At 42.4% G+C, this 54,482-nt stretch carries 48 protein-coding genes (1 of these 48 only partly in view); 4 read left to right on the plus strand and 44 right to left on the minus strand.

Annotation, left to right across the window (positions count from 1 at the left end):
* The 15 genes from HGJ98_RS10515 to HGJ98_RS10585 all read right to left on the minus strand — a co-directional run.
* Window positions 1-430: the beginning of a diguanylate cyclase gene (locus HGJ98_RS10515; protein WP_291351145.1), read on the minus strand. The gene continues 440 nt to the left of window position 1, outside the view; the window shows 430 of its 870 coding nt (coding positions 1-430); its start codon is at window positions 428-430; the stop codon falls past the left edge of the window.
* Window positions 420-1,574, minus strand: a complete 1,155-nt coding sequence (locus HGJ98_RS10520; protein WP_291351146.1) for a hypothetical protein — start codon at window positions 1,572-1,574, stop codon at window positions 420-422. Before HGJ98_RS10520 ends, HGJ98_RS10515 begins: the two co-directional genes overlap by 11 nt.
* A 526-nt stretch (window positions 1,575-2,100) precedes the next feature.
* The gene (locus HGJ98_RS10525) at window positions 2,101-2,892 is read right to left on the minus strand and encodes an A24 family peptidase (RefSeq protein ID WP_367142718.1); all 792 of its coding nucleotides are present in this window, start codon (window positions 2,890-2,892) and stop codon (window positions 2,101-2,103) included.
* Window positions 2,893-3,067: 175 nt separating this feature from the next.
* Window positions 3,068-7,786: a DUF5057 domain-containing protein gene (locus HGJ98_RS10530; protein WP_291351147.1), complete on the minus strand. Its 4,719-nt coding sequence runs from the start codon at window positions 7,784-7,786 to the stop codon at window positions 3,068-3,070.
* 59 nt (window positions 7,787-7,845) lie between these two features.
* Entirely contained in the window at window positions 7,846-10,752 is a 2,907-nt protein-coding gene (locus HGJ98_RS10535; RefSeq protein WP_291351149.1) for a DUF2572 family protein, read from the minus strand.
* 24 nt (window positions 10,753-10,776) lie between these two features.
* Window positions 10,777-11,550: a type II secretion system protein gene (locus tag HGJ98_RS10540; protein WP_291351151.1), complete on the minus strand. Its 774-nt coding sequence runs from the start codon at window positions 11,548-11,550 to the stop codon at window positions 10,777-10,779.
* Between the two features lie 8 nt (window positions 11,551-11,558).
* Window positions 11,559-12,935 (minus strand): hypothetical protein, encoded by a 1,377-nt coding sequence (locus HGJ98_RS10545; protein WP_291351152.1) that lies wholly within the window; start codon window positions 12,933-12,935, stop codon window positions 11,559-11,561.
* 10 nt (window positions 12,936-12,945) lie between these two features.
* Window positions 12,946-13,512 carry a PilN domain-containing protein gene (locus tag HGJ98_RS10550; RefSeq protein ID WP_291351154.1) on the minus strand — a complete coding sequence of 189 codons (567 nt, stop codon included), beginning with the start codon at window positions 13,510-13,512 and terminating at the stop codon, window positions 12,946-12,948.
* Between the two features lie 4 nt (window positions 13,513-13,516).
* Entirely contained in the window at window positions 13,517-14,527 is a 1,011-nt protein-coding gene (gene pilM / locus HGJ98_RS10555) for a type IV pilus assembly protein PilM (protein WP_291351156.1), read from the minus strand.
* Window positions 14,528-14,574: 47 nt separating this feature from the next.
* Window positions 14,575-15,087: a DUF4860 domain-containing protein gene (locus HGJ98_RS10560; protein ID WP_291351230.1), complete on the minus strand. Its 513-nt coding sequence runs from the start codon at window positions 15,085-15,087 to the stop codon at window positions 14,575-14,577.
* Between the two features lie 23 nt (window positions 15,088-15,110).
* The gene (locus tag HGJ98_RS10565; protein ID WP_291351158.1) at window positions 15,111-15,482 is read right to left on the minus strand and encodes a prepilin-type N-terminal cleavage/methylation domain-containing protein; all 372 of its coding nucleotides are present in this window, start codon (window positions 15,480-15,482) and stop codon (window positions 15,111-15,113) included.
* A 56-nt stretch (window positions 15,483-15,538) separates the two neighbouring features.
* On the minus strand, window positions 15,539-15,961 hold the full coding sequence (locus HGJ98_RS10570; RefSeq protein WP_291351159.1) for a prepilin-type N-terminal cleavage/methylation domain-containing protein: 423 nt from the start codon (window positions 15,959-15,961) through the stop codon (window positions 15,539-15,541).
* Window positions 15,962-16,103: 142 nt separating this feature from the next.
* Window positions 16,104-16,499, minus strand: coding sequence for a type II secretion system protein (locus tag HGJ98_RS10575; protein ID WP_291351161.1), 396 nt, complete (start codon window positions 16,497-16,499; stop codon window positions 16,104-16,106).
* A 37-nt stretch (window positions 16,500-16,536) separates the two neighbouring features.
* Window positions 16,537-17,742 carry a type II secretion system F family protein gene (locus tag HGJ98_RS10580; protein WP_291351162.1) on the minus strand — a complete coding sequence of 402 codons (1,206 nt, stop codon included), beginning with the start codon at window positions 17,740-17,742 and terminating at the stop codon, window positions 16,537-16,539.
* A gap of 62 nt (window positions 17,743-17,804) precedes the next feature.
* Complete coding sequence (locus tag HGJ98_RS10585; RefSeq protein WP_291351232.1) at window positions 17,805-19,490, minus strand: ATPase, T2SS/T4P/T4SS family; 1,686 nt, start codon at window positions 19,488-19,490, stop codon at window positions 17,805-17,807.
* Window positions 19,491-19,914: 424 nt separating this feature from the next.
* Between HGJ98_RS10585 and HGJ98_RS10590 the strand changes: the two genes are divergently transcribed.
* Both HGJ98_RS10590 and HGJ98_RS10595 read left to right on the plus strand, forming a co-directional pair.
* Complete coding sequence (locus HGJ98_RS10590) at window positions 19,915-20,778, plus strand: MoxR family ATPase (RefSeq protein ID WP_291351164.1); 864 nt, start codon at window positions 19,915-19,917, stop codon at window positions 20,776-20,778.
* Between the two features lie 8 nt (window positions 20,779-20,786).
* On the plus strand, window positions 20,787-21,995 hold the full coding sequence (locus tag HGJ98_RS10595; protein ID WP_291351166.1) for a VWA domain-containing protein: 1,209 nt from the start codon (window positions 20,787-20,789) through the stop codon (window positions 21,993-21,995).
* 92 nt (window positions 21,996-22,087) lie between these two features.
* Here the strand turns inward: HGJ98_RS10595 and HGJ98_RS10600 are convergent, their stop codons facing one another.
* From HGJ98_RS10600 to HGJ98_RS10610, 3 genes are read right to left on the minus strand one after another with little or no spacing between them, the layout of a single operon-like run.
* Window positions 22,088-22,327 (minus strand): DUF4911 domain-containing protein, encoded by a 240-nt coding sequence (locus HGJ98_RS10600; RefSeq protein ID WP_291351168.1) that lies wholly within the window; start codon window positions 22,325-22,327, stop codon window positions 22,088-22,090.
* Between the two features lie 45 nt (window positions 22,328-22,372).
* Entirely contained in the window at window positions 22,373-22,621 is a 249-nt protein-coding gene (locus tag HGJ98_RS10605) for a DUF4911 domain-containing protein (RefSeq protein ID WP_291351170.1), read from the minus strand.
* Between the two features lie 22 nt (window positions 22,622-22,643).
* The gene (locus tag HGJ98_RS10610) at window positions 22,644-23,909 is read right to left on the minus strand and encodes a U32 family peptidase (RefSeq protein ID WP_291351172.1); all 1,266 of its coding nucleotides are present in this window, start codon (window positions 23,907-23,909) and stop codon (window positions 22,644-22,646) included.
* A 458-nt stretch (window positions 23,910-24,367) separates the two neighbouring features.
* Between HGJ98_RS10610 and trpB the strand changes: the two genes are divergently transcribed.
* A complete protein-coding gene (gene trpB / locus HGJ98_RS10615; protein ID WP_291351173.1) occupies window positions 24,368-25,546 on the plus strand; it encodes a tryptophan synthase subunit beta in 1,179 nt (392 codons plus the stop codon).
* A 240-nt stretch (window positions 25,547-25,786) separates the two neighbouring features.
* Here the strand turns inward: trpB and mltG are convergent, their stop codons facing one another.
* The 15 genes from mltG to HGJ98_RS10690 all read right to left on the minus strand — a co-directional run bounded on the left by mltG (window position 25,787) and on the right by HGJ98_RS10690 (window position 39,645).
* Complete coding sequence (gene mltG, locus HGJ98_RS10620) at window positions 25,787-26,806, minus strand: endolytic transglycosylase MltG (protein WP_291351175.1); 1,020 nt, start codon at window positions 26,804-26,806, stop codon at window positions 25,787-25,789.
* Between the two features lie 39 nt (window positions 26,807-26,845).
* Window positions 26,846-28,162, minus strand: a complete 1,317-nt coding sequence (locus tag HGJ98_RS10625) for a VanW family protein (RefSeq protein ID WP_291351177.1) — start codon at window positions 28,160-28,162, stop codon at window positions 26,846-26,848.
* 210 nt (window positions 28,163-28,372) lie between these two features.
* Window positions 28,373-28,678, minus strand: a complete 306-nt coding sequence (locus HGJ98_RS10630) for a DUF1292 domain-containing protein (RefSeq protein ID WP_291351179.1) — start codon at window positions 28,676-28,678, stop codon at window positions 28,373-28,375.
* A gap of 105 nt (window positions 28,679-28,783) precedes the next feature.
* Complete coding sequence (gene ruvX / locus HGJ98_RS10635) at window positions 28,784-29,191, minus strand: Holliday junction resolvase RuvX (protein WP_291351180.1); 408 nt, start codon at window positions 29,189-29,191, stop codon at window positions 28,784-28,786.
* Between the two features lie 67 nt (window positions 29,192-29,258).
* Window positions 29,259-29,582, minus strand: a complete 324-nt coding sequence (locus HGJ98_RS10640) for a multidrug efflux SMR transporter (protein ID WP_291351182.1) — start codon at window positions 29,580-29,582, stop codon at window positions 29,259-29,261.
* Window positions 29,583-29,625: 43 nt separating this feature from the next.
* Window positions 29,626-30,570 carry an aldo/keto reductase gene (locus HGJ98_RS10645; RefSeq protein WP_291351183.1) on the minus strand — a complete coding sequence of 315 codons (945 nt, stop codon included), beginning with the start codon at window positions 30,568-30,570 and terminating at the stop codon, window positions 29,626-29,628.
* A 316-nt stretch (window positions 30,571-30,886) separates the two neighbouring features.
* Window positions 30,887-31,141 (minus strand): IreB family regulatory phosphoprotein, encoded by a 255-nt coding sequence (locus HGJ98_RS10650; RefSeq protein WP_291351185.1) that lies wholly within the window; start codon window positions 31,139-31,141, stop codon window positions 30,887-30,889.
* 88 nt (window positions 31,142-31,229) lie between these two features.
* A complete protein-coding gene (gene alaS, locus HGJ98_RS10655; RefSeq protein WP_291351234.1) occupies window positions 31,230-33,857 on the minus strand; it encodes an alanine--tRNA ligase in 2,628 nt (875 codons plus the stop codon).
* Between the two features lie 185 nt (window positions 33,858-34,042).
* The gene (locus HGJ98_RS10660) at window positions 34,043-35,074 is read right to left on the minus strand and encodes an AI-2E family transporter (protein ID WP_291351187.1); all 1,032 of its coding nucleotides are present in this window, start codon (window positions 35,072-35,074) and stop codon (window positions 34,043-34,045) included.
* 582 nt (window positions 35,075-35,656) lie between these two features.
* Window positions 35,657-35,851 carry a hypothetical protein gene (locus HGJ98_RS10665; RefSeq protein WP_291351188.1) on the minus strand — a complete coding sequence of 65 codons (195 nt, stop codon included), beginning with the start codon at window positions 35,849-35,851 and terminating at the stop codon, window positions 35,657-35,659.
* Window positions 35,848-36,342, minus strand: coding sequence for a PRC-barrel domain-containing protein (locus HGJ98_RS10670; RefSeq protein ID WP_291351190.1), 495 nt, complete (start codon window positions 36,340-36,342; stop codon window positions 35,848-35,850). The genes HGJ98_RS10665 and HGJ98_RS10670 overlap by 4 nt, the downstream gene beginning before the upstream one ends.
* An 80-nt stretch (window positions 36,343-36,422) precedes the next feature.
* Window positions 36,423-37,565, minus strand: coding sequence for a tRNA 2-thiouridine(34) synthase MnmA (mnmA, locus tag HGJ98_RS10675; protein ID WP_291351236.1), 1,143 nt, complete (start codon window positions 37,563-37,565; stop codon window positions 36,423-36,425).
* A 6-nt stretch (window positions 37,566-37,571) separates the two neighbouring features.
* Window positions 37,572-37,949 carry a Fe-S cluster assembly scaffold protein NifU gene (gene nifU / locus HGJ98_RS10680; protein ID WP_291351192.1) on the minus strand — a complete coding sequence of 126 codons (378 nt, stop codon included), beginning with the start codon at window positions 37,947-37,949 and terminating at the stop codon, window positions 37,572-37,574.
* A gap of 16 nt (window positions 37,950-37,965) precedes the next feature.
* The gene (gene nifS / locus HGJ98_RS10685; protein WP_291351194.1) at window positions 37,966-39,150 is read right to left on the minus strand and encodes a cysteine desulfurase NifS; all 1,185 of its coding nucleotides are present in this window, start codon (window positions 39,148-39,150) and stop codon (window positions 37,966-37,968) included.
* Window positions 39,151-39,192: 42 nt separating this feature from the next.
* Window positions 39,193-39,645: an Rrf2 family transcriptional regulator gene (locus HGJ98_RS10690; RefSeq protein WP_291351196.1), complete on the minus strand. Its 453-nt coding sequence runs from the start codon at window positions 39,643-39,645 to the stop codon at window positions 39,193-39,195.
* A gap of 461 nt (window positions 39,646-40,106) precedes the next feature.
* Between HGJ98_RS10690 and HGJ98_RS10695 the strand changes: the two genes are divergently transcribed.
* On the plus strand, window positions 40,107-41,384 hold the full coding sequence (locus HGJ98_RS10695; protein ID WP_291351198.1) for a replication-associated recombination protein A: 1,278 nt from the start codon (window positions 40,107-40,109) through the stop codon (window positions 41,382-41,384).
* Window positions 41,385-41,573: 189 nt separating this feature from the next.
* Here HGJ98_RS10695 and trxA read toward each other — a convergent pair whose 3' ends face one another.
* From trxA to HGJ98_RS10750, 11 genes are all read right to left on the minus strand, one after another.
* Entirely contained in the window at window positions 41,574-41,903 is a 330-nt protein-coding gene (gene trxA / locus HGJ98_RS10700; protein WP_291351200.1) for a thioredoxin, read from the minus strand.
* Between the two features lie 27 nt (window positions 41,904-41,930).
* A complete protein-coding gene (locus HGJ98_RS10705) occupies window positions 41,931-42,212 on the minus strand; it encodes a metal-sensitive transcriptional regulator (protein ID WP_291351202.1) in 282 nt (93 codons plus the stop codon).
* A 174-nt stretch (window positions 42,213-42,386) separates the two neighbouring features.
* The gene (gene aspS, locus HGJ98_RS10710) at window positions 42,387-44,168 is read right to left on the minus strand and encodes an aspartate--tRNA ligase (RefSeq protein ID WP_291351203.1); all 1,782 of its coding nucleotides are present in this window, start codon (window positions 44,166-44,168) and stop codon (window positions 42,387-42,389) included.
* A gap of 1 nt (window position 44,169) precedes the next feature.
* A complete protein-coding gene (gene hisS / locus HGJ98_RS10715) occupies window positions 44,170-45,441 on the minus strand; it encodes a histidine--tRNA ligase (RefSeq protein ID WP_291351205.1) in 1,272 nt (423 codons plus the stop codon).
* Between the two features lie 472 nt (window positions 45,442-45,913).
* Window positions 45,914-46,534 carry an MBL fold metallo-hydrolase gene (locus HGJ98_RS10720; protein ID WP_291351207.1) on the minus strand — a complete coding sequence of 207 codons (621 nt, stop codon included), beginning with the start codon at window positions 46,532-46,534 and terminating at the stop codon, window positions 45,914-45,916.
* A gap of 13 nt (window positions 46,535-46,547) precedes the next feature.
* The gene (gene dtd, locus HGJ98_RS10725) at window positions 46,548-46,997 is read right to left on the minus strand and encodes a D-aminoacyl-tRNA deacylase (protein ID WP_291351209.1); all 450 of its coding nucleotides are present in this window, start codon (window positions 46,995-46,997) and stop codon (window positions 46,548-46,550) included.
* Entirely contained in the window at window positions 46,990-49,239 is a 2,250-nt protein-coding gene (locus tag HGJ98_RS10730) for a bifunctional (p)ppGpp synthetase/guanosine-3',5'-bis(diphosphate) 3'-pyrophosphohydrolase (RefSeq protein ID WP_291351211.1), read from the minus strand. Before HGJ98_RS10730 ends, dtd begins: the two co-directional genes overlap by 8 nt.
* Window positions 49,240-49,269: 30 nt before the next feature.
* The gene (locus HGJ98_RS10735) at window positions 49,270-49,782 is read right to left on the minus strand and encodes an adenine phosphoribosyltransferase (RefSeq protein WP_291351213.1); all 513 of its coding nucleotides are present in this window, start codon (window positions 49,780-49,782) and stop codon (window positions 49,270-49,272) included.
* A 171-nt stretch (window positions 49,783-49,953) separates the two neighbouring features.
* Complete coding sequence (recJ, locus tag HGJ98_RS10740; protein WP_291351215.1) at window positions 49,954-52,329, minus strand: single-stranded-DNA-specific exonuclease RecJ; 2,376 nt, start codon at window positions 52,327-52,329, stop codon at window positions 49,954-49,956.
* A 43-nt stretch (window positions 52,330-52,372) separates the two neighbouring features.
* On the minus strand, window positions 52,373-53,356 hold the full coding sequence (locus tag HGJ98_RS10745) for a cation diffusion facilitator family transporter (protein ID WP_291351217.1): 984 nt from the start codon (window positions 53,354-53,356) through the stop codon (window positions 52,373-52,375).
* A 235-nt stretch (window positions 53,357-53,591) separates the two neighbouring features.
* A complete protein-coding gene (locus HGJ98_RS10750) occupies window positions 53,592-54,038 on the minus strand; it encodes a hypothetical protein (protein WP_291351218.1) in 447 nt (148 codons plus the stop codon).
* Window positions 54,039-54,482 lie beyond the last annotated feature (444 nt).

Below are 54,482 nucleotides of genomic sequence, written 5' to 3' on the forward strand. Positions count from 1 at the left end.
GAAATTTAGTTTGTTCATCAATTGTAATAAATTCCATAAGCTCAGACTGTTTCTCCAGTTGCCAGACAACATTGTTAATATAGAAACTCATCTGTCCCGATAAATAAGATGCCAGTGGAACAACGAACAGCCAAACAGCGTACTGTATCTTTAGTTCAGTGATATTCCCACTTACTAGCACACTGTAAATCAGGTAGGAACCATAAATAAAGACAAAAGCTAATGAAGTAACTAGTCCGATCATAAGACCAAAGACATAGCCGATCAACAAAGCGGCAACAGTGCAGCTCATAAGCACGAAAGTACTTAGATTGACACCTGGGGTCACGGACATATTTATTGCCAATAATACTAACCATAGAAGAAAAATGGCCATAAAGAAAAGATAATCTTTTCGAACAGTTTTCAAGAAAAATGGTTCATTGGCCAACTGTTCTCTCCCCTTCTTGGTAAAGTGTTAACAAAGCTTCCAATTGATCATAGGCAAAGGCCGACTGGCTAGTTTCATAAGCAAAGGCACCCTTCAATTCATTATGATCTTTAATTCTATATGAGAGCATTCGGTCGTAACACCATTGTGCGTTTTCAGAGTCTCCTGCCTGACGAAAGACACGAGTCGCTAAGGCATAAACTGCTGCGGAGTCATCAGATCCATTTGGACTTCCGTCAATATTATAATTATTATAGATCTTATTATTAATTTGGATACTATTTCGCAAGAATTCTAAAGAAGTATTTACATTCATTCCTGCCTTCTGGGCGAAATCGATCGTAAATAATTGCTCGACAGTCATAAACGTTTCGGGCCATATATAATTACTACTTAGCAAATCATACCATGACGGAAAAAACCCAAGTTCATTAATTGGCGAATGTCTAAGTATGTCTAAAGTATTTTGCACGGCTGGTTTAGCTTGAGGAAGGATTTTGGATACTACCCCTAGTCCCAAAGGATCAATATAAAACAGTGATATTCTTAGCTCCGGTTTTCCTATTCGCCCATCATAACTGTCACAAAACAAATCTGCTGTTCGATTAAAGCGATAAATACTTAATGCAACCGATCGAGTTTCTAGTTGATAAAGAGGCCCATTGAATAATTTGCTAGCTTGATCAAGGCTCCGTATTATTCTCAATTGATCCACCAATGCAGTAGCATTATCTGGGGCTAGGTCTGGTAAACTTAATCGCCAGTATAAATACCCTTTGGGAGCCAAGAAGTGAATTCTAACATTTCCAAGAACCGTATCAAATAAGTTCTTATTCCCTGCTAAGACTGCACATTCCATTAGTTGCCCTTGAGTTTCCAGAAGCACAAAATTACCGTGTTCTGTACCGGCACCTTGCCAGTCGGTTAGCAAACCTTCTTTTGTAATAAAACGTTGACCCAATAACTGAAATATTTCACGGACAGTCTTGGAATCAGCATCGAGAGACAGTATATATTTCCCTACAAGTTTACCGTTCTGATTTAGTTTAAACTCATAAATCAAGAAGGTTAATGAAAATAAGAAAAAAATTGCAAAGGCTAATTTAACTTTTTGAATATATAATCCTACTCCTTTACCCTCCAAATTTGGCACCCTCTTAGTACCACTATTTTCTTAAGCAGCTAAAATCAATTCTCCCTTATAAACTTTGTTTAGATATATTAATAGCAGTAATTAAGTCTAGTCCATTAGTCCTATCGTTATAGGACAATAGTCCCCCCTTACCTTCAAAGATTATCTTTAATATTAAGAATTGTCAATTACTTTTTCGGAACTGTTATTTGGATAACGCAAACCTTATTTGTTATTATATGTGAATAAGAACGCCCCTTTCTTATGTGAAGGTGGCGTTCTAATTTTAAAGTATCGCTTGAGAGTATTTTCAATACTATTCATAAAAAGTTGGGCATTAGAATCTAAGTTTGTACCAAATTGTTTCCATTGACACATAGGTAATGCAGCAAGAGTATTCTCTGTGGCCTTTGGCCTTCTTCCTCAAAAACATCAACGCTTCCGATAATACTAGATAATCGGCGATATTAAACGTTAAGGCACTTTAAACCTGTTCGATAATAAGTTTGCTTATCTACTATTTATTAAATATTAAATATTAACGCCAATAGGTATTAATGTACCAATGTGCGATATCCCAACCCCACATCACAGTAATAAAGACTCCGAGGACAATAAAAGGGCCGAAGGGGATAGTACTTTTTCTATTCGCTTTCCCCAGCACAATTAATACTAAGCTTGTCATTCCACCGAGAACAACCGAAAGAAATAATGCTAGCAAGGTCATTCTCCAACCAAGAAACAGTCCAATCGGCGCGAATAGTTTCACATCACCCATTCCCATGACTTCTTCATTCTTATAAAGTAGGGAGCCAATGAAGGCAACACTTAAGAGAAAACCCGAGCCTGAAACCAGTCCCAGGAGCGGGTTCCACCAAGCATGATCGGCATAAATGTGAAATGGCCTGAAGAGGGTATAAATAAAAAGGGCTGTTCCCCCGATCATGCCTATCATTACCAGCTCATTAGGAATGATCTGGTGTTCGAGATCAATGAAAAATACGACTATTAGAAGGTACATCAGAAATAAGAAAAATCCCAAGTCTGCTGACAGACCGTATTTGATAAACAAAGTCACTGAAACTATACCAGTAATCATTTCTACCAAAAAATACCTAGCAGGTATTTTCTGATGACAATATCGACATTTTCCAGTGCAAACAAGATAACTAACTAATGGAATGAGATCAAATACTTTGGGTCTCGTTCCGCAGTGAGTACATCTGGAGGGATTAGATACTACAGCCTTCTCCTGCGGGATTCGGGATATGCAAACATTTAGAAATGAGCCTATGATAAGACCGAAGACAAAGATGATGTAGCTGATAATCGTAAACCTCCTTGTATTAGTTTCTGCAACTAGACAACGTTTTTTAAAGAGTTACTTAGACAGTCTTTTACATCAAAGACCTCCTGAAGTTTGAAGTTTAGCATCCATGCTCTCACACTCAAACGTTCGGGAGGTCTTATCTTTTTTAGACTAATATGAGGTAGTGCACATTAATTTAGTGTAAAGGAGGTGGTGTCCCAATAGTGATGGTTAGAAACGTCGCCTCGCTCTCAGTTTCGGTAGAATCGATAAAATTTTCATCTCCCGCGTCCTGCGCAGTGGCAATAAGTTTTATGACTAAGTTTTTGTCTGCTTCAGTAATTAAGGCATCAAAGGAGTAGGTTCCAGCTGGGAATACAGTGTTGGGACCAATAGGTTTTAATTTTGATTTAGTAGGATCGTCAGGATCAACTTCAAAGCTGATCTGTTGACGACTGCCCTGATAATCACAATAAAGATTTGAAAGCCCAACTTTGACGTTGCTATTACTAAAATCCATTTTCAGATAGGTTGCAGGCCTACTCAGGTCAACTTGAATTTTACCTTGAATGGGGACATTTTCCAAAACTGAAATTTGATTAGATCCTGTTTTTGTAGTGATTTTGGCGTTTGAAATCAACTTGTCAAGGGTTGCGGACACTACATTAACTGTCAATGGCGGAGGCACGGAGTCAATATTATCTTCGTACCCGGTAGTTGCATCCCTAGCCGAGGTCATCTGGGTAAGTGTCACAAAATAGCTTTGACCTGCTTGAACGCTACTACCGTTGAGGGTAATAGTGGTATCGATGGTGTATGCGCCGCTTGGGAAAGAGCTATTTGGCAGTTTAGGAATTATCTTCATTGGGTCACTAGGGTCAACAATAAAATCGATATCTGTGGTGTTAAGTTTTACTTTAGTAATGGCTACATTCATGGTGCTGCCATCACTTAGGTTGTTATTCAAATCTAACTTTATGAAACTTGCCGGTCTATTTAAGGTAAGTCCTACCTTTGCCAGGAGAGGGTCATTTAGGAAGACATCTGTCGTCCCCCCCCCACCTGTAGCTGTTATGCTTGGATTGCTGAGCAAGCTTCCGCTCAATCCAAACTTAATTGGTTCACGTGGATTACTTGGGGACAAAGTTACTGTCTTACTTGTACTTCCTTCAATCGAGAAGCCCTCAGGAACAACTAAAGTCACCGTATAATTCCCACTGCTTAAGTCTGTAAAGGAAGCAAGCCCGCTGTCAGCTGTTATTCCAGCAAGAGACTTTGTGCCTGTGACATTCACTGTCACACCTGGTATTCCTCTTAACCTCGTATCAAGAACTTCTACGTCAATCTTACCAGAGTCGACGCTAACACTAAACGACTGTTCGTTTGTTCTGACAGTCCTACCCGACAAATGAGGAGAAATTCCATAATACGCATCATAATTTACCGTGTTTACTATGGAGTAATTTCCCACATCATTAAAGGTAAATGAAAAACTCTTTTCTTGAACATTGTTCGGCCATGATGGACTAGGATTAAAGGTCAGTTCAGGAAGATTAGCATTGTAAACTGTTGTTTTAGACTTATCGGGTTTAGTCATTACACTCTGCAGGGAGATATTTTTGAATGTTTCTTTGAGAACGGTTGCTGTCGCAGTGACGTTCACAGGAATGTCTATCCTGTCACCTACTAAGAGGAACGTATTAAAGCTCTGAATACTAATTTGCGGATCCTCTACACTATTTAGTTTAATTTCTTTACTAATCTCAGCATTATTGCTGTCAAATACCACAACTTTCACTTTGTAAGCTTTAATGTTAGTATTTATCGTGGGAACACTGACGGATTGAGGGATCCCGCTTTTGATTCGTTTGCTCACATCAGGATCTTCTGCACTATAATGTTTAACCTTTTGATATTCACTAAACGTTGTTCCATTAGAACTTGTCGCTAGGTAAATATCCGCATTTTGATATTGATCGTTAAGGTCAATGTCTGTTGCCGTAAAACTAAAGTCAATAGCAGGTAGTGTATTAGCGATATTCATTCCATCAGTTATGCCATGAACCTCAAGCGTCGGCGCATGATTAGCACCCCTTGAAGCCTTGATTATTGTGTTGACAAACATTTTTTTCTCTTCTAGAGAGTTTACCGTACTATGACCTGTACCAGAAAAAGTGATATTACCTTTGGTATAGGTATAATAATCATTTCTCCCATCACCTGGATGATTATATATACTACTACTTCCTGCATTAGTCAAGGTATAAACCGGAACAACACTTTTGTCTTCTAAATCAAGCTGAAAGTACTGAAAATGTGTTGCGGAAACCGTGATATCTCCTAAGGGGAAGGGGAATTGGGTGACTAAATTATCATTAATTTTGTGTGTTTCAGTAGTCGTTTCAAAAGTTTTACCATTGTTATAGACCCCGTTGTTGTACCTACCAAGGGTCAAATTAGTGAAGCCATAGGAATCTTTACTAGCATTCGGCATTGGATCATAGGTTCGGTTAGAATCCGGAGCCGTACGATAATATCTTTGCTGCCCAATAAGCTTCCGGAAATTCTGGGTTATATTGTATCCCCAGGTGTTTGGACTATTGACTTGAAAGGTAAGGGTATCATGGGTCAACATGACACTTTGGTTAGTAGCAATAAAATTCTTCAGAGCGTCGATGGCTTTAGTGTTTGTTAGATCACTATTACCATATACATCGGCAAATCCCATAATCAACATGTCATAATTTCCATTCAGGATCGTAGGGGCAGTCATGTTATCTCCATTGACTTTAGCGGGCGCAGGAGTTGGAGTTGGGTTATTATAGGCAGCATTAAAATTTGAGACGTTCATTTCGGTGACATTAATCTTGTAGACTTTATCTTTATATAATAAATTTTGTCCGTTAATATTACTAAGGCTGTAGATAGAAAAAGTATTGTTATTAGGAATTAGCTGCAACAGACGAATGATGACTTCATCCCCACTATTCCCTTTAAACGCTGTCGCGCCAGTTACGTATGATTTTGACCCGCTTGAGCTTTCTGTGGCTGTCGAAGTATCGGTTAACTCTAACTTCCAAGGCTGCAAACCAACGAAAGAATCTGGCAGATGAAAATTAAGGGTATATCCTGTACCACTATTTAGATTACCCATTTCATAAACTACTTCTGATCTGCCTGCATAATCATCTGAAGCATTATAGATTCCATCTCCATTCATATCAATATACAGCTTGGCGACCATATTATTGAGACTAGTCTTATTATTAATATCAAATCTAAAGCTTAAGGACTTGGCTTCCTGATAACTCGCATCCGTACCATCATAGATAGTTGGCTGACTTTTCATGGTAAGAACAGGTCTTTTTCCAACGTTACTATTAACATAATTGGAAAATGAGCTAACTAGATTATTGATATTATTGGTGTTTACAGTCACAAAATTTGGATAGGTAGAGTTGTTTTTAAAACCAATAAAATTATCATAGAGTTTAGGGTGGGTTTTTCTTGAGTCAAATATGCTTTGTGCAAAGATAGTGAGCTGTTTTGAGTAAACAAAGTCCTTTAAGACATCCGCTCGTCTATTAGTAATATCGTTGTCGCTATAATATTCTTTAGACGTTCCTGAGCCATTATTCGATCCCCCCTGGGGTAGATAAGTTGGGTCTGTTCCCAAGGCAGAGTATTGTGCTCCAGAGGGATTATTACCAATGTAAACAACATCATATTTTCCATTGATTTCTTCGACTTTACTGATGAATTCAGCCATAGATATTTGGGTAATATCAATAGGATTGTTCGGAAAGGCTCCGGATAAAAGGAGTGCTGAAAGGTCATAGGTTGTACCCGGCTGTACCTCTAAGACTTTCAAGAGAGGGCCTGTTGGTATTGCCGGGAGCGTCGTTACGGGTAACGCCGCGGACTTAGCGCCTTCACCATTAGCGTTTACGGCTGAAACTGTAAAGGAGTAAGTCGTATTCGCTGTCAGACCCGTTATTAGAGCTGTATTTGTGGTTGGACTTGAGTATAAGACTCCATCCTTGTAGACTTTGTAGGATGTGGCTCCCGGACTTGCTGTCCAGGTTAATGTAAAGGATGTTTGAGTTATTCCTGATGCTGCTAAGTCTGTTGGCACTGCTGGTGCTGCCGGTCCTCCGGGTGTAATTGTTCCACCGGAATCAGATGTTCCAACATAATCTTTATTGACTACAGATAGATTATTGGCTTGAGACGTAGCATAGAATAACTTCATTGGGGTTGTGCCTTGAAATTCATTTCCATTGGTGTCCTCAAATTCTGCAAGTTCGCTAATCGGCACTTGGAAATCTAGAAAATATTGACCTGTGCCATCAGAGACGGGAACAACTCTTGCCCCTTGATTAGGATCAGCAACTGAACCAGAAGCAGTTACGTCATATACTTTATAGATTGAGCTTCCATTTTTGGTTGTATATACGTAGGACCCGTTAGCATTTCCATTAAAACCGACAACTAAAGCTGACTCCCAATGATTATTCCTAACTGTGAGGGTTCCAATAGAAGCCAAATAATGCGTATTTAAAAACTTACTCTTGTTAATTGGATTTTTACCAATCCTCATACGAAAAAACAGATTAGTTCCGTCTGATTGAAAATAGACCGAAGGCTGTGATCCGTATTGCTTTCCCTTGAGGTTAGGGCCACTTGTAATGTCCGCTCGAGTGGGACTTATTTCCCCGTTTTTGTCGCTGAAGACCTTGCCGTCTGTATCTGTGTAAGGAATAAATGAAGCGGGCCATGGGGCAGGTGTGTGCAAATCTGTGTGATCGACAACAGAAGTGCCTGCCCTAACAGGTGTTGGCAAATAGCCGAGTAAAAGAAGAGTAATAACAAAACAGGTAAAGAGTTTGTGCACTATTGCATTTTTCCCTCGCATAGCAATTCCCCTTTCACTATAAGAGTGGTATCTCCTTCTAGAGGTCAGATTAATACGCTTTAAGGTTGCTGCTCCTCCTTCCACTCGACAATCTGAAAGCGTTTCACAATATCTTGTCGAACTGCTCCGTCATAGGCAGGGGTTTCGTAAATGAACTCATTACTGTCTCCCATTGATCCCGGAGTAAAAAATCTCCTGACATTTTTATCTGTTCCTAATACTGACTTAATAATTCCTTCGTCATAGGTTATGGTAGAATGTCCATCAACTGTGACATTACCCTCGCAAATAATCGCTCCATTGAACGTTACGTTACCTTCAATAGTTAAATCTCCTTCGCAGTAAATAATTCCGCTGTAGCTTCCAGAACTTAAAGTATATGTATCACTACCCGTTGGTGATTGTAGATAGACAAAGGACTTTTGCATTCCGGTTGGATCGGAACTAACACTCAAACTGCCGTCATCATTTACAAGAGCAGTTTTATCTATAAAACCTTTCGATTTATCGATAGGACTTTCAAACCCGCTTAACTTGGAAAAAAAACTGTATGCATCATCATCTGATTCCATTACACTTTGAATAACTACTTTGTCATAGGTGATAGTCACATCATCTTCCAATATTATATTGCCTTCACAAACAATTGCACCCTTGAACGTTCCACTACCTGTAATGTTAAGATTCCCTTCACAGTAAATTATTCCGCTAGGGTTATCGGTCATATTCAAGGTATATGTGTCACTGCCCATTGGTGGCTGTAGATAGACAAAAGAATTTGTCATTCCCATTGGATTCGTCTTGATTCCTGCTAATAAGTTGCCGTTAATATCTGATACAGCAGATTTATCGACAAAATCTTCAAGATCCATTTCCAAGTCCTCTACATAACCTTTAGTTTTATCTATTAGATTCTCAAAACTAATGGGCATTTTTTTAGTAGTCCCAAGATTTTGTACTTTTGAGAGGAAGATCTTAGACAAAGTACTTTCAAATGCAAAATAATAGTTACGATAGTTCGTATATAACTCATTGTCGATCATGGGTTCAGGTTGATTGGCTGAAGGATTGGGATTAGGCCCACCATATATTGTCGCCGTCGTAGATCCTGTAGTATTATGAAGCAATGCTTGACCCAGTGCATATCCTTCGACAGTAGATCCAGAAAAAACATTTGAAACAACAGGAGTTCCACTAAGTATTCTACTCATGACGTATTCTGTTAATTGACCCTTTTTCGGAATCAGGCTATCCTGATCCTCTCCACTCTTGGCATCTCCACGCAATAAATTGAAGGCGTTGATCTCCGTCTCAACATACGGTTCAGATTCAGGATCTAATGTATATGGTTCATAGGAATAGTTATACAAAGGATCGGGATTAATCACCGGCGACAAATAAGCTCCATAGATATTAGCATTTTTGGCAGTGATGCTTTCACCAGTCTGATAATACTGGTAGCTTAGCCATGGATTAATTGGGTTTGGTTTAGTATCGGGCCAAAGAAAACGTGGCCAGCCATTTTTCTTAACTCCTGAGTACTCCGCCCAGGCGGTCCCAGGTATAATCATTTTACCTTTTAAGGTAATCGTATTTCCAGACAGGGCAGTATTGTTTATCACAGTACTACTGGCATTGGGATCCCCATTGTGTCCTTCAGCGTTAATACCAATAAAGTTTTTTGATATCACTATTTTCGAAGCCGTTCCGTCTGTAGTAGAGCCTGGAATGCTATTATTCATTTTAATATCATTCCAGGTACTTACATTTCCTTCTGCATTGATTACAGCGTTGTCGACTCTTTCATCGTCGACTGTACGGTTCACAGCCAAGCTGTTGCAGTAAATATTACCACCCTTAATATCCTGATTGACAAAATAAAGGGTTGAATCGTCCGTTGGATCCTCCTGAATATAGGTATAATTTGTTGGTGCCGGATATACGGTACTGTCGCTATAATCAAAGAACAGGCCCGGATCGTCATTGTCTGCGAATACGTTGTACTTTAAAGCAGTTTGAAAATCGTCAGGATATGGCTTAACATTAATTTCTGAATTACTTCGAATGATATGAAGGTTTCCTTTAGAATATACATTGCCATAGATATCGACTTGTGCACCATCACTATATATGCCGGAAGCTATAATATGGTTGTCGTTAAGATAAAGGCTTTCATCCTTGTTTGATGAAAATAGATCTCCTCGAATTGTGCTTGTTCCATTGATAAAACCTATGCTGCCGGCAGCGGTAATGGCATTTGTCCAGATGGGATTTCCTTGAAAGGTTACAACCTTGGTTAGATCAAGGGTTTTGTAAATCGGAAATATCACATTAAGCTTGACCGCTATCTTCTTATCATTAACAATATGGGAATTAAGCTTCACTGCTAAATTTCCATCTTCTAGAACCTGGGGCTTTGTGGGATCAAACAGATTACTCTTATATTCGCCTAGAAGTATGTCTGAACCATTCATTTGGGTTAACACTGTATAACCATTGTTATCAAGTAAGTTAGATGCGTAATAATAGTATAGTCTCTTTAAAATATCCTGCCTGAAAATCGGCTGTTTGTCTCGATAGTCCTCACTGTCCATATCCTCTAAATAGGGCTCCACTAAAGCCGTCCATTGTCCATTTATATAGGACTGGGCTGAATATGGAATGTACAGATCCCCCAAAGGTACCTCAGTTGGAGATAAGTAATATTGTCCAGCCATATAACTCTGGGCATTTGTTTCAGCGTCTTCCAAAATGGAGTTTATGGCATTTACCTCAGTTTCAGCGTTGCTGTCCAGCTCATAGTAATCCTTGGACCAATCCCTATATTTAGCACTCATTTGTACATTGGCCACGCTTGTCATTAGAGATATGGTACCAAAGGATGTGAGCATGAAGATTATCGCTAATGCCATAAGCATCGCATTACCTTTTTCACTTTTCAGATTGAGGCGCACCCAGAATCTCATTTTCATCGCTCCATTCTGAAAAATCTAGTTGTAGACATTGGCATTAACTGTGTTAGTAAGCTCCTCCACCCAAATGCCCTTACTTAGGCTGCTGACAGTAAGTGTCAAATTGTACTTCATATTCGATGTAGTACCGCTGGTGGGAACATATACTTTACTCGAAGTTCCTCTGACAGTATTAATAATTACATCACTATTACTGTTTGTATTAAAAATATAAAACTCTGCTTCTTTATCAGAGTCGTTTGTTACATTAATTATCCTTGAATCTCTGTGAAAATCAACCCTTATAGGTATAACTCTATCAGTTATTTTGGAACTATCGTATACAAACGAACTTGGCGAAGAAGGCTCCACCTCAATTTCGTAAATGTTAGATATGACAATATCTATGTCAGAAGAGTATCGTGAGAAATCTATGGTGCCTGCAAAGTTAGGATAATACCCGAATTCAGGAACAGCCGATAGCATTGGATCCGGCAAAGAACTTTTTACCATAATGGCCGCTCCATCTGGGATAACGGATAAATCGGGATACATTTCAAGGAAAGTTCCGTCTCTTTTGTAAAAATAATACGAGGTCTCTCCGTTACTTATTCTATAGCTCTCAGGGTTGGATTTGAAGGTTTCGGCTTGTTGGACAACAATAGTATTCGTCATATCCATGACTTGGGCTTCATGATTAGCATAACTTGTTGTCACAAACATTTGTAAGAGGGGGGTTGAGATAATGGCTACTATGGCTAACGCCACCATCACTTCAATTAAGGTAAAGCCTTCGTTATGTTTACATTTCACAAGATCACCTACTTTACCGTCACGCTACCTAATTGAGTGCCGAGACTAAAACGGGGAACTTGTTGATCATCACTAATAATGCTGATTTCCAAGGGATAGTCTGTTTTATTTTCAACATCGAGAGTCAAACTTACCTTATCTTGCTCATTTTTACGTGCATGAGAGATAACCTCTAACCGTAGTTTTCCTCCATCCATCAGCAATTTAGCATTTTTAGTTTGGGTAGCTCCTCCTAGGGAATAAGAATAGGACATATTATCTTGATTACCACTGATGGTTAATTTACCTCTGACACTGGCGTTGGTATTACTGTAAAGTTCAGTACCGTTCTTGGTGTAATCTCCCATGATTATCTTGGGGGCATTGTCATCATATGTACTGAGTAATAGGTAGAAATCCGGATTGTAGGTCTTGACTGGTGCTGTCGTTTGACTTGATCCTAAACTTGGAGAGGACCCTGTCGAAACTATAACTTTGTCCTCATATTCTTGATAGGCCTCAAAGGGGCTGGTTTTGCCGCTTACTGGTGGAGTATCTAAGGAATAGGTGCTTTTTTCTTCGGGGATCACATATCCTACATACTGAAGCTTGATCTGCCCTTTTAATAAGTCGGCACTTCCTCGGACCATGCTCAATTCTTTGACAATGATTTTTCGGTCGCTCTTTTCTAAATCACTGAGAAAATTATATAAAGCTCCATAACTCCCTGAAAACGCGATATCTACGTCTTCGACAAGGACCATCCCCGGAGACTTAGGTTTTGCTTGACTAGTTACACTACTATTAGCCGTGCTCGTTGTCGAAGTTCCAAGTTTACTTTCGATGTCATTTGGTACACTTGTTGGCGCGACTAACTTACCAGTATTCTGAGTCTGCCCAGAGGATGTTTTCCCTGCGGCAAAATCTTGTTTGCTCACAGCGGATATAGTGCTTAAGGATATTCCGCTGATTTCCAGTTCTCTGTCCTTGGCTAATTTATTAAGTATAAGTACAATTTCCTCTTGAGGAATCTCGTTAGGTATAACCTTAGTCAAGGTACTAAACTTGTAATCCAACAGCTTAAGATTCTCCATATATTGATCTTTTTGAGCCATATCCTTTTCAAAATTTGAGGCAATTAATTGCTCCCCTGCATAACGAGTCTTCAAGCTGCTATACTCCTGATATTTAGGATCTAGGAGATAATGGTATATTCCATACCCCTCAAATCCTAGTACTAATAACGCTAAGAGAATAAAATCCCTTTTTGAAAGGCTAAGCGAGGAAGATTTTGGGCGATTTAGTTTTACCTTTTTAAAAAAGTTTGGTCTCTTCTTAAAGGCCTTAAGCAGCTGAGACCTGAACTCAAAGCTTTTAAGTTTAGACCAGTTAATCTTTAACTTCATGGGATTTTCCTCACTTTTTCATAGTTAAAAGCGCCGAGAAATTATACTCTGTTAAACCATTAGGATTAGATTCTGTAGCGTTACTGGCGGTACCACTTACATTGCTCAGATAAACATCACTAAACAGTCCGCTCCCCTTCAAGTTATATATGAAATATGCGATGCTATCCCTGTCCTTTGCTTTCCCTATAATATTCAAATCGCCAGTTTGACTGAGGGCATAGTTGACAATGAAGACATTCTCAGGCATGACACTGGAAATTCTATCAAATATTCTTGTATTAAAGGTAGACTGAGCTACCACTAAATCAACAATTCCTGAGAGCTGATTTATCTTGTCCTGTCTGACCTGAATATTGTTTTTCAGCTCAACGATGGGAGCAGCCTCCTTGATCTTTTGTGCAATAGCCACTTGCTTAGCTTCTATCTTGGCCTGAAGAATTGTAAGAGTTCCATATCCTAGCCCCCCCAGGGCCAAAACAACCAGAGCGGCTATCCCTAATTTTTGACCCATCCCTGAATTCTGGCGTTCTCTTTTTTGCTGATGGGACTGTGAAATAAGATTAATGTCCTTCAAGGCCTTAGTCCTCCCTTAAAGCCGCGCCAATCGCCGGCATGAGAATAAAGAATTTGTCAGAGACTTCAAGGGGAATACTATCTGATTGAGCTACTGTGACAGGAGTCCTGAACATCCCACTGAAGTATGTCTCCAAGCCCGGGAAATTACTGCCTCCACCTGTAAAGCAGATTTTCTGAATTCCATCTTGGAGCTTACTATAACGGATATAATCCAGGGTTTGTCGCATCTGATCTTCCACGGAAGAATATCCAAGTCGAAGGCAGGAGTCCAGTTCATCTTGATTAATTGACAAATCCTTGTACCCGGTCTGTCTGGCTGCTTCCGCTTCCTCCATAGTAATCTCAAAACGGTTGACTATCAAGCTATCGACGAAAGCACCTCCGCCAGAAACGCTGCGGCTTAAAATAATCTTTCCATCGACTAATACGTTCACTTGAGACATGGTGTAGCTTAGATCAACCAACAAGACCGAATCCCCTGGCGCTGGGGACTGAACAAACCAATTATATGCTTTAGCAAGGCTGTTAGCGTTGACATCCACATATTTCAAGGAAATACCGGAATCAGCAAACAGCTCCACATAGCTATTGACAATTTCTTTCGGGCAAGATGTACTAATTCCATTAAGAAACTCGTCGGTCTTGGTATAGACTTTAAAAGCCGTAGAATGGGTCTGCAGCATGTCTGGAAAACTTTGAGCTAATTCAAATTGGACAGCGGGTTCGATTTCATCGTCATTAAGTGCTGTTAGGTTAAGCTCTCGAAGCATAATTCCTGAGGAATGAAGTGTGACAGCAACCTTCTTAGCCATCAATTTATGGTCACTGATTGCACTTTTAAGCATATCTAAAACCGCTTGCCGGTCCCTAATCAAGCCGTCTGAAACACTTCCAGGCGGCGTAGGAACGATTGCCCACGCTTTTAATTCTGGTTTAGTCCCTTGTTTCAGTAGCACAAACTTCGTCAAACGCGTTCCGATATCAATTCCTAGGACTTCGTTTTTCCTAAACATGCTGTTCCTCCCGGCCTTATGTAATGCGCTATGTAAAAGGGCGATTTCTATGGTGAGCGCAGCGTGATTTCCTGAGTTAAATCCACTGTATTATCCATTGATTTAACTCTAAAGCGAAGATTGGCCCCAAATTGTTCGATTTTTAAGTAGCTTAATTCCGAAATTTCTATGCCATTTGCTAACACAGGGTTAAAGCCTGTATTCCCGCTTTGTTCACGTAATTTATCTGTATTAGCGTCATAATATATCCAAAACGTATTCCCTGGAGTACTAGCATCGTTTATTCTCAAAACCTCAATTGGGTTATTAAAACTATCCCTTTCACTAATTACCGCTATACCGCCGGCTACGTCGTTTTGACGAATTTTCACTGTGATATAAGCAATTGCCAGGCGCGCATCACTTTGATTTTCCATCGTCGTATTGGCATTGCGATAGAACTTAACACCCATGTTTAACATAGATACAAGCATAGTGCCTAAAATGGCGATAATTGCTAAAACAGCGATGAGCTCAATTAGGGTATACCCTTGTGTCCTTTTTGATTTCTTCTTTTCCATCTCCAATATTGATTCCTCCAGTATTATCTTAAATCAACATGGAGTGAGTTAACACCATAAATACCACTACCATTTAGTACATAAGTATATTTATATTTTGCTGTATTCAACCTAACACCAGTTTCCTGAGCCAAATCAGAAGCTAAGGCCGACAACTCAGATGCTGTAAGGTTTGGAGTACTACTGTCATGAACCCCTTGATTAGGATAAGCTCCTGTTAAGGCATAGTGCTCTATTAAGGCTTTATTCACTACTTTTTCATGTGCGGCACGATCATTTTCATTGGCCATATCCCTAGCTACTGATAGGCTTGGATATGCCGTCGCAGAAATAATCCCGATAATCACGAGCACTATTATTATTTCTATTAAAGTGAATCCTTTATTGTTGAACAATGCCAATGACTCCTTGTGAATAGCAACATATTAATATCCTTGCTATAAAAATTTTATTAGTCAGCAGTTACCGCTCCGTCTTTATTACATCTTGCGGTCTTTCCATCTTTCTCATAAGTAAAGGCACCGTCATCAATGATATTACCTGTAGCTATATCATCTATTGTACCTGTGAATGTGGGTGAATTCGTATAGGTAGGATCATCATCATCATCTACCCCAGTTTGAACTCTAAAACCAGTTGCTCTTTCAACTTCTGGCCACTTACCATACTTCGAATAAAAAGTCTCAGCCATAGTTCTAATAGATTTAGCCTCAGATATTGCGGCACCCATTCTTGCATCATCAGTAAACGAATAATACCTTGGCAGCATAATCCCTGCTAAAATTCCTATAATGGCAATAACGACAATTAACTCCACAAGCGTGAAGCCCTTCTGCTTATGTTTTAGCTTCTCTACACGTTGTCCTAGTTCCATTTCTTTTCTACCTCCCTTTTATCAATGAGGTTCGATTGACCGAAGGCAAGCAACTATTAAAAAACAGTTTAATAACTCTTTTTGGAAGAATCGTTATAGCTACTTGGCATAACGATTCTTCCAAGTTATTCTTACAGGTGCATTATGGTACTGATATATTTCCATTAGCATCGCATGTTACCAAAGGAGCATTACCTTTATTACTTTGATACGTAAATCCTCCAGTAGGTGCTGGTGGTGTTTCTGAGTCCATTGTCGGCACTACAGTTCCATCAAAAGTATATGTTTGACTCCCTGCTGTCACAGTCGTTTTAGAAGCATTCACAGTATAGGTTGGCCAATCCCCAGTTTGTGCATAATGTGTTTCCGCAATCGCCCTAATGTTTTTAGCTTCAGATATCGCAGCAGCCTCTCTAGCATCGTCTGTAAAACCAAAGAATCTCGGCAACATAACTCCCGCTAAAATTCCAATAACTGCTATTACAACAATTAACTCTACAAGCGTAAAGCCCTTTTGCTTCTGTTTGAGCCTCTTCATACGTTCTCTTAATTCCATCTCTTTCTACCTCCCCCAATTATTGTTGAACGGATTGCATAATGCTAACCATTGGCAACATCATTGCCATAACGACGGTGCCCACGACGACTGCCATAATAACAATCATGGCGGGTTCAATCATGGCCGTCAGTTTTTCAATCGCCTCATCCACCTCCTCATCGAAGAATACTGCTGTTCTTGTAAGTAGATCATCCAATTGTCCCGTGGCTTCCCCTACTTCTATCATATGAATTAACATAGGAGGAAAAACACCCATTTTCTTAATGGAGCCGGAAATCCCCTTGCCCTCCATAACTTCATCCCGACATTCTACAAATCTATGGGCAACTACCCGATTCCCTAGTAAACCACCCATGATCTCAAAAGACCGGATAATCGGGATACCACTTTTAAGTAAAATCCCCATGCTTCTAGCGAACCGAGCGGTTATTATCTTAACGATGGTTACTTTAAGAACAGGGGCCTTTAATTTTAAAGAGTCCAACCAAAATCTAAACTCATTATTCTTAGATAGAATTCTTATTGCTAGCCCACCAAGGACAGTGATCCCAAAAATAAGCCCCCCATTCTTCACCATAAAACCGCTCATCCCCATCAAGGTTTTGGTCAAGGCCGGCAATTCCCCACCCATGGACTGCAAAATATTTGCAAACGTCGGCAGGACCTTAACCATTAGTAACGTAACCACCCCCACCATGAGGATTAGTAAGATTATTGGATAGGTCATAGCACTTTTGATTTTGCGGCGAAGCTTGTTCTCTTTTTCATAATATTCAGCCAAGCTAATCATGATGGTATCCAAGGTTCCGCTGGCCTCGCCCACTTCCACCATGTTTCTCATGAATTCCGGGAAGATATTGGGATGAGCTTGCAAGGTGCTGGAAAACAAATTACCTCTTTGGAGTTGTTCATGAACATCTTCTAGTGTATCTCGAAACTTTTTCTTTTCCACCTGATCCCTTAAAATGCCTAAAGCCTCGACAATTGGAATACCTGCATTCAAGATGACTGAGAACTGACGGCAGAAAAGAGAAATATCCTTCATATCAACTCGTTTAAGTAATTCACCAAAGCTGTATTCTTTTCCTTTAATCTGAGCATCAATTAGAAAATATCCTTGATCTGACAGCATAGCCTTGAGGACCTCTAGAGACGAAAAATCTTGAGTTCCCGTGAGTTCTTCACCATTCAGCTTTTTGGCCCTAAAGGTATAAATTGGCATCGTTTTACCACCTTCTAGCTCGCTAGTTAAGAGTTTTTCAGACTTTCAGTCTTCAGACAGAATTATTCTCTGACAAAGACAGTACGAACCATCTCATTGATGCTGGTTACTCCATTTAAGACAAGTCGTCTACAGTTACTATAAAGGGTCACCATGCCCTCTTTGAGGGCCATGGTCCTCAATTCGTCGGCATTAGCACCGCGTTCGATTATGCTCCGCATTTTATTGTCTAGACGCAATACTTCATGAATTGCAATACGCCCTTTATAACCTGTGCTGTTACAAGCAGGGCAGCCTACTGCTTTGTACAACTTATGATCTTTTTGTTCTCGTAGAATCTTCTTTTCACGTTCATCTGCAAGATACCCCCGCTTACAGGCGGGGCAGAGTTTGCGCAGAAGTCTTTGGCTGATAATACCAATAATTGCTTCTGCAACGAGGTAAGGAGCAATTCCCATATCTACTAAGCGGGTCAAGGAGCTAGGAGCATCATTAGTATGTAAGGTTGAAAAGACTAAGTGTCCGGTGATAGCTGCTCGTACCGCGATGCGTGCAGTTTCTTCATCCCGCATCTCCCCGATCATGATAATATCAGGGTCTTGTCTTAATATGCTTCTTAAGCTGGAGGCGAAGGTTAGTCCGGCTTTCGTATTGACTTGAACCTGGTTGATCCCCATCAAGGTATATTCGACAGGATCTTCAACTGTAACAATATTCTTGTCAATGGTGTTTAATTCCTTCAAGATGGTGTAGAGTGTTGTAGATTTTCCGCTTCCTGTAGGCCCCGTTAACAAAATGATTCCATAGGGCATACTTAAAATACGATTAAGAAGAGCATTATCATGGTTAGTAAAACCAAGCATACTTCGACTTAATTCAAAATTCCTTCCGTCAAGAATTCTGATAACTATTTTTTCCCCAAATACTGTAGGCAACGAGGAAACCCGGAAATCATAGTTCTGTCCTCCAAGCTCCATTTCATTCCTTCCATCTTGAGGAATTCGATTTTCAGCGATGTTCATACCCGCCATGATTTTGATACGGGTGCACACAGATGAATATAAGCTCTTAGGTATCGCCATACTTGCTACTAAAATTCCATCAATCCTATAGCGGACTTTGACTTCTTTTTCAAAAGGTTCTATATGTATATCACTTGCGCCAGTGGTAATGGCCTGATTAAGAATAGAATTAGTAAGCCTGACTGCAGGAGCACTCTGGACTTCGTCAATAATCGCTTGATCGTATTTTCCATCTAATTCAACCTTATATTCCTTTTTTAAGTCTTCTAAGGCTTTATCGGTTGATTGTTTGCTGAAATATAGCTCGATAGCTTTTTCTATAGCCTCATACCCGGCGATACAGGGTTGAATAATTTTCTGGGTTATAAACGAAATATCGTCGATGGCAAAAATATTAAGTGGATCACTCATGGCGACCAGCAGCTTACCATCTTTTTCACCAAAAGGAATAAGATTGTATTTCTTAGCGACTTCTTTGGGTATACTTCGAGCAATCTCTGGATCAATAAATGCTTTAGCTATATCAAAGCGTTCAATAGAAAGTTGAACAGCAAGAGTATCCATGATCTCATCTTCTGTTAAGATGTTAAGATCAATCAGGATCTGTCCCATCCGTTTTCTGGACTTTCGTTGTTCAGCTAACACCTCTTCAAGCTGCGTTTGGCTAATCATTCCAGCTCCCATCAGGAGCTCGCCCAGCTTAATTCTCTGTTTTGATTTTTCCATACTCACTTACTGACACCTTTCAAAACAAGCTTAGATAGATAGTATAAGGAACCAGTATATGACTTATATCTCCAAATTATCTGACTAATTATTATTTTTAGTGATTAAGCGATATATATCTATATTATAACATAAGAACCTACTATATTTACCTGGAACAATGTCTTAGTAGATAAACATAACAATGATGATACTGTGATTTTAATCCATTATTTTAGGGCCTTAGTCCTATCGTTAAAGGACTTATGACCTATTATAATTCTATTATTGTACTATGTATAGATTAAGTAATAGTCAATAGATAAATAATTTTCGCTATCAAAATTCAAATGTTTTTTAATAAGTCTGATTTGTTACAAAAATAACCCAACAAGTGATATTATTACATTAAAATAAGTACAAGTAAACAAGGGGGAAATTGTTCATGTCCGATCATATATCCTATCAAGGCACTGAGGACTATATCGTTTCCAACGATCTTCGCAACAGTGTCAATATCTCAGTCGCTTTAAAGCGACCGCTCTTAATCAAAGGCGAGCCAGGCACCGGTAAAACTGTTCTCGCTGAAAGCATTGCCCGTTCACTGGGACTCCGCTTAATCATCTGGAATATTAAATCCACTACCAAAGCACAGGATGGCCTCTACGTTTATGACACAGTTCAACGCCTCTATGACAGTCAGTTTGGCGAGCAAAATGTATCAGACATCAAGCGATACATTAAGTTAGGTAAACTGGGAGAAGCCTTCGAGTCCAAGGAACGGGTTGTCCTTCTCATTGACGAAATTGATAAAGCTGATCTGGAGTTTCCCAATGATTTGCTCTGGGAATTAGACGTCATGAATTTTTATATCCCTGAAACTGGAGAAACCATCACCACAAAACATCGTCCCATCGTGATTATCACGAGCAACGCAGAGAAAGAACTTCCCGATGCTTTTTTGCGTCGTTGTGTTTTCCATTATATTGACTTTCCCGACGAAGCCATGATGGAAGAGATTGTTCATGTCCATTTTCCTGAACTAGAAGCCAATTTACTGGCAGAAGCATTAAATTCCTTCTATTGGTTACGAAGTGTCCCCGGTTTACAGAAAAAGCCCAGTACGAGTGAACTTTTAGATTGGGTACAAGCCTTAACCATCGGCGGTATAGAACCGGAGAAAATTTCTAGGGAGATCCCTTTCTTAGGAGCGTTGTTAAAGAAAAATCAGGATTTCGATCTGGCTCTAAGGCAGCTACATTTACGGGGGACGGATAGTTCTCCCCGGGCCACAAGTCGTGGTTGGTAGCGCTGCCTATGTACACGAACTTTTTTTACCTACTACGCCGGGAAGGGATTCCAGTTTCTATCACAGAATGGATGACGTTGATGGAGGCTCTGTCTAAAGGCTTAGCCGGATCAAGCCTATCTGGGTTTTATTATCTTGCTAGATCCGTACTCGTAAAGAGCGAAAGCCACTTTGACCAATATGACCTAGCCTTTCAGAAGTATTTTCGGGGGATTGAGACCCCTGAACAATTATTGGATCAAGTTTCTCAATGGCTGGAAAATCCTCTGCCTGCTAAGCAGTTTTCCGAAGAAGAGCGGAACCAACTCTTAAATAAGCTAGGTTTACCTGATTGGGATAGTTTAAAAGCGGCCCTAGAAGAACGTCTGCGTAAACAAGATGCTCCCCATCACGGCGGAAATACCTGGATCGGAACTGGTGGGACTTCCCCTTTTGGACACTCTGGCTTTCATCCGGGAGGAATAAGAATCGGCGGACAGTCCCAGGGTCAATCTGCCGTGAAAGTTGCCTCAGAGCGAAATTACCGAGAGTATCGCAAGGACAAAACCTTGGGAGTACGTCAATTTGAAGTTGCCTTACGCCGCTTACGCCAGTTTAGTACACGTCTCGATGGAGCAAAAGATCAATTGGATTTAGAGGATACCATTGATGAAACCTGTAAAAATGCCGGTCAATTAAAACTTGTGTGGACACGGCCCCGGAAAAACGCCGTCAAACTTATCGTTTTGATGGATGCGGGTGGATCTATGGCCCCTTACGCCAAAATCTGTAGTCAGTTATTCTCTGCGGTGCATAGGTCATCACATTTCAAGGATTTAAAGTTCTATTATTTTCATAACTGCATCTATGACCTCCTATATACTGACGCTAGTTGTAGTCCCCGAAGAGCCGTCAAAACCATAGATACTATGAATTCCCTCAGTTCAGATTATAAGATAATTATTATTGGGGATGCTGCTATGGCACCTAGTGAACTTACCATGGTTGATGGTAATATCTTTTGGGATATTGGCAACGACGAACCTGGCTTAACTTGGCTCCAGCGTTTAGCTAGGAAATTCCCGTATAACATTTGGCTTAATCCTATACCTGAGAAGTATTGGGAGCGAGTTCACGGGTATCAAACCCTAAAAATGGTGCGCAGTGTCTTCCCTATGTACGAATTAACCTTAGAAGGCCTTGATCAAGGGATTAAAAAACTGATGGTTCGGAAATAGAGTGGGCCAGGGGGACAAGTGACCTTGTCCCCCTGGCCCAAGGAAAAAGGAACCCGCTAGAGGGTTCCTTTTTGCGATTTATTGTTTTGGTCTCATAAGAATTCAATTTCCAACGGCATCTTCTCAACCAATTCTTTTAACTCAGGCCAACACTGCTTTGTCGTTTGGATCATAACTTCTCCGATTTGTTTGTTGGTGGTTGTCACAACACCTAAATGTCCAAGGCCCTCGACAAGTTTGCAAAGCATCTGGATTTCAGACCGATCTATGCGCGCTTTAACGATAAGGTCAATATCCGAAAGCTGATCGCTGACTTGTTCTGAATAATTCATTAACTCGTCCCCTAATTCTCTAATTTTCTTCATTAGTTAAAGCTTTTACTCAATGAACTCTATCTCAAAGGGCATATTCTCTATGGCCTTCTTTAAATCGGGCCAACAATACTTCGTTGTTTGAATCATGACTTCTCCTAGGGCCTTGTTCGTTGTAGTAACGATGCCCAAATGCCCTAAACCCTCGACAAGTTTGTCTAACATTTGCATTTCTACCCGTGCTAAGCGGGCTTTTATGATAACATCCGAATCTGCAAACGATGAGCTTGATTGGTCTCTGAAATCTTTATCCATCGGAATCTCCTAACATTAATACTTATGCTTTCTTCTCGCTTTTCGCCCGCCTCAATATACTATAGGGCAGAATTTTCTCTGGTACCGTCATTCTAATCTTTTGCTGAGCATGACGAGCTACTTCTAGGGGATTCCCTTCTTTATCCCACATCTCCTTTATTTCAAACGACCAACAGGCCCCCTGCGGAGTGAGGACTTCTAAAACCTCTCCCAGTTTAAAATTGTTCCGCTGCTCTATCCAAGCCGTGTTCTGATCTGCGGAGTCTGGGGCGATACTCTTCATTTCTCCATCATCCAACCGAACTCCCACAAAATCATAATCCCGAACATAGTGGGACGACACTAAATTATGTGACTTTGCTCCTGGCTTACCGAAAAGAAATCCTGCTGAATAATCCCGGTGACTGACTTTATCCATTTCTTCTAGCCAAAGAGGGAGCTTAGCCTGAAAGGCTTCCTCTCCTTGGTCCCACAAAGTATCGATGGCGTCTCTATATACCTTGACTGTGCTGGCAACATATTGAACACTTTTCATTCGCCCTTCGATCTTATAACTATCGATATCAATTTGCTTTAACAAGGGTAAATGCGGCAGGAGGCATAAATCGTGAGAGTTAAAGACATAGGTTCCTCTCTCATCTTCTTCAATTGGAAAGGCCTCCATCGGCCGTTTTTCTTCAACCAATGAGTATCCCCAGCGACAAGGCTGAGTACATTCTCCCCGATTAGCATCCCGACCAGTCAAATAGTTACTCAGTAAACACCGTCCGGAGTAAGACATGCACATGGCTCCATGGATAAAGATCTCCAGTCCCCCATCCACCTTAGCCCGTACAGCTCTCAGCTCTTCAAGTGTCAACTCCCGGGCCAGTACAACCCTCTCTATTCCATGCTTCATCCAAAAGCGCACGGAATAGGAGTTTGTATTATTCGCCTGGGTACTCAAATGAAGGGGTAACCGAGGCGCCACTTCCTGAGCCATGACGATAATTCCAGGATCTGAAACAATCGCTCCGTCCACGCCCAGCCTTTCTAGTTTCTTTAAGTACGCCGGCAGTTCCTCAAGATCCGGCTCATGGGCAAAGATATTCACTGTTACATAAAGTTTTTTTTCAAGATCATGGGTTAAGTTTACAGCTTTCTCCATTTCCTCTAAACCGAAATTTCCGGCGTAGGCCCTCAGGCCAAAGGCCTGCCCCCCCATATAAACCGCATCCGCTCCGTAGGTCAGAGCGTACTTTAATTTCTCCATATCCCCTGCGGGAGCTAACAATTCTGGTTTTTTCATGATGATCCCCTAACTTTACAAAAAATCTTTTCCATAACACCCCTTGACGAAGTACCTGCTGACATATTACAATACAGAAAATTATCATGCAAGACAATGACGAGAATTAGTAAGTCTTTGAGGAATGTTTTAGCGAGTCAGAGAAGGTGAGAGTCTGATACACTTCCCGTAGACTGAATGGATCTCAGAGTCGTAATCCGAACACGCAATTAAGCGTCAGTAGGTGATACCGGGGGTTTCCCGTTACAGAGACACGGATATCGAGAGGTCGACTCTCCGCATCTGATTATTTGTGCACGAGAAGTCCATCCTACTCCGTATCTAAGCTTGGAATATGGGTAATTTACTATGTAAATCGTAAATCCCACTACCAAAAGGTGGCTTAATGGAAATTAACTTTCTATCCTTTTCAGGATAGAGAGTTTTTTATTTTTTAATTAAAAATGGAGGTAAATAAAATGGAAAAAGGTTATTTCGGTGAATATGGCGGTAGTTTCGTTCCACCCCAATTAGAAAATGCACTCACTCAACTGGATGAGGCCTTCGAGACCTATAAGGATGATCCTGACTTCAACAGAGAACTGGATTATTATCTTCGTCAGTATGTAGGTCGCCCGAATCCCCTTTACTATGCAGAAAAGCTTTCTAAACAATTAGGTGGTGCTAAGGTCTATCTTAAACGTGAGGATCTTAACCATACTGGAGCCCACAAAATCAATAATGTTCTTGGACAAGCCCTACTGGCTAAACGAATGGGAGCAAAACGTGTCATCGCAGAAACCGGAGCCGGACAACACGGTGTAGCCACTGCAACAGCCTGTGCCCTCTTTGATATGGAATGCGTCATCTATATGGGGGAAGAAGACACAAAACGCCAATCCCTCAATGTCTTTCGCATGGAACTCTTAGGTGCCAAAGTAGTCTCAGTTACCTCAGGCACACGTACTCTAAAAGATGCCGTGGATGCAGCATTAGAGGATTTCGCTACGAACTATGAAAACACGTTTTATATGCTTGGCTCCGCCGTGGGTCCCCACCCCTTCCCCTCCCTTGTAAAACATTTTCAAGCGATTATTTCAAGGGAAGCCCGTCAACAAATACTCGAAGCAGAAGGTAAACTTCCGGATGCTGTTATGGCATGTGTCGGCGGCGGCAGTAACGCCATTGGCATGTTTGCCAACTTTATCGATGACTCCTCTGTTAAGCTTATAGGAATTGAGCCTGCTGGTCTGGGTTTAGAAACCGGCAAACATGCTGCGCCTCTCTCCGCCGGAGCCCCCGGAATCGTGCACGGCTTTAAATGTTATGTTATGGCCGATGAAAAAGGTGAACCCCTTGCAACCCATTCCATTTCTGCCGGGCTGGACTATCCCGGGGTTGGTCCCGAACATAGCTACCTTAAAGACATCGGACGCGCCGAATATGTAAGCATTACAGACGATGAATCTCTGGAAGCGTTCCATCGGCTCTCCAGAACCGAAGGTATCATCCCTGCACTTGAGAGTGCTCACGCTGTGGCTTATGCACTTAAGCTCGCCCCTACCATGAATCCAGACCAAATTCTCATCGTTAATATCTCCGGCCGTGGTGACAAAGACGTCGAACAAATCTTCCAATTAACCCAAAAGTCCCAGTAACTCAGAGGAAGGCAGCTTCGTCCACGGAAGTGAACTCATCGCACGGAGAGGCGGTAAGGCCCACAAAGCTTGCGTGGGAAGCGTAGCCACGGGTTCACATCAGGTATTACCCAGAGGTTTGGCGAAGCTCCCACACAAGCGAGTGGGCGAGCCTCGGAATGTTGAGTGAACGGATGTGGGCGAAGCTGCCCGACCCGAGCGACCCGGTGCTGCAGCAGCGGCATGTCAGGCTATCCACACTCACTGATACAATTTCACATTTTTTAAATGTTCCGCATAGGTTTCGGCAAACACATGATAGCCGTCTTTTTTCGCCACATAATATCGGTAATTCGTTTGGGCCGGATACAATACCGCTTGCAGAGAGGCATGTCCGGGATTGGCAATCGGCCCGGGCGGAAATCCTGCGTTAAGATAGGTATTATAGGGAGACGGAATCTTGAGATCTTCGTAAGAAAGATTTGGTTTTGGGGTTTCAAGCAAAAATTGAATTGTGGCATCAATCTGAAGGGGCTGGTTAATTTTTAATCGATTCAGTAACACGGAAGCAATCAAAGGGCGGTCTTCTTCTTTCACCGCTTCTTTTTCAATGAGAGAGCCCAGTGTAACCCACTGGGCAACAGTAAGTTTCATTGTCTGAAGCTGCTTCTCAACCTCTGGTGTCAGTTCTTTAGCAAACTGTCGGAGGAGTAAATCAATGACCCCATGAGGGGTAGTTTTAACAGAGATGTTGTAGGTATTGGGAAATAAGTATCCTTCTAAGCGATGGATTCCCTTGGGGGTATTATTTAAAAACGGATATGGAAACTCATCTTGCGTAACAACTTTTGTATACTCCTCTTTACTCCCAATTCCTTTCTTAACGAGGAGTTCAATAATTTGTTGCGTATTATACCCTTCAGGGATTGTCACCATATTCGTCTCTAAGGTTGCCGAACCACTTATTAAGCGATTGATAATTTCACTGGGAGACATAGTAGGTGCCAATTGGTAATCTCCAACATATAACTTAAAATTCTCTTGACGTTCGCGAGCTAGAAATCTAAACATCCAAGAACTGCGTATGAGCTGACGCTCTTGTAATACTTCCGCCAATTGTCCTGCCGTAGTTCCCGGAGCAATGGTGACGTTCACACTGTTGCCTGAAGTAGAGTAAGGCTTAGTCGCCCAACTCCACCAAGATAGAAAACCAAATCCTCCAATTAAGGAAAGAAGAATAATCCACTTAAATATACCTGACGTCTTCTTTTTTCTGGACATTTCTCACTCTCTCTTTCAATAACTCCGAAACGAACCCTCTTAGGTCCCTACGCGTAAAATACGATTCGTCGGTGCATACCAATCCCGACCCAAAAATTGTTTAGTCTCATGGCCCTTTGCATCCCTAACGATCTGCCACGTATTGACCACCATACCTTTGGAACCCTTTTGATCTTGGATAACTCGTCCACTAGGCAGCTTGGGATCATATTTTCTTATGGTTTTAAAAGCCATTTCTTTCTCCACTTGATGTTCAATCCTTACGGATTTCCCGGTTTTCTTACCCCAAATGCGAACCGTCAGCACCCCTTGTTTAACCTCGGTCCGTAAATAAACTAAACTGCCTGTATTATTTTTAAACTTAAAATCTATGTTGGGATAATTAACTGTTGCATCTTGTCCAGGTGGTACATAACTTATGACCATTGCATGAGGCATTCGTTCTAATATTTCTAGATTACTCAATAAAACTGCATTGTATAGAGTCGAGGACACCTGGCATACCCCTCCTCCGGTTCCCTTAACATATTCTCCATTGATAATCACATAAGCATCTTTATACCCTGTTTCAGGCTCACGAGGACCTACTGTCTCATTAAAAGAAAGAGTTTGTCCTGGACGCAAGAGTTTACGATCCAAAGCTTTTGCTGCCGCAGCTAAATTTGCTGAACGATTGATCTCCCCGACGGAAAAATTAGTCGAAAACTCCCCAATAATTGAATCAAAAGCCAAGGCTTTTACGGACTCTGTTGTAACCTTTGCTGGAATATTTTCCATGGGAATATCGATTCTTGTCGGCACCTCACTCAGAGGAACACTTTGAATCTGACGAATCAATTGATCAACGGCAACCGACCGTCCACTTTGGGCTGGACGAATCACAACCTTATCTTTTTCGATTTTATAAGAGGCATCTTTAGCAGGTTTGTTGAACTTTTTTAGTCTTTCCTGTAGCTTTTGACTTGCTGCCAGTGGATCCACTTTCAATAAGCAGGGCAACGTCTTTCCGGGATTAAGTTGGGCCTCTTCGATCATCTTGCGGGTATCAACTTCAATCCCGATCTCTTTTAAAGCCACTGGAATCTCTGTATCATTGTACAACAGGACACGAGTTTCTTCCAGCTTGTCCTTTGCCCAATTCTTTATCTTTAGAGGTGCTTCAGAAACCGGAGTGCCACTTAAATCCAAATCTTCGATTGCAGTTCCCTCAGAAATGACCTTCGTTCTAGAATCCTTTGGTCCACCTTTTTCCGAAGTATAACCTACAAGATTACAACCGCTTAATAAGACTATTAGGCAAAGAAGAACACTTGCAAGAAAATAATTTCGTAAAGTTCCTTCTTCATTTGTTATCATCATCACCTCCTCTTTTATAAACCTTATTATTTCCTTAGAGTTTTTTGTTAATCTCTAAATCAGTCTTTTTAGAGGTAAAATACGTTTACAATTTATTGAAAAATAATAGTCGATTTAAGTACAAAAAAACTCGCCGAGGTTGTCGGCGAGTTTTTTTGTTCCAATACACCAAATATTAAGGAGATGTCTTAGCAATAGTCTGTCTTAGTCCTAGTCATCATCTTCGGCTTCTACAAGGTTCTCCCAAGCATCGGCCACTTTCTCCCACTCTTCATCGTCTTCGATGTCAAGCAGCATTTCGCCCCCCTCAGCATCTTTGCCGAGTTTAAGGATAATAGCCTCATCCTCTTCAGATTCGTCCTCGGAGATAGGCATTAAGACAAAGTATGTAGAACCTTCTAGTTCCAAAGTGTCTAGATGAAGAAACTCATGGTCTTTTCCCTCATCATCTGTGAGAATGACAGTGTCAAACTCTTCAGCATCATGCTCATCATGGTTATGTGGATGGTCAGTCATTAGATTCACCTCTTATCAAAGAATATTGTCATTGTACTATTGTAGGTAATGATTGTCAAATTTTGCCCAAAAATATTTTTTAAAAGTAGATCACGATCCACAAGTTCACTTGCTCCTACTGTCTAAGTAACCCTGAAGAATAAAAACCGCTGCCATCTTATCGATAACCTGTTTGCGTTTGGCCCGGGAAACATCCGCTTCGATAAGAGTTCGTTGGGCTGCTACAGTACTTAAACGCTCATCCCATAACTTCACTTCAAGCCCAAACTCTGAGCGCAAAACCTCTGCGAACTCCTGAGTCATCTCACAACGAGGCCCTAGAGTTCCATTCATATTCTTCGGGTAGCCAATCACAATCTCCATTACCTCATAGTCTCGAATGAGTTCACGCAGCTCATCGATTTCTCTCTTAGAGCGCTTGATCGTCTTAACCCCTTGAGCCGTCCAAAATAGGGCATCACTCATCGCCACACCAATTGTCTTCGACCCAAAATCCAGCCCCATTATTCTCACATAGTTTCCTCCAAACTGCCTTATCGTTACTTATAAGAACCCTTAGTTAATGGTCATTGTCTTTTTGCTAATGGCTGGTACCACTCAAGTTTAATCCTACAACTCCAATCACTATCAACAGTATTGAAACTACTTTAAGCGTATTTACTGTTTCCTTAAAAAACACGATCCCTATAACTGAAATAACCACGATCCCTACAGCTGACCAAATCGCATAGGCCACACTTACCTCAATTTCTTTTAAAGACAAAGATAGAAGCCAAAAACATAACGTATATGAAACGAACATACCTATTGATGGAACTAGTTTTGTCAATCCATCTGAAAGCTTCATTAATGTTGTGCCACAGAGTTCAAAAGCTATAGCTAATATTAAATATATCCAGCTCATAGTTTCTCCTTGTTCCTCGTATTAATTCTTTACATCTCATAGCCTAAACGATTTTGAGGCAAAAATGCGGACAAACCCTACCACAATACCCACAAAGTACACATGCTTCAGCATTAACGACGGATACAGTTCCTTCAATACTTAAAGCACCTTGAGGACAAGCCTCTAAACAAAGCCCGCATCCCTGACACCAATCGGCAATGTAGAGTTTCCGTTTCCGATGCTTAACCTTTTCTTGTAAGGCCTGGGGAACCTCTTTTCCAGCCATCAAGAGCAGATTATAATCGACCTCTTCTCGGCTGGACATTCCCAAAGCAATTCCCTGCACACCTGGAACGCTTCGGGTAAAGGCCAAGGCTTTCTCAGGATTATTTGCCAAGTGCCCGCCCCCAAAAACCTTCATAGCGTAAATCCCGATCCCCAAGTCAGAAGCAAAGGAAATGGCATCCTGCATATCGCTTAAGGTTCCATCAATGATCCCAAGTCCCTGATAATTTAAGATCGGGTGAATGACATCCAGACCGGGTAATAGCGCTCCGGCTCGCACTCCTGCAACAGCATGAGTCGAAATTCCGATCCAACGCACGATACCCTTTTCCTTTGCCCGCAAGAGCTCTTCCCAAGCCTTCTCATGCCCTTTGAGAGTTAAAGCACTTTCCTGTTCATGAAGGAGAAAAAAGTCAAGAGTATCTCTATTTAGAGCAGTTCGTGCCTTTTCTAGACTAAAGCTCATATCTTCAGCAGAAACAGAGTAGGATTTACTAACAACTCGAACGTCCGGATGATCTTTTATTGCCTGAGCAATTTGTCCATAGTTATCGTAGATTTCCGCCGTGTCAATCCAATTGATCCCTTGGTCCAGAGCATAGCGTAAAACAGATACTCCTTCTGCTTCCGTTACCCGGCCTTGTAACGGAGATATTGCTAAACTTCCGAAGCACACCTCTGAAACTTCTGCTCCCCATAAACCAAGTTTGACTTGACGCATTTCCACGCCCTCCTTTCAGGTGCAAGTGCGATTCCCGGGGATGCGCGAAACGTAAAACCTTGGCAACCCTCGATCCTACGTCAAGGGCTCGTCATTGCTATATAAAGTAACTTAAGGGCTAAGTCATCCTGAAAGAAGAATGACTGAAGGATCTAGATCCTTCGCTATCGCTCAGGATGACACAGCTTGAATTGTTCTCTAAGCAAGGCGCTAATCTTATACTGATAGTAGAACGAAATTCCAATGTTCGCGCTTCGAGCCTCGAGCTTCGCTAAAGTTGAAACCCTCACGTTGAGTGAGGGTTTCAACTTAAAAATTATTTTTCTTGCAAATAGGTTCTAACCAGTTCTTCGATCAGCTCAAAGCGTTCAAGTTTACGAATCATTGATCTCGCCTGATTGTGGCTGGTAATGTACACAGGGTCGCCTGACATGAGATAACCAACCATTTGGTTAATCGGGTCATATCCTTTCTCTTGTAACGCGGCATACACCTTCTGCAAAATATCCCGGGCAGAAATGTCTTCTTCTACCACAGCCTTAAACATCATGGTTTCTTCCATTCGATCCATATTCCCTGCCCCCTTTCGCCTTTCGATTCTCCGTTTCTCGCTATCTCCTGCTAATATTAGTTATTCTGACTGGTTAAAAGATTATCCTCTATTTTTTGAGAAAACTACGGAGAAGATGAGGAACTCGATCAATGGCTTCTCCCAGTTTACTAGGATCTTTACCACCAGCCTGGGCCATATCTGGCCTTCCGCCACCACCGCCACCGGTTATTTTGGCTACTTCTTTAATAATCTGTCCGGCATGAAGCCCACTTAAACCTGTCGGGCTTACAGTTGTGACAAAATTTACCTTTCCTTCACTAACTGCACCCAAGACAATAACCCCGGATTTCATTTTGTCTCGAATAAGATCCACTCTTTGACGAAGGCTCTCCATGTCTGAAGCATGTACTTGGGCAGCTATAAACTGAACGCCCTCCACCTCGCTTACTAGATTCAGCAAACCATCTACTTCGTTTTTAGCGAGCTTTGCCTGAAGCTGTCCGATCTCTCGTTCGAGGTCTTTAACTTGTGACATTAAACCATTTACTCGCTTACCTATTTCTAATGGCTGAGCTTTAAGGGTTTGGGCTACTTCCATTACTTGTTCATCGAGGGAGCGGAAGTAAGCCAAGGCCTCTAATCCAGCAACTGCCTCAATCCTCCGTAAGCCAGCTCCAATTCCACCCTCGCTGAGGATTTTTACCAAGCCAATTTCTCCCGTGCTGCTGACATGAGTTCCACCGCATAATTCTTGACTAAATGTCCCCATACTGATGACTCTAACAATTTCTCCGTATTTTTCTCCAAAAAGTGCCGTTACTCCACTCTCTTTAGCCTCTTTCAACAACATTTCTGTCGCTTTAACAGGCATATTCTTTAGCACTGCTTCATTAATCAAACCTTCTACAGCCCTTAACCCATCCGGTGTCATGGGTGAAAAATGAGTAAAGTCAAAACGCAAGCGTTCCGGAGTCACCAAAGACCCGGCCTGTTGTACATGCTCTCCTAAAACTGATCTCAACGCGGTCTGAAGGAGGTGAGTCGCGCTGTGATGTCGAGTGGTTGCCAGACGTTCAGAGTTATCGATTTCGACCTCAGCAGATTCACCCACGTGCAGAACTCCTGTCGTGACCTCTGCTCTATGGTAAAGGGTACCTGTTACACCTTTTTTGACTTCAAGTACTCGGGCCTCGGCCCGGGATGTTCGAATGACACCTACATCCGATACCTGACCTCCGCTTTCTGCATAGAACGGCGTTTCAGAAAGGAAGATCATGACCTCTTCCCCTTCACCCGCATCTTGCATCTCCTTGCCATCCACAAACAGACCCTCTATACGAGTTGTTGTCGAGGCTTTTTCATACCCAATGAAGGGTGTCGTTCCTAAAGATTTGGCCTTTTCTATGAGTTCCGGGCTTTCCACCACGGCGCGCATTTGCTGGGATTGTTCTTTAGCCCTGAGGCGATGCTCCTCTGCTGCCGCTTGAAAGGATACCATATCTACAGTCAGCCCTTGTTCCGCCAGCATTTCTTCCGTTAATTCTACTGGGAAACCATAAGTTTCATATAAATAAAAGGCATCCGCTCCTGTTAACACTGCCTCTTCTTGTTTCAAAAGCTCCTTGACCTTTTCCTGCAATAGCTGAGTACCTTGCTCTAAGGTCGCCAAAAAGTTCTTCTCTTCTAAAATTAAGTGGTTTAAAATAAAATTCTCATTTTCTTTAAGCTCAGGATAGGCATGTGCATAGTCCCTTTGTATTATTCTAAAGGCGGATTCTAAGAACGGCTTGTCAATCCCAAGGAGTTTTGCATACCTGACAGCACGACGTAAAATACGACGCAGGACATAGCCACGGCCTTCATTATTCGGCCGAATTCCATCAGAGAGCATAAAGGAAACTGCTCGAAGGTGATCTGAAACCACCTTTAAAGCCAAATCACTTTTAGGGTTTTCCTTATACTTAACCCCTGCCAAGGTTGCTACATAATCAATAATGGGACGGAATAGATCCGTGTCAAAATTAGTTTCAACCCCTTGCATTACAGAGGCAATCCGCTCTAAACCCATTCCCGTATCAATGTTTTGCTTAGGAAGCGGCGTCAGGACACCCGCCTCATCGCGATTGTACTGCATGAAGACCAAATTCCATATTTCCAAGAAACGATCACAGTCACACCCGATAGCACAACTAGGTTTACCACACCCTCTGGCTTCACCCAAATCAACATAGATCTCAGAACAAGGTCCACAAGGGCCCGTCGGACCAGCCGCCCAGAAGTTCTCTGGATCTCCAACGATACGTTCGGATCTAACACCCGCTTTTTCCCAGATCCCTTTTGCATCCTCATCTTCTGGGTAAATCGTCACCCACAGTTTTTCTACAGGTATTTTTAAAACCTCAGTGATATACTCCCAAGCCCAAGGAATGGCGTCAGTTTTAAAATAATCTCCAAAGGAAAAGTTTCCCAGCATTTCAAAATATGTATGGTGTCGGGCAGTTTTTCCAACTTCCTCGAGATCCGGAGTGCGCACACACTTTTGAGCGGTGGTTGCTCTCGGAAAAGGAGGTTCAACCCGACGTTGAAAGTATGGTTTAAAAGGGACCATGCCCGCCACTGTTAACAACAAGGTTGGATCATCTTTGGGGATCAGCGAAGCGCTAGGCAAAATCTTGTGTCCTTTAGCTTCAAAATATTTAAGAAACATGTCCCTTAATTCATTACCAGAATACAATGCGAACACCCCTTTGAATTTCATAAAAAAATAATCTCCCCCTATTTCAATCAGGGACGAGATTTTTTGGGATCACCCTGCTATCTTACGGGCTAAAGAACGTTTCCGACTTAATTCTCATTCGTTTATATAAAATTCCCATTGTCTATAAAGTATATACAGGGAATGTCTTATTTGTCAACTAGTTAGACTTTGGTTGAAACCAGCCGGAAATAAACATGCTTTAGAATAACTCGAATAACAGCAGCCAAAGGGACAGCCAAGAATAGTCCCCAGAATCCTGCAATTTCTCCACAAGCTAGAAGGGCAAACACAACCCAAAGGGGATGAAGCCCAACGCTCTCACCCATGAGTTTAGGAGATATGACATTTCCCTCCAGTTGTTGAACTACGAAAATGATCAACACCACCTTAAGCGCCATAACTGGAGAATGGGTTAAGGCCAAGAGGACAGCAGGCACTGCTCCAATGGCTGGTCCAAAATAAGGAATAAGATCAAACGTCCCACAAATAAGACCGATTAGCAAGGCATAGTCCATCCCAATTAGTTTTACTCCTATGCCAATTAGTATCCCTACAATCATGGCAACGACCAGATCTCCTCGTACATATTGCCGAATAACATGGTTGATGTCCTGCCATAGACGCCGCCATTCCATCCTCCAACGTTGCGGGACAATTCGATAAAACCCTTCTCCTAACCCTTTCCAATCTGCTAGGAAATAGATGGCTATGACTGGAGATAGCATATAAAGAGTCACAGTGGACAAGGCCCTCGGCAAATTATCGAGAAACAGATTAAGCCGCTCTGCAAGCATTGTTTCTCCCTCTGCTAAATGCTCATCAAGGACGAGGGCAACACGACTGGGCAGCCCCGTCGCTTTAAACTCATTGCGATACCCATCGATCATATCCGTAATCGACTGGATTGTCTGAGGCAAAATCGCTACCAATTTACTTAATTCATTATAAATAATTGGGATGATCAAAAAGACTGTGGCTGAGAAGAAGATAATAATCAAGCTAAAAACAATCGCAATTGCTTTGTTTCGACTAAGCTTATATCGTTCCAAAAGAACCACCAGCGGGTTCAACAGATATGCGAGCACAAAGGCTAAAAAAAACGGTCCCAAAATTGCCCTTACCTTGAAAAGAACTAGTATAGCTGCAAGCAAACAGGTGCCTGCGAAAATCCATTTCCAATTACTAAGTTTCATAACCAGAAAAGTACACTTCCTTTCTAAGGTATGACAAGATTATTCCGTCATCCTAGGCCATAGCGAAGGATCTGGATCCTTCGGTCGTCCCTCCTTCAGGATGACACACCACTTAAGTTGCCTTAGGAGCAATGACATGAAACTGACTATTTCGGTATTTCTTTAATAAAGAAAACTTGGCTGGCGCCCGAAGACATTGTCTTCGCACGTGTTTGCTTTCTTGCAGCCGTAGGCGCAGGCGGCCGCCTTAGTTGCGCTTATGCTTAGACGAAGACACTGTCTTCGCACGAGTTAACCTTCTTGCAGTATATAACGCAAGTTTATACTTTCTGATAGTAAAACAAAAAGCGCGCGATGCGCGCTTCTTAAATCTATTTTAGTGGAATAATTTTGTTCTTTTCAAAAGCATGTACCTTCCCTTGGTCAAGAGATTCATACTGCGTCGCATTAACATATTCTTCTTTCGACGAGGAAACATGAATAAAGCGAGAGCACTTGCTAAAGCGACACTTCCGGTCATAATACTGTTAACCATATGCTTTGATCTCATTATTTATCGCTCCTTCTCTATGCTGTCTGTGATCACTCTATAACCGCATTCAAAGCACCCTCGTTGAAGCTTGCGTCATCCCAAGCCACCAAAGAACCATCTTCCGCCAAATCATAAATAACCACTTTATCAGTCTGAGTGGCAAACTCGACGCAACAATCCCAGCAATAGAATTGTTCAACGCCTACTCTGCCAATGGCACGTCCATTACAAACTGGACAATTCATGATCTTAATCCCCCTTCATTCGACTGATCCAAGGGGGATACCTGGTTATCAACAATTAAGATGTCTTTTCCATCGATCATGACATGCGGCTTAAGAATCGTTCCCCGACCATGAAGAAGGTCGGCGAAGAGCCCGTCAGATACCTCGAATCCAACCATTCTTTCGATGGAATCATCGAGAAAAACATCTTCAATCGTGCCTCTAGCGTCTCCACCTTGAGTATAGACTTCATTTCCTACCTTTTCAGACCACCGTATCCCATTTAGTTCTTCTATTGTTTTTTCGTGAACTGTTAGGGCATCCTTACCGACAGTTGCAATGGCCTTTCGAGGAATGCCTTTTGCTGAGTGGAAGAAGTGCCCGCCTTCTAAGAGGACTCCGACAACCTCGTCTTTGTCATTGTCAAGGACAAGATCATGTACCCAGCCAATAGAGTTACCACTCTTCAAATCTAAAACGGGTAGTCCGACAATCTCTCGAGTGCGTCGCATCTGTTTTCCACCTCGTTAAACTGAATTCTATCTATACTCTGCCCAGCTTCTCTAACCTTTATGCATCGGAAAGCCGTGCCTTAAATCGAACCACGAACCTCGAACTTCGAACCTCGATTACGGCCTCGAGGATCTGAAATAATTTTTCCCCCGCCAACGACTAAGTTGCCATGATAAAAGACGACTGCCTGTCCTGGTGTCACTGCACGCTGTGGTTGGTCAAAACGCACCATTACCTCATACCCTGACCCAATTTCAGCAGGAAAAATCGTGGCAGGAGCTCCAGTTGAGTTATAGCGGATTTTCGCCTCAACTTTGAGAGGTTCAGTTAAATAGGGAATGGATATCCAGTTAAGTTCGGTTGCCCAAAGAGTATCTGTATAGACTTCCCGATCTTCGCCCAAAACCACCTCATTGAGTTCAGGATTTAGCCCTACTACGTACATTGGTTTACCAAAAGTAACCCCTAAGCCTTTACGCTGTCCAACAGTGAAGTTAATAATCCCCTCATGCCGGCCTAACTTATTTCCGGCTAAGTCCACGAAATTGCCCCGCTTAATCGGCACTTCGATTCGTTCCCTAACAAAGGAAGCATAATCATCATCCGGTACAAAACAAATTTCTTGGCTTTCCGGCTTATCACCGACACCTAAGCCTCGCTCCCGAGCCATTTCCCGAACATGCTCTTTTCGGTAGTCTGCTAATGGAAATAAGGTATGTTCAAGCTGTTCCTGGGTCAACATGTACAATGCATAGGTCTGATCTTTCCGATTATCTGCGCCCTTACTTAAGAGAAACCGTTCACTGCCCGGATCCCGTAAAACCTGAGCGTAATGTCCGGTTGCAATATACTCAGCCCCCAAACCACGTGCTTTGCGGAGCATTTCCCCGAATTTTACATGTTTGTTGCAGGCTAAACAGGGGTTTGGAGTTTCCCCATACAAATAAGACTGGGTGAAATAATCTACCACAGTCTCCTTAAAATACGAACGAAAGTTCAGAACGTAATGGGGAATTCCCAGTATGAATGCAACCCGCCTGGCATCATCAATAGCTGAGTTGGAGCAGCAGCCTCCTTCAACTTCCGGACCCGTTGCTTCCCATATCTGCAGAGTAACCCCGATCACATCATAGCCTTCTTCTTTGAGCAAAGCGGCGGCCATGGAACTATCCACACCGCCACTCATACCCACAACTACTTTAGGTTTTGGAGTCAGAGTCATAGTCATCTATTCCTTCTTGTGCTGTTTGTCGTGATAATTTTTAATAGCCTCATGAAGTGCATCAGCGGCTAGATTTGAACAATGCATTTTTGCCGGCGGAAGTCCTCCTAACGCCTCAGCAACAGCCGCATTGGAAATTTCCATTGCTTCTTCAATGGTTTTACCCTTGACCATTTCCGTAACCATGCTGCTGGTAGCAACTGCAGCACCGCAACCAAAGGTTTTAAATTTAACGTCTTTAATAATGTCTCCTTCGATATCTAAATATATACGCATGATATCTCCACACTTGGCGTTTCCTACTTCACCGACACCATCTGGATTTTCCAATTCGCCAACATTGCGCGGATTTGTAAAATGATCCATTACTTTTTCTGTATACATTTCTTCCTCACTCCTCTTATGCTTGTTTTGAATGAATAGCCTGATCATACAGTGGAGACATCATTCGTAAACGCTCCACGATCTTAGGTAATTGTTCAAGAACATAATCAATATCTTCTTCCGTATTCTGACGCCCTAGTGAAAAACGAAGCGAACCGTGAGCAATTTCGTGAATTAATCCCATCCCAAGCAATACATGAGAAGGATCTAAAGACCCTGAAGTACATGCTGAACCGCTCGAGGCAGCTATTCCAAGCATGTCTAACGAGAGTAATAAAGACTCCCCTTCAACATAACGAATACTGACATTCACGTTATTTGGTAAGCGTTTCTCCCCTAAAGGTCCATTAACTTTGACAAAATCAATGCGCTCTAAGATACCGTTTATCAGCTTGTCGCGCAGTTTTCTTTGATGCTCCGCATCGTCAGCCATCCGTTGTCCAGCCAGTTCACAAGCCTTACCAAAGCCAATAATTCCAGGTGTATTCTCAGTTCCCGAGCGACGTTTCTTTTCTTGCCCTCCGCCATGAACTAAAGGAACGATCCGTAATCCTTTGCGAACATAGAGTGCTCCCACACCTTTAGGGCCATAAATCTTATGCCCGGAAACCGTCAAAAGGTCGACATTCAGTTCTTCGACGTTGACAGGGATTTTTCCAAGGGACTGAACTGCATCCACATGAAAAACAATACCCTGTTCCTTGGCCAGTTTACCTATCTCTGAAATTGGTTGAATTGAACCAACCTCATTATTCGCATGCATAATCGTAATTAGTATTGTATCTGGCCGAATCGCCTTTCTTACAGCATCAACCGAGATAATTCCCTCTTCATCTACCGGAATGACTGTTAAGTCAAAGCCATTTTTTTCTAAGTATTCACAAGTTTCCAAAACTGCGTGGTGCTCAATGCAAGAGGTGATAATATGTTTACCCTTTTTTCGGAGTGCCTCAGCAGTCCCTAGAATTGCCAGATTATCCGCCTCGGTTCCCCCACTGGTAAATGTAATCTCCCCAGATGCAGCTCCAATCAGCTCTGCTACCTGATTTCGCGCTTGCTCTAAGGCTTGTTTAGCCTCTCTACCAAAACCATGAACACTTGACGGGTTACCATACTTTTCTGTATAATACGTCATCATTATGGCAGCCACTTCCGGATCAACCGGAGTCGTTGCACTATGGTCTAAATAAACACGTCGCATTAGAGGCTCACTCCTTATATATAACTTTGTAGCAAAACCGGATTAAATGTAGTACATATAGAGGCTCCGCTCAGATTCAATCTTTTTGGCATCCTCAAGCATTGTTTGAAGTGTAATCGAATCTAGAACCTCTGCGATAGAGTCCCGAACTTTCTCCCAAATTGTTCGAGTAACGCAATACTGTGCTTTAGCGCAAGTTTCAGGGTCCTCCTCTGAGACGCAATCCGTCGGAGCAATCGGGCCTTCTAAGACTCGGATAATATCCCCAATTTTTATCTTATCCGGTTCTTTTCCCAATAAATAACCGCCCTGTGCACCACGAACACTTTTTACGAGACCAGCCTTTCGCAAGCCCGAAATAAGTTGCTCCAGATAGTGTTCAGATATCCCCTGTCTCTCCGCGATACTTTTCAAAGAAGTCGGACCTTCACCCATATGTTGAGCTAAGTCAAACATAGCTTTTACCCCATATCGACCTTTGGTCGAGAGTTTCAACACCCTCACCTCTTTTCTGCTATATAAACCCTTAAATCAGTCCATTTCTTTTATCCCCTTATATCTTATAAAAACACTCGGGATTTGTCAAGCAGACTTCTGTTAACTAGACTTCTTTTGTATTTTACATCAAACTTTCCCCTCTTAACTGTGATCTAACTAACATTTTTCTGAAGTCCACTTCGAGCAGATGCCCATTCCGCATGATATAATCAAGTGAAGAAACCTTTAGCTGGCGCCCACACACACGAAGACACTGTCTTCGCACGTAATAACCCTTCTTGCAGACACTGTCTTCGTACGTATTAGCCCTTCTTGCAGACATCGTCTTCGCACGGGTTAGCCCTTCTTGTAGTATAGAACGCAATAGTGGTGCCGCAAAGCGGCATAAGGTCTGATAGTACAAGAGATCGGATGGAGCAAGACAAATTGCTCCTACAAATTGGAAAGGAACATGAATCATGGATCTTTTTTCTGCAACATTCAATCAACATCAGGTTGCACCTCTTGCCGAACGCATGCGCCCGAGGACAATTGATGAATATATCGGTCAGGATCAAATTCTTGGTCCCGGAAAACTCTTACGCCGAGCAATTGAGGCTGACCGTGTTTCGTCTTTGATTCTCTATGGACCACCAGGAACTGGAAAAACTTCTTTGGCACAAGTTATCGCTGCTAAAACCACGTCTCATTTTGTTCGTATAAATGCTGTAACCTCTGGAGTTAAAGAGATTCGTGAAATTATCACTAAGGCTTCAGATGAACTTCATCTTTACGGAAAACGCACTCTGGTTTTTTGTGATGAAGTCCATCGTTTTAATAAAGGACAACAAGATGCACTCCTACCTGCAGTTGAAAACGGTACAATTACCTTCATCGGCGCTACAACCGAAAACCCCTTTTTCGAGCTCAATTCTGCGCTTCTCAGCCGCTCAACGCTTTTTCGATTAGAACTTCTTGTCCCAGCGGAAATTCGTTTTGGACTCGAACAAGCCCTAAAGGATACAGAACGTGGTCTTGGCCAATATAACGTAGAGATCACCCCTGAAGCGTGGGAGCATTGGATTAATTATGCTAACGGAGATTTACGACGCGCCCTTAATGCCCTTGAGTTGGCAGTTCTCACTACGCCGCCGGAAAACGGGCTGCGTTACATTTCCCTCGAAATAGCAGAAGAATCGATACAACAGCGGGCTATCCGGTTTGATAAATCAGGAGATAATCATTATGACATCATTTCCGCATTTATTAAAAGTATGCGTGGCTCAGATCCAGATGCTGCGCTTTATTGGTTAGCTGTGTTATTAGAGGCAGGGGAAGATCCGCGTTTCATTATCCGTCGGATTATCGTCCATGCATCTGAAGATGTGGGATTAGCAGATCCAATGGTCATGCTCCAGGCCCATGCTGCAGCCAATGCGCTAGAATGGCTTGGCCTACCTGAAGCAAGGATTCCTATGGCTCAAGCTGTCTTAGCTATTACAACTGCTCAAAAAAGCAACAGTTCTGTCACCAGCATTGACCGTGCTCTAAATTATGTAAAGAAACACCCCACTGGAGAAGTTCCCGCTCATCTTAAAGATGCGCATTATCCAGGTGCAGAAAAGCTGGGAAACGGAAAAGAGTATTTATACCCACACGACTTCCCCAACCACTGGGTCAAACAAACTTACTTGCCACCCAGTGTTCAAGGCCAAACCTTCTACATATCTTCAGGTATGGGAAAAGAGTCTCCCTGACATAAAGAAAACTTGGCTGGCGCCCGAAGACACTGTCTTCGCACGAGTTAACCATCTTGCAGCCCCGCGAAGGCGGCCGCCCTAGTTGCACTTATGCTTAGAAAGTATAAAACACAAGTTTATACTTTCTGATAGTACAAAAAAGCGATGCCCGCTTAAATGGGACATCGCTTTTTAATACCTTATAGTTTAGATATGTTTTTCGAGCATTTTAATAAGATCCGGTTTTCCACGGAAACCTACGATTTTCTCTACCACTTCGCCGCCTTTGAAAATCGCCAGGGTTGGAATGCTCATAACTCCATATTGACTAGAGATGGGACCATTTTCGTCTACGTTAACCTTACCAATTGTAATTCGTCCAACATACTCATCAGCAAGCTCATCAATAACAGGAGCAACCATGCGACACGGACTACACCAAGGAGCCCAAAAGTCAACTAAAACCGCTTGCTCAGACTTTAAAACATCCGAATCAAAATTTGCAGTCGTAAAGGTTTTAACATTTGCACCAGCCATATTAAAATTCCTCCTAATCAAATAGATTTACTTTATGAATTTAGCGAGCACCCCAATAAGCTCCTCAATGGCAGCTTCCTGGTTATTGTTCTCAACGGCATTGCGCATACATCCCCGTGAATGGTGTTCAAAGACAATTGTGCCAACTTTATTAAGCGCAGCACGAACAGCAGCCACTTGAATTAATACGTCAACACAATACTTGTCACTCTCAACCATACGTTGAATCCCTTTTACCTGACCTTCGATCTTTTTAAGCCTACGCACAATATCCTCTTTGGATTCCGAATAGGGGGTTGAATTCGTCATGCTATGCATCCTCCATACCCTAAGGGGGTAGCTACAATAAATATTATAGCCAATGCCCCCCTCTCTGTCAACTCTTCTACAGCCTACTCTACAACTATCAAGTCACATAACCTCGGTACAGCACGTTAATATCATGAGTTAGACTCCTATTCTAGATATTATTAAACCTGTTGCCTACTTTATACTAGGTTGCTCAATAGTTTTGATATGCAATTCCTTTAATTGTTTATCCGCAACGGTTGAAGGAGCATGAGCCATTAGGTCAGAGGCACTTTGTGTTTTTGGAAAAGCGATGACATCGCGAATATTATCTTTTCCAGTTAAAAGCATAATTAGTCGGTCAAGACCGAAGGCAATTCCACCATGGGGTGGAGTCCCATATTCAAACGCTTCCATGAGAAATCCGAATTGAGCGATAGCTTCTTCCTCAGAGAATCCTAATAACTTAAATAACCGCTCCTGAACCTCACGACGATGAATCCGGATACTTCCACCTCCGAGTTCTGTTCCGTTAAGAACCATATCATAGGCTTTAGCACGAACCTTAAGAGGATCAGTCTCGAGGAGCTGTAAATCTTCGTCCATAGGTGCGGTGAATGGATGATGAATAGCGATATGACGTTTCTGTTCCTCATCATATTCTAGGAGCGGGAATTCCGTAACCCACAAGAATTGAAGCATATTCTCATCGATTAGACCTAACCGCTTCGCTAATTCCAAGCGCAGATGTCCGAGGGCATCGGAAACCACAGCATAGGTATCAGCCACAAAGAACAAGATATCCCCTGTCTCGGCTCCGGTATATTTAATTAGAGCAGCCATTTCCTCTTCCGTAAAGAACTTGGCAATAGGAGATTTGATCCCTTCCTCAGCTAAAACAATCCAAGCCAAACCTTTTGCCCGATAAGTACTAACAAACTTAGCCAGATCATCGATTTCTCGGCGAGGCAAGCCGGAACACCCTTTAGCACAGATACATTTTACACTTCCCCCGCTGGCCACCACATTAGCGAATACTTTAAATCCGGTCTTGCCCACGATTTCCCCCACATCAATGAGTTCCATGCCAAAGCGAGTATCTGGTTTATCGGAACCATAGCGGTCCATTGCTTCTTTATAGGTTAAACGTGGGAAAGGAATAGCTACTGATTTCCCAATGGTCTCTGAAAAAATCTCAGCCATCAATTCCTCCATCATGGGCAGAATATCTTCGACTTCAACAAAAGACATCTCAACATCTAGTTGAGTAAACTCCGGTTGACGATCTGCTCTTAAATCTTCATCCCGGAAACAGCGTGCAATTTGAAAATACTTTTCCATACCGCCTACCATGAGAAGTTGCTTATATATTTGGGGGGACTGGGGTAAGGCATAAAACTCACCAGGATGTACACGGCTGGGAACTAGGTAATCTCGTGCTCCTTCAGGGGTTGACTTATTGAGCATTGGAGTTTCGATTTCATAAAAACCTTGGCTATCAAAGAAATTACGCATTATTTGTGTAACTCGATGCCTGATCTTAAACACGGCCTGCATTTCAGGGCGTCGCAGATCCAGATAGCGATATTTTAGCCGCACTGTTTCGTCAACATCTACCTGATCAACAATATAGTAAGGAGGAGTTTTGGCGCCATTTAATACCTCCAGGGACTGGGCCACGATCTCAATTTTGCCGGTGGCTATGTTTGGATTAATCATCCCCTCAGGACGGGCAATTACTTCTCCTTGAATGGAGACAACAAACTCTGACCGTAATCGTTCTGCCTTGGAAAATCCGTCTCCCATCTTTTCTGGGTCGAAGACAACTTGAACGATTCCTGTACGATCGCGCAGATCAACGAAAATTAAACCTCCGTGGTCACGACGGCGCTGAACCCATCCTAACAAACGAACGATCTCGCCTACTTTTGCTAATTCTAACTCTCCATTTTCAACACGTTCTGAAAATACTGTCATGTTACACACCTCTCTGATACTTCTTGTTGATTTCTTCGACTGCGTCGCTCAGTGAGACTTCCATTTGCTCCCCTAACGTTAAGTCCTTTATGACGAGGACATTTCGGGCAAGTTCTTCTTCGCCTAGAATGAAGGCATAGCGTGCACCTTGGCGATTAGCGGATTTAAGTTGGTTTTTAAGACTTCGACCCAGTAAATCCATACCCACAGGCATACCTTGGCTCCTCAGTGTACTAAGGAGAGCAAAGCCCTCAGTTTGGGCTTTCTCGCCTAGGGCAATAAGCATCCCAAACAGCTTAGGTTCCTCTTTAGGAAGCTTGTCCTGCACTTGAAGCGCCGCTAAGACCCGCTCAATTCCCATCGCAAAACCGATGCCCGGTGTTGGTGGTCCACCTATCTCTTCAACCAGCTTATCATACCGTCCGCCTCCACAGATGGCGCTCTGTGCTCCAATTTCCTCAACCATAACTTCAAAAGCTGTCTTCGTATAATAATCCAGCCCTCGAACTAAGCGGGGATTGACTCGATAGACCACTCCTGCCCTCTCTAAGATGGCTAGAACTCGTTCAAAGTGTGTACTGCAGTCTTCACAGAGGGTATCCTTTGTTGTGGTTGCCCCTGTCGTTACGGTTTGACAGGAGGGGTTCTTGCAATCAAGGATGCGCAAAGGGTTTCGATCAAACCGTTCCTGGCAGTCATTACAAAGCTCGCCTTTTCGAGTGGCCAAAAATTCCTGAAGTTGTTCACGGTGCCTTGCCCTACAAATCGGGCAGCCGACTGAGTTAACATGAACTTCTAGCCCAACTAGTCCAAGCCGTTGATATAAATTCCAAACTAAGCTAATTACTTCTGCGTCCACAATTGGTTGGTCGGCACCTAATACTTCAACACCAAATTGATGGAACTGACGAAACCGTCCGCTTTGCGGCCGTTCATAGCGAAACATAGGTCCGATATAGTAGAGCTTTACAGGTTGAGGTTGACCGTAAAGCTTGTCCTCCACGTAAGCACGACAAACTGAAGCCGTCAGTTCCGGACGAAGGGTCATAGAACGGTTCCCTTTATCAAGGAAGGTATACATTTCTTTTTTTACAATATCTGTAGTTTGCCCAACCCCTCTTTGAAAAAGTTCTGTCGCTTCAAAAATTGGTGTCCGAATCTCTTCGTATCCATAATCGCGGCAAACCGAACGAATAGTTTCTTCGAGATATTGCCATTGCTCGATAGTACCAGGCAATAAATCTTGAGTCCCTTTTGGACGCTGAATTGCCATATTTAAATTCCTCCCTTGAATCTAATAATCGCTAAATTAATGAAACCTCATCGAGATCTCGGTGTCGGAAGTTGTCATTCCAACATTTATTCGAGGTAAGTTACTCAAAAAAAGTCCTCGTTCCTCGCTTTGCGCAAGGGACGAGAACTTCTCGTGGTGCCACCCTAATTGACGGAATTTCTCCGCCCACTTTTCAGTCGTTAACGAGACTATCCGATGCAAAAAACCCCCATTTTGGTTGTCCTGCCGTGTATCTTTCAGGCTAGTTCCAGTCTTTGCAAGCCCTCCCTGGAGAAAGATTAAAACGGTTTTGTCCAAAAGGTTTTACGAGTCTTCAACATGCTAACATTATTTATCCCAACATCTTGGCCTATATCAATGTATTTTATCAAATTCAATTCTTATTTGTCAAATATTTATCAGCTATTTCTGTAATTTATTGGTACTTTCGATTATAAGGTTTCATTCACTACTAGTCTAGAAAAGGATTATCCCGTTTTTCTTCTCCGATACTGGTCTCTTCGCCATGGCCAGGGAAAACCCGGGTATCATCAGGAAGAATTAAGAGCTTTTTCTTAACTCCATCTAATAATTGATTCATTGATCCACCCGGAAAATCAGTTCTGCCAATTGATCCAGCAAAGAGAGTATCTCCGCTTATTAACCCATCAGAACATAAAAAACAAACACTACCAGGAGAGTGCCCTGGGGTTGCTATGACTTTGATTCGTTGGTTACCAACTATAAGCTCTTGTCCATCACTAAGTAGGAGATCCGCTTTATTGAGAGCAAGTCCCGGTCCAAAGTAACTAGAGAGGTTTTTTCGTCCATCTGTAAGCATCCCTGCATCACCCGTATGGATCCCAACTTGTACATCCCCCAATAGCTCTTTAAGCTCATCTACCGCACCAATGTGATCTACGTGGCCATGAGTAAGCAGAATATATTCTACTTTAAAACCTTTTTCTAAGATCCAACGATAAATACTTTTTCCATCAGCACCAGGGTCAATAACCACTGCTTTTTTAGTCTCCATACAAGCGTACAAATAACAATTTGCTCCCATGGAACCCATGGCTCGTCCTTCAATCATGAAAAATCCCTCCCTAAAATGTCTTTTTACTGTCTAAAAGTATAGTCACTGGTCCATCATTAACTAGCTCAACGTCCATTTCTGCTTGGAAGACACCTGTCTCTACCTTGATTCCACGACTGCGAATTCCCTCGACGCTCTGATCAAATAGGGCTTTAGCCCGTTCAGGTGGGGCCGCGGTAGAAAAGCTTGGACGCTTACCTTTACGGCAATCACCATAGAGGGTAAATTGAGAAACTAAAAGGATTTCTCCTCCAACATCTAGTACGGAGCGGTTCATTTTTGCTTCCTCGTCTTCAAAAATCCGCAAACCGACGATTTTATCAATCATCCAGCTTATGTCTTCCGCTCCATCCTCCTGTCCCACTGCCAACAAAACCAAAAGTCCTGCAGAGATGGTTCCCACTTTTTCCTCATTGACGGTCACTGAGGCGCGTTTAACACGCTGAACAACACTACGCATCTTCGCTTCCCCCTGAGTGGATTCGCTTTACCTCTGTGATGTCTTTGACCTTACGAATTTTATGCATGACCATCTTTAGGTGCTCCACGTTTCTAATTTCAATGCGCAATTGGATATGCGCAATATCCCCTTTACCTACACGAGCATTAATACCTAGAATATGTGTACGAGTATCTAAAACTGTATTCATAACCTCCGTGACCAAACGCGGTTTATCTCTCCCATAAATTTGAATATCGACGGGATAGGTAGAATCTACTTGTTCCGCCCACATAACTTCCACGATTCGGTCACTCTCGTCTTGAGAATGACTCAGTACATTACTGCAATCCCCACGATGAATGGAAACCCCTCGTCCTCGCGTAATGTAACCCATAATTGAATCTCCCGGTAGAGGATTACAACACTGTGCAAAACGAATTAAGACGTTATCCACACCTTTAACCCTCACCCCATGTGAGGCTTTGCCATAGGATGTCTGAGTTGGGGGCTTGCCCTCTCCCTGTTGGAGAGATTCGAGCTGTACTCTTTCACGTTCTTCTTTGGTCAGATCTTCGCGAAGGCGCATTAGCACCTTATTTGTCGTAAGTACACCGTCTCCTATGGAAGCGTACAAATCATCTAAGCCTACAAAGTTTTGGGTCTTCCCAATCGCCATGAGGCTTTCTGGTTTAAGAACATCGAGGGGATCAAGCCCCAGCTTGCGGACCTCACGTTCCAAACTTTCACGCCCGCGAATGATATTTTCTTCTCTCTGCTCTTTCTTAAACCATTGACGAATCCGATTCTTGGCTTGTGAGGTTTTAACAAAGGATAACCAATCTCGGCTTGGCCCACCCCCTTGCTTCGGCTTCGAGGTCAGTATTTCGAGAATATCCCCGTTGTTTAACTTTGTCTCAAGAGGAACAATCCTGCCGTTAATTTTAGCGCCTATACAACGATGCCCAACATCAGTATGAACGCGATAAGCAAAATCAACTGGACAAGAACCTGCTGGAAGTTCCACCACATCTCCCTTAGGGGTAAATACAAATACGGTATCGGCAAATAAATCAATTTTGAGCGACTCCATAAATTCTCCGGCATCTCGGGAATCATGCTGCCATTCCAGCAGTTGACGCAACCAAGAGAGCTTTTGATCAAAGTTTACGCTCGCCGTTTTGTTACCGCAATCTTTATTGTTCGTTGACTTGTTACCACATTCTTTGTTGCTGCCTTCCTTGTACTTCCAGTGTGCAGCAATCCCATATTCGGAGGTACGATGCATCTCACAGGTTCGGATTTGGATTTCAAAGGGTTCTCCATGGAGCCCAATCAGGGTCGTATGGAGAGACTGATACATATTGGGTTTTGGCATGGCAATATAGTCTTTAAAACGGCCCGGTATAGGCTTCCACATAGTATGAATGATTCCCAAAGCACCATAACAATCGTTGACAGAGTCAACAATCACGCGTATAGCCATCAAGTCGTAAATTTCGCTGAGTTCTTTATTCTGAGTGGTCATTTTTCGGTAGATACTATAAAAATGTTTTGGACGCCCTGCAATGTCCGCATAAATTTCTACTTCGTCTAATCGTTCCCGCATTTGTACTATAACTTCGTTAATATAAGCCTCTCGTTCTCTCCGTTTAAGGGCAATTCCTTCAACTAGGTCATAGTATTCTTGCGGTTTCAAGTATCGAAAGGAGAGATCTTCCAGTTCCCATTTAATCCTAAAAATCCCCAATCGATTGGCTAACGGAGCGAAAATCTCCAGGGTTTCTTGGGCAATTTCTTTCTGTTTTTCAGGCGAATGATACCTTAGGGTTCTCATATTATGAAGGCGATCAGCTAGCTTAATAAGTATAACGCGGATGTCTTTGGCCATGGCTAAAAACATCTTGCGTAAATTTTCGACTTGTTGCTCCACCTTGCTCTTATATTCAATTCGGCCAAGTTTAGTCACACCATCAACAAGCAGCGCAATTTCTGATCCAAATACCTTCTCGATATCTGAAAGGGTAAATGCCGTATCTTCCACTACATCATGAAGCAAGGCTGCGGCAATGGTTGCTTCATCCATCTCCAGTTCAACCAAAATCTGGGCAACTTCCAGTGGATGTAAAATGTAATCTTCCCCGGAGATGCGAAGTTGGTTTCTATGGGCCGCTTCAGCAAACTGATAGGCCTTGTCCACAATAGCTAGACGTGCTTGTGGAGATTTCTTTTTCATTTTTACCAGCAATTCCGCGAAGGACATGGGTAAACTCCTCTCATTCGCCAATGAACTCTAATACTCCACCAAAGAAAAAACAGGATAATCCTTCAGCTTCTCCCGTCCATTTAAGAACGTCAGTTCTATTAGAAAGCCCATCCCAACGACGTCTGCCCCAATCTTCTTCATTAAGTTTGCCGTCGCAAGGGTTGTTCCACCTGTCGCTAACAGGTCATCGACAATCACGATTCGTTCGCCAGGTTGGATAGCATCCGCATGGACTTCTAATGAATCAAATCCATATTCTAAGGCATAGGTTTCTACAATGGTTTTGGCAGGCAATTTACCAGGCTTGCGAACTGGAACAAAGCCCTTGCCTAAGGCATAGGCCACTGGAGCACCGAATAAGAAGCCTCGCGCTTCGGGACCGACAATCACGTCAGGCTTCCAGGGCTTTATTCTTTCGACTAAGTCATTAATTGCAGCCTGATAAATTTCACCGTTTTTAAGCAACGTCGTAATATCCTTATACGAAATCCCTGCCTTAGGGAAATCGGAAATTACGCGAATATGATCTCTCAAATCCATGATTATTCTGCCGCCTTTCTTTTAGAGCAAATATAGTAGAACTATTAGTCTTGCTATGAAAGCAACTCAAGTACTATGTCATCCTGAATGAGGGACGACTGAAGGATCTAGATCCTTCGCTGCCGCTCAGGGATGATAGAATAATCTTTATAGCTGAGTCAAAACGATGGATTAGAATGATGCTTCTAGCAGCTGACGTTGAAATTCAATTGCCTTCTCAAAGCGTACTCTCGCCAAACGATAGCGTACAGAGGAGTCAAGCTCTAGTTTTTTCTGAGCTGGAATCCATTCTAGAACAACCTTATCCGTTCCCCCCAAGCAACGGATAAGCCCCAACTCTTCAAATATCTTTAAAGCAGTTTTCTCTCTCCCTTGTAATTTAAGGTCAGCAACCCAATGAAAAGGATTAGCTTTCTTGGATTCAGCAAGCAAATCACGATAAAACTGCACAAGTTTTTCGCGAGATATAAAAAAACAACGCTGATGAACCATTTCCTCAAGAGGGAGTTGAAATCCTGCCAGAGCAATACGAAAAATTCCTAACCTCCACAATTTTTCGACTCCTTCCTTGAAATCCTCGTCCGTAAGGGGTACTCCGAGTATCAGACCGAGATCCTTTCCTGGTTTGTTATCCCTAACTTGATTTAAGCGTTCATCATTCCCAACTCGCAGGATTGGTTCGCTTCCAGTGTTGTCCCAAATCCATAATTGTTCATAATCATCTAGGGGCCACTGCTCTCGAGGCAAATTACGCCAATCCAGCCAATCTATCTCGGGTTCTTGCTGTGTCGCTGCAATTTCCTTACAAACCGTTCCACTGTCATCGTCTTGAATTGTTTGTTTTAGCCAGTTTGCCACAGTCTGGATATCTTTAATCATTAATTGCACTTCGTCTCGCCCTCGATAGGTATTCCAATCCAGGACAAAGGCTGCATCGATTGTTTGGCTTCCTTTGAGCTCTTCTAAACGTTCTCCGAGCCTAAAGGCAATTCCTTCTTGCTCACCTTGAGAGCCAAAACGGAATTTAAGATGATTCTGCTCTTTGCCAACTGCACTGACTGAATGCACGGGAATTCCTTTACAGGCCAGAGTCGGCCCCGGGTTTCCAAACCCAAAGGGAGCTATTTGTTCCAGTTGACGGAGCAGTTCCCCCGAAACAGCGTCAAGAGTCACCTGACAGTCAATTCTTAAGACTTCTTGAAACATACTTTCTTTGAAAGCTAAAGCTTGTTGATTAAGACCTTCTCTAAGCTTCCCAATATTCTCTGTTAGGAGAGAGAATCCTGCCGCTTGCTTATGCCCCCCAAACTTTGTCAATATAGCAGCTTGAGTGCTCAACTGTTCCAGCACAGGGTAACCTGGAATTCCACGAGCTGAACCCCTCGCTTCGTCTCCATCCTCCGCAATCATAAAAACCGGACGATAATAACGTTCTACTAAACGGGACGCCACAATTCCTATTACCCCATGGTGCCAATGGTTTGCTGAAAGGACAATAACTCTCGGTAGAGGTTCCTGCTCCAATAGAGCAATCGCTTCCGCCAGGATTTCCTTCTCAGTTTCCTGACGAGACTGGTTTTCCCGAGTTAATTGACGGGCCAGCTCATTGGCACGCTCTGGATCTTCCGTTAGTAGAAGTTCCAGACCCGCCCGGGCACTATCCATTCGTCCAGCTGCGTTAATTCTAGGCGCCACCATAAAACCAATTTGACCTGCTTTAAGGGATTTATTTTTTAAGCCGCACTCCTCAAGAAGAGCATCTAATCCTGGGTGAGTGGTTGCTTCCATTTGACGTAGACCATGATGGACTAGGACTCGGTTTTCCCCTACCAAAGGAACTAGATCTGCTATGGACCCTAAAGCCACTAAATCCAAAAATTCCATTTCAGTATGTATACCAACTTCATTATTTCCTAAGGTTTGCAATAAGGCTTGAGCTAGTTTAAACGCTACTCCAACCCCTGCTAAATCCCGGAACGGATATCCTGAATGCTCAAGCTTAGGATTTATAATTGCAAAAGCCTCCGGAAGAATTTCAAGTGGTTCATGATGATCTGTAATAATGATGTCAATATTTAACGACTTTGCCAGTTCCACTTCCGAGACCGCAGTGATCCCACAGTCAACGGTAATAAGCACTCTTACACCTGCCTTAGCAGCACGTTCAATGGCCTCAGAATGGAGCCCATAACCCTCGTCTTGGCGATGAGGAATATAGGCTACAGCCTGTAAACCCAGATCAATAAGAACTTTATATAATAAGGTAGTACTGGTAACACCGTCTACGTCGTAGTCGCCATAGATAAGTACCTTTTCTTTACGCTTTAAGGCTAAAGACAAGCGCTCGACTGTTTTTAACATATCACAAAACAAAAATGGTGAGTTTAGATTCAAGAGAGTTGGCCGCAAAAATTCAATAGCCTTTTCAGGCTGGTTCAAGCCTCTTTGAACCAATATTTCAGAGACGACAGGAGAAATCCCTAAAGCTCTGCTCAATGTTTCCGCCCTTTGTCCGGAAGGATGCTGTACCGACCATATGCGTTTCACAAATATATTCCCCCAGACTTTCATATTGTACACGCTGGTATTGCTACTCATTGATACCCGGTTTCTGATTTCTAATCTCCGAGTTCTGTAAACGGCATCGCTGACAAGAGGAAGCTAGTCCGTCCTCAACAGGACATGCCACATCCCTGCTGCTGCAAGGTTCTGCATGAATTAAAACAAAGGTTACTGACAATTTCTGACTGATTTCCTCTTCAATCCTGTCACATAGTTCGTGAACGTCAACAATTGGAGTGTACTTAGCAACAACCAGATGTAAATCGACATGTCTTTCCGGTCCGGCCTTTCGAGTCCGGAGCTTATGAAATTCAACAAATTCATCCGCATAGAGCTGAAGAACTTCGGCGATAATCTTACGTTCCTCATCGGGCAAACTGACATCCACAAGGGGCGCAAAAGCTTTCTTTGTCAAATCAATGGCTGCCCTTATGATCATGAACGCGACACCGAGGGCTATGATGGGATCTATTATTGTCCAACCAGTAATCTTTATCATCAGTAACCCTACAAAAACACCGCCAGAGGTATATACATCTGTTCGCAAATGCAAAGCATCCGCTTCTAGGGCCACAGAATCAGTTCGTTTCGCAACTTTCATAAGTCGTGTAGATACAATCATATTCAGGATCGCTGATATTCCCATGATAAGCAAGCCTAGTCCTAAGCCTAGATCCGAGACATGTCCTCCGTGACCGAGTATAATTTCTTGGATCTTCTGAATCGATTCAATGATAATCATCAGGGCAGCAACAAATATTAACGCCGCCTCGATGGTACCAGAAACATTCTCTATCTTTCCATGTCCATAGGCATGACAGGAATCTGCAGGTTTACCTGACCTTTTCACTGCAAAAAGCGCAATAAAGGCAGCTACCAAATCGATACCTGAATGAATTCCTTCAGATAAGATACTCACGGAACCACTGAATAATCCAACCGCAACTTTAGTTACGGTTAATAAAATGTTCGAAGCGACAGATAATGAGGCGACCTGTGTTTTCTCATCCACGACTTCACTCTCCTAATACCCATTTTGTTTGGGTTAAAGCTTAAGGTACATAAAAATAGGACCCCTTACAAAAAGGTAGTCCCGCAGATTTCCTCCGCTGCTTCAATGTCGAAGCCCAGCTAGTTGCCTGACACTAATAAGTTTATGTATAAGATATCAAATATTCGACTTAATAGCAAGGTTTTTGTTATAGTTTACTCAAGCATCATCCTTATGCTCTAGGTGAGTTTATGAGCTAAATTGTTAAGAGGTTCCCGTAGATGATCCATCCCAACCCCATAACCATCCGCAAAATTGTTGGTGCAAAACTCCATATTACTTTACTATTCTTGCTTTTAGGAATTATACCCATGCCAAATACCAAGGCCCAAAGGATAATGGCTACAATTGGCGTAACAAATGCACCAAAAAAAACCAAACTGGTCAATCCCCCCACAAGCCCACCCACAATTTGACTTTTGTTGGCTATTCTACCCACAATAAACAGTAGCAAAATCCCGATGCATCCTCCAACGAGGAGGGGGATTTCCCAATACCAAAACTGCGCTGCATCATGGGTCAGGTAGTTAACTCCACTTAAAGTGGCCATTGCCACAACCGTTCCCCTAATCCCTCCAAAGAAAATCATTCCTGCAGAGAGAAGAAGAACTCCCTCTAGTATTACAAGTTGTATGAATCCCAAGAAACTTCTCTCCCCCACCACTACGTTCGTAGTAGTATATCCCAGTAAGTACCAATCTAATCTATAGTACTAAGTGAGATGCTGGTTATACGAATTTCATTAAAGACTCCTCTCTAATATAGTTAGAATTTATTACCTAAATGTAACTAATCTACCATTATATTCATAATTTATATTAGCACTAGTATCAAGCTACTGATCTTCAGCGAATGAGTAACGAGAATTAGAAGGAGGTTTTCTTTATGTGGTGGGGACGTCGATGGGGTTGGGGTTTCCCATGGTTCGGTTTCGGTTTTGGTCCTTGGTGGGGCTTCCGTCGTTGGTGGTGGTAAGGCTTATCAACTTCAAACATTTGGACTACTACTCTGATCTCTTTCACAAGCTTAATAATTTCTTATAAATTATCATCTATAAAAAAGCGCTGTTATTTACTAGCGCTTTTTT

This window comes from Desulfosporosinus sp. (assembly GCF_014237355.1).
GTDB lineage: Bacteria > Bacillota > Desulfitobacteriia > Desulfitobacteriales > Desulfitobacteriaceae > Desulfosporosinus.

Coding starts and splice junctions, on each gene's coding strand:
- HGJ98_RS10530 (WP_291351147.1), bottom strand. CDS start 7,786: ATGCGAGGGAAAAATGCAATAGTGCACAAACTCTTTACCTGTTTTGTT.
- HGJ98_RS10535 (WP_291351149.1), bottom strand. CDS start 10,752: ATGAGATTCTGGGTGCGCCTCAATCTGAAAAGTGAAAAAGGTAATGCG.
- HGJ98_RS10545 (WP_291351152.1), bottom strand. CDS start 12,935: ATGAAGTTAAAGATTAACTGGTCTAAACTTAAAAGCTTTGAGTTCAGG.
- pilM (WP_291351156.1), bottom strand. CDS start 14,527: ATGTTTAGGAAAAACGAAGTCCTAGGAATTGATATCGGAACGCGTTTG.
- HGJ98_RS10560 (WP_291351230.1), bottom strand. CDS start 15,087: ATGGAAAAGAAGAAATCAAAAAGGACACAAGGGTATACCCTAATTGAG.
- HGJ98_RS10570 (WP_291351159.1), bottom strand. CDS start 15,961: ATGGAACTAGGACAACGTGTAGAGAAGCTAAAACATAAGCAGAAGGGC.
- HGJ98_RS10575 (WP_291351161.1), bottom strand. CDS start 16,499: ATGAAGAGGCTCAAACAGAAGCAAAAGGGCTTTACGCTTGTAGAGTTA.
- HGJ98_RS10580 (WP_291351162.1), bottom strand. CDS start 17,742: ATGCCAATTTATACCTTTAGGGCCAAAAAGCTGAATGGTGAAGAACTC.
- HGJ98_RS10585 (WP_291351232.1), bottom strand. CDS start 19,490: ATGGAAAAATCAAAACAGAGAATTAAGCTGGGCGAGCTCCTGATGGGA.
- HGJ98_RS10590 (WP_291351164.1), top strand. CDS start 19,915: ATGTCCGATCATATATCCTATCAAGGCACTGAGGACTATATCGTTTCC.
- HGJ98_RS10595 (WP_291351166.1), top strand. CDS start 20,787: ATGTACACGAACTTTTTTTACCTACTACGCCGGGAAGGGATTCCAGTT.
- HGJ98_RS10600 (WP_291351168.1), bottom strand. CDS start 22,327: ATGAATTATTCAGAACAAGTCAGCGATCAGCTTTCGGATATTGACCTT.
- HGJ98_RS10605 (WP_291351170.1), bottom strand. CDS start 22,621: ATGGATAAAGATTTCAGAGACCAATCAAGCTCATCGTTTGCAGATTCG.
- HGJ98_RS10610 (WP_291351172.1), bottom strand. CDS start 23,909: ATGAAAAAACCAGAATTGTTAGCTCCCGCAGGGGATATGGAGAAATTA.
- trpB (WP_291351173.1), top strand. CDS start 24,368: ATGGAAAAAGGTTATTTCGGTGAATATGGCGGTAGTTTCGTTCCACCC.
- mltG (WP_291351175.1), bottom strand. CDS start 26,806: ATGTCCAGAAAAAAGAAGACGTCAGGTATATTTAAGTGGATTATTCTT.
- HGJ98_RS10625 (WP_291351177.1), bottom strand. CDS start 28,162: ATGATAACAAATGAAGAAGGAACTTTACGAAATTATTTTCTTGCAAGT.
- HGJ98_RS10630 (WP_291351179.1), bottom strand. CDS start 28,678: ATGACTGACCATCCACATAACCATGATGAGCATGATGCTGAAGAGTTT.
- HGJ98_RS10640 (WP_291351182.1), bottom strand. CDS start 29,582: ATGAGCTGGATATATTTAATATTAGCTATAGCTTTTGAACTCTGTGGC.
- HGJ98_RS10645 (WP_291351183.1), bottom strand. CDS start 30,570: ATGCGTCAAGTCAAACTTGGTTTATGGGGAGCAGAAGTTTCAGAGGTG.
- HGJ98_RS10650 (WP_291351185.1), bottom strand. CDS start 31,141: ATGGATCGAATGGAAGAAACCATGATGTTTAAGGCTGTGGTAGAAGAA.
- HGJ98_RS10660 (WP_291351187.1), bottom strand. CDS start 35,074: ATGAAACTTAGTAATTGGAAATGGATTTTCGCAGGCACCTGTTTGCTT.
- HGJ98_RS10665 (WP_291351188.1), bottom strand. CDS start 35,851: ATGAATTGTCCAGTTTGTAATGGACGTGCCATTGGCAGAGTAGGCGTT.
- HGJ98_RS10670 (WP_291351190.1), bottom strand. CDS start 36,342: ATGCGACGCACTCGAGAGATTGTCGGACTACCCGTTTTAGATTTGAAG.
- mnmA (WP_291351236.1), bottom strand. CDS start 37,565: ATGACTCTGACTCCAAAACCTAAAGTAGTTGTGGGTATGAGTGGCGGT.
- nifU (WP_291351192.1), bottom strand. CDS start 37,949: ATGTATACAGAAAAAGTAATGGATCATTTTACAAATCCGCGCAATGTT.
- nifS (WP_291351194.1), bottom strand. CDS start 39,150: ATGCGACGTGTTTATTTAGACCATAGTGCAACGACTCCGGTTGATCCG.
- HGJ98_RS10695 (WP_291351198.1), top strand. CDS start 40,107: ATGGATCTTTTTTCTGCAACATTCAATCAACATCAGGTTGCACCTCTT.
- trxA (WP_291351200.1), bottom strand. CDS start 41,903: ATGGCTGGTGCAAATGTTAAAACCTTTACGACTGCAAATTTTGATTCG.
- HGJ98_RS10705 (WP_291351202.1), bottom strand. CDS start 42,212: ATGACGAATTCAACCCCCTATTCGGAATCCAAAGAGGATATTGTGCGT.
- aspS (WP_291351203.1), bottom strand. CDS start 44,168: ATGACAGTATTTTCAGAACGTGTTGAAAATGGAGAGTTAGAATTAGCA.
- hisS (WP_291351205.1), bottom strand. CDS start 45,441: ATGGCAATTCAGCGTCCAAAAGGGACTCAAGATTTATTGCCTGGTACT.
- HGJ98_RS10720 (WP_291351207.1), bottom strand. CDS start 46,534: ATGATTGAAGGACGAGCCATGGGTTCCATGGGAGCAAATTGTTATTTG.
- dtd (WP_291351209.1), bottom strand. CDS start 46,997: ATGCGTAGTGTTGTTCAGCGTGTTAAACGCGCCTCAGTGACCGTCAAT.
- HGJ98_RS10730 (WP_291351211.1), bottom strand. CDS start 49,239: ATGTCCTTCGCGGAATTGCTGGTAAAAATGAAAAAGAAATCTCCACAA.
- HGJ98_RS10735 (WP_291351213.1), bottom strand. CDS start 49,782: ATGGATTTGAGAGATCATATTCGCGTAATTTCCGATTTCCCTAAGGCA.